The following is a 57,671-nucleotide window of genomic DNA, read 5'->3' on the forward strand; positions in this document are numbered from 1 at the left end:
AAAGTCCGTCCCACGAAGGCTATCTTGCAGAAGTTTAGCAACACCAGCGATCACACGGTCACCTTCGTCGTGGCCAAGCTCATCATTGATTCGCTTGAAGTTATCGATGTCCACCAAGGCTAAGCAGGTGGTCGCTTCGATCGGGTAACGCTCAACTAAGCGAGAATAGTAGGCCAGCTGCTCTTCGAATTTTCGTCGGTTCCAGAGATTACTCAAAGAGTCACGTTCACTTAAAATCCTCAAACGTACCTCAAGCTCCTTCCTTACGGAAATATCAACCAACGAGGTGATGTAGTAACTGACTTTGCCTGAATTGTTTTTGACCGCATGCACTCGCATGATCGCAGTAAAAGGAATACGCAGCTTGTTCTTACACTGAACCTCCCCTTCCCATACTTCTTCTTGCTCTAAATGACTCCAAATAGCCGAGCTTGAGAGCACTTGGTCGGTATTCTCAAGCAGCAACTGCAATGCATTTTGACCGATCACCTGTTTTTTGCAGTACCCAGTCATGTTCTCAAATTCGTTGTTGATCATCATTGTGCGGTGCTGCTTGTCAGAGATCATCACTGCCGACATACCATTCAATGCGGCTCGTGCCAATTTACTCTCTAGGCTTCGGCGTCGGCAGTGCGTCACCAGGTAAGCAAACGGGAAAGCGAATATCAGCACCGTAATCAGAACAATGATCTCTTCATGGGCCAAATCATCTAGATCACGCTCAGCCCGATCCATCAGTTGCTTTTGATTAAGTTGAATCAGTAAATGGACCTTTTGACTGTTCGCGAGCATAACCGTGTTAAAGGCAAACAAATTACCATCTTCAAAAACGTATCCCACCTGATCATTGGAGATCGCATCCCACGTCTTCGGCGCGATATTTTTCAGGTTATAGCCTTTTCTTTCAGGAATAGAGTCTCCGAACAACTTACCGCTGTTGTTACTCGCGATGAAGTAACCCGCGTCATTGAGAACTTCTGCTCTAAGATCGTTATCTGGTGAAAAGCTCAGACGCGACGATAAGCCCCATACATCAAGATTGATGACGAGGTAGCCTACTCTTTCGTCAGGGGTTTCTACTGGGGTAAAGACACGGATTACCGGCGAATAAGGGAAGGTGACTTCACCATGCTCAGTTTCAAGCTCAATACCCCAACCGCCAATCTGTTCGGCTTCTAGTTTTTGAGCGTATTGGAAGTAGTTAGAATCCGACCTATCTTGCAGCTGTTGAGGAAACGTCACTCTACCGGTATCAGAGGAGTAGTTAACACGCACCAATTCTTTGCCAGTGACATCTAACAGATGGATTTGTGTATACCACTTCTGGTTCACGAGAACAGATTGCCAGACCTCTTCAAGTAGATGTTTGGTTTGGTCTGAGGGAGAGGAAGCAAAGTTAACCAAGCTCTGGCTATGACTGAGTAGCTCCATGACCGAGACTAACTGAGTCTTGAGAAGATCATAATCTCGCTTGGCATACACTAACTGATGAACGGCTTGCTTAGCTGAGTAGTCAAAGCTCTGCTGTTTTACTTCTTTGTAGCGCTGCAAATAATACAGACATACTGCAGAAGACAATATGATAGAGATAATCAGCAATGTAATTATTGATTTTTTATTTCGCATTGCTAACTCAGATGAATGGAAGTGCAGCGCGGGATTATAGCACTCTAAAAAATTAACAAAATAAAAGCCGCTTAAAAAAGCGGCTTTAAAGTTATTTTTTAAAGACTTATCGTCTAGGCTTTCAACGCACGTTCGCCTCGTGCGATGCCAACAACACCACTTCGAGCTACTTCAAGCACTTCCGTCACTTCAGACAGCGCCTGAATGAAGGCATCCAGTTTCTCGCTAGTACCCGCCATTTGAACCGTATATTGAGAAGCCGTAACATCAACGATCTGACCACGGAAGATATCCGCTGTGCGCTTCACTTCCGCACGAGCAAAGCCGCTCGCACGTACTTTTACCATCAACAGCTCACGTTCAATGTGTTCAAGTTCAGACACTTCTTGTACTTTAAGTACGTCGATTAGCTTATGCAGTTGTTTCTGAATCTGCTCAAGCTGCATTTCGCTCGAGTTAGTAGTGACGTTCAAACGAGACAGCGTCGGATCATCGGTTGGAGATACGTTCAAAGACTCGATGTTGTAGCCACGCTGAGAAAACAAGCCAACCACACGAGAAAGCGCACCAGGTTGGTTTTCTATTAGTAGTGAAATAATGTGTCTCATATTATGTTCTCTCCGTTTTGCTTAGCCACATGTTATCCATACCCTCGCCTTTGATCTGCATTGGGTATACGTGCTCGGTGTCATCCACACTAATATCGACAAATACCAAACGGTCTTTCATCGCCAGTGCTTTTTCCAAACCTGATTCCAATTCATCCGGAGATGAAATGCGCATACCAACGTGGCCATAAGCCTCAGCGATAGCAGCAAAATCAGGAACAGAGTCCATATATGAGTTAGAGTAACGGCCTTGATAAACAATGTCTTGCCACTGTTTTACCATGCCTAGGAAACGGTTGTTAAGGTTAATAATCTTAACCGGGATATTGTATTGCAGCGCAGTCGACAGCTCTTGGATATTCATTTGAATGCTGCCGTCACCGGTTACCACAACCACCTCTTCATCTGGCTTAGCAAACTTAACGCCCATACCAGCAGGCAGGCCAAAGCCCATCGTGCCTAGACCACCAGAGTTAATCCAACGACGTGGCTTGTTAAACGGGTAGTATAAAGCAGCAAACATTTGGTGTTGACCTACGTCAGAAGCAACATAGGCATCGCCATTGGTTACTTTATGCAGTGTTTCAATTACTTGCTGTGGTTTGATGCGCTCAGACGATTTCTCGTAAGCTAGGCAGTCACGCTCTTGCCACTGCTTGATTTCACTCCACCAGCTTTCAATCGCTTCTGCATCGTTAGTGCCGCCTTGCTCAACGAGCAAGTTCACCATGCTCTCTAGAACCTTTTCAGCAGAACCTACAATCGGTAGATCCACTTTTACGTTCTTAGAGATCGAAGATGGGTCGATATCAATGTGCATGATCTTCGCATCAGGGCAGTACTTATCTAGGTTATTAGTCGTTCGATCATCGAAACGTACGCCAATACCAAAGATCAAATCCGCATTGTGCATCGCCATATTGGCTTCATATAAACCATGCATGCCTAACATGCCCAAAGAGTTCTTATGGGTGCCAGGGAAAGCGCCAAGCCCCATTAGGGTGCTTACCACAGGTAAATTCAGTGCCTCTGCTAATTTTAACAGCGGCTTATCTGCCTCAGAAATAACCGCACCACCACCGACATAAAGTACCGGCTTCTTCGCTTCAAGAAGGGCTTTTAGCGCCTTTTTGATCTGACCTTTATGACCCGTAACCGTTGGGTTATACGAACGCATTTTGAGCGTTTCTGGGTATTCATAAGGAAGCTTGATTTGTGGGTTTAAGATATCTTTCGGCAGATCAATAACCACAGGACCGGGACGCCCTGTCGTTGAAATATAGAATGCTTTTTTAACGACTTCAGGGATATCTTCCGCTTTCTTAACTAAGAAGCTGTGTTTAACGATCGGGCGTGATACACCCACGATGTCACACTCTTGGAAGGCGTCATTACCAATGAGGTTATTTGGTACGTTACCAGAAATAACAATCATTGGGATTGAGTCCATGTAGGCGGTTGCAATACCAGTAACGGTATTGGTCGCACCTGGACCAGAACACACAAGTACTACACCCGGTTTACCGGTAGAACGAGTATAGCCATCTGCCATGTGGGTAGCGGCTTGTTCGTGTCGCACTAATACGTGTTTAATTTCAGCAGTTTTAGCATGCAACGCATCGTAGATATCAAGTACAGAACCACCTGGGTAACCAAAGATTTGTTCTACACCCTCTTCAATTAGAGACTGCACCACCATCTCAGCGCCGGATAACATTTCAGCGCCGGATGACATGGCTGTTTCAGGTTTTGTTGTCATATTGCTCTCCTCACCAGTTTCCAATCATATTTGGTGAACATGTTGGGCTGGTTTTTCATAGTCTAGGGCTTATTCGTAGCCTAATTCGAAATACTTCCACTTTTTCGGCTATGGCTGTCTGTCGTGATAACAACAAACAGTAATACGAAACAACTTTAACGCTTTATTATCATCTGGTCTAACACCTGTTATTCGGCAACTGTGCCAAAAAACCAACTATTAGCTCAAAGCATTAAATAAAACCCAACTCAGCCCCCCACGCCAGGTTTAAACACTAGTTAGCGAACAAAAAAAAGCACTTAATATTTTAATATATCGCTATTTATCGATAAACCGCGAGCTTGCTGGTGTGCGCTTTCGCACATTGTGCTGTGTCATTAGATACAAAAAATCCCCCTAAAAATGCAATCACATTCGTAGGGGGATTTTTAAACAACTGAAAATTTATCTAAGCAGAAAACTACTTATCTTTAGGCTTTTCGTTGTACATTTCTTCGATTTCGTCTTGATACTTATCGTTGATAACTTTACGACGCAATTTTTGAGTTGGTGTCAGTTCACCATCATCCATAGAAAATGCTTTTGGTAGCAGTTTGAATTTCTTCACTTGCTCAAACTTAGCCAGTTCTTGCTGTAGGTCATTCACACGCTTTTCTAGCATCTCGACGATTTGGTGGTGCTTAACCAGTTCAACGCGATCGTGATACTTGATATTAAGCTCTTTGGCGTACTCTTCTAGCGAGTCATAACAAGGAACAATCAGCGCAGAAACGAATTTGCGCGTATCAGCGATAACAGCAATCTGTTCGATAAAGTGATCTTTACCAATCGCGCCTTCAACCACTTGCGGTGCAATATACTTACCACCAGAGGTTTTCATCAGCTCTTTGATACGATCAGTAATGAACAGGTTACCATTTTCATCAAAATGACCCGCATCACCGGTTTTCAAGAAACCGTGCTCATCGAATGTCTTTGCGGTCTCTTCTGGCATCTTGTAGTAACCGCGCATCACCATTGGACCACGAACAAGAATCTCGTCCTTAGCACCAATTTTTACTTCTGCGCCCGGCATCGACATACCAATCGAATCTGGGTTAAAACAGCGGTCATCCCAACAAGATACTGTTGCTGTAGTTTCTGTCATACCGTAGCCAAGTTTTACGTTGATGCCGATAGCATGGAAGAAGCGACCAATCGTCTCATCAAGCTTCGCGCCACCACATGGCATGAAGTTGATGTTACCGCCGAGTAGAGCACGCAGTTTAGATAGCACAAGCTTATCAGCTAGCGCATGGCTCTTCTTCAGCATCAACGATGGAGTACGACCTTCTTGGTGACAAACTGAAAGCTTTGCTCCCATGTTCACCGCCCAAGTAAATAGCACTTTACGAATAAATGGTGCTTTAGATACCTTCTCGTGAATCGCAGAGAAGATCTTCTCGTAGAAGCGTGGAACCGCACACATTACAGTAGGTTTCACATCACTTAGCGCATCACGCACTTGCATCGTATCTTGCAGGTAGCAGTTGGTTGCGCCTTTATAAAGAACGTAGAACGTCCAAGCACGCTCAAATACGTGTGATAACGGTAGGAAACACAATGAGACATCGTCTTTGCTCAGGCTAAGGCGCTCATCGTGGCCTTCTAACTGGTAGCCAATGTTGGTGTAATCAAGCATTACGCCTTTTGGCTGACCTGTGGTACCAGAGGTATAGATAAGAGTCAGCAGGTCGTCCATGCTTGCATCAGCAAGACGCACGTCAAGTTCAGCTTGTTGTGCTTCAACGCCGCGCGCCATGAAATCAGCCCAAGATACCGCAAAGCTATGGCCTTGAAGATCGATATCATCAGACATCGCGACAACCACTTCTAGCTGTTCACACTCTTCGAATAGGCTCACCGCCGCGTCAAATTGAACTTGCTCACCAACGAATAAGATCTTCACATCCGCATTTTGGATGATGTAAGACGACTGTGCTGCTGTGTTGGTTGGATAAATCGGCACAGTCACAAGACGAGCTTGTAAAGATGCAAAATCTGCCACGGTCCATTGAGGCATATTATTTGAATAGATACCGATCTTATCTTGAACTCTCAGTCCCTGAGCCAACAGTGCTAATGAAAGCGTATCGATTTGTTGTCCAAACTGCTCCCAGCTAATACCTTGCCATACATTGTCTACTTTGTGCTTCAAAGCTGTACGGTTGCCGCCTTGGGCAATTTGGTCACGAAGTCTTTTTACGATATGAAAATCTAAATTGGCCATCTCTTTACCTTTGGCTTACACCTGTAAGCTTTTTTGAGCGCACAAGTGTACCTCTGATCATGAAAAAGGCAACTGATGAAGCTCAAAGTTATCAGTAATAGTACGTCTCACGCTAAGTTTTCTACCTACTAAAATAGCGCGCATAAAAAAGCCCTAAGCCAGTCTCCTAGCTTAGGGCTTATAAATCATAGGGATTAGTGTCTAGTTAAGTGCCACTACTTCGCCACAGATCATCATTAACTGATCTCGTAACCAAATGTGTCCTTTATCCTTTTCACTTGATTCGTGCCAGCTTAGGAAGCCAGAAATCGCCGCATTATCGAATGGGAAATCTAGAATCTGAAGCTGCTCTTTGTTTGCTGCATGTTCTACCATCCAACGAGGAGCAATTGTTACTAGTTCAGATTGGCCTACAACGTAAAGAACGTTGCTCAAGCTCGTACCTTCGTAGAAAGGCGTGCAATCTAGGTCACGGTAAGCTTGCTCAGAGAAGCTACGTTGACCGTGGATACGAGACAATTTCGCGTGCTTTTCATTAAGCAGCTCTGCCGCAGAAACTTCACCGTTGATACGTGGGTGAGAAGCAGAAGCAACCACAACTAATTCGTCTTGGAAGATTTCAGTGCTTGAGAAGCCTTGCTCATCAAAACGAGCGTAATCAATAACGAAGTCGATTTCTTGGTAGCGCATACGCTCAGAAAGTTGACGATCGAATTCAGCATCCATGTGCAGTTTAACGCTAGGTGCTTGCTCGTTGATAGTCGACATAATCTTAGGTGCAAAACGCATGTCACAAGGGCTGCAAATCGCAAGCTTGAACAGGCGAGAAGAAGACTCTGGAGAGAACACAGAACTTGGTAATTCGTTGCGTACTAATTGTAGCGCTTGGCGGATAGGACCAAACAACTGACGTGCACGTTGAGTCGGTTGAATACCACGACCTTGGCGCATGAATAGTTCGTCGTTAAACATCACTTTTAGACGAGCAACAGCGTTACTTACAGCAGGCTGAGACATACCCAGATTGTGAGCTGCACGTGTAATGTTTTGCTCTTGCATAACTGCATCAAATACAGTCAAAAGATTTAAGTCGACTCCACGAAGTGTGCTTTCCATTCTGTAGCTTGCAATAGCACTCATTGCGTCTTTCTTATCTAACATTCAAGTTGCCTCTTGTCGGTTCGACAGCGTTAAATTGGTAATGGTATGAGAATAGATAACCACTAATTCTTATATTTATCAGACCGATGTTTTTCGGATTGACATTACTATTAACCAATGCATCTCGAGCTACCAACAAGATTGATAAAGAATAATTTTATTTTACCTTAATGATTAAACAACATCTAAAAATCAATTATTTATAGAGTTATAAAAAAACATAAAATGCGTCACTTATGAGTTTAATTTCGACTTATTTAGCTGTTCTATCGTTTGGTTACATTTGTTACAATTTATTGAACTCGTGAATTGTTCAACCGGTCAATTCAGAAATAGCACTTATGAGTTAGGTGAGCGATGCATAACTTGGAAAGTCGACCTTGTCCCAAAGTTGCTTTCTTAAATCATCTTGATTAGACCAATTCCCTGCTAATACCCACTCAACGAGTGCACTTGCCACGTCTGGATAGGTGACCACTTCGGCCTGTTTTTCACTGAGCCAAGCGCGCAAGATAGCCGCATCTAAAAACGTCATGGTTTGAGCTAACCCAAGGGCCTCTAGCGTCGCCACATTGCTCTGTTGTTCGAACTGTCCTTCGAGTGGTTTGAGAAGCAATTTCTTCCCCAAAGTTAGGGCTTCAGATGGCAATTCAAAGCCGCCATTTGCGACCACACCAGAGCACTGATTGAGGTCGAATTGAAAGCCCGCATGACTCAGTGGTTTGAACTCAATATTTTCAACTCGGCTATGCTCAATCACATCCGGGTGGTAACAGACAAAGTTTTGCGAAATGAACTTCATCAGCAGCTCTGAGATCGACTCAAGATCCTCAAATGGCAAATAGACCAACGTAAAGTCTTGTGTTGTTTTTATTTGTTGCTCACCAACCAGCGTGTGAACGATAGGCGGCAAAATCGGCTGTTCAAAGTGATACCAGTGCAAGCCAATAGAGTGCTCGGTTGGGGCGAAATGTTGAATCACTGAATGTTCAATCCAGTTGCCCCCTTCTTTGGGTACATCATAACGAAACGCATTCTGGTGGCTTATCCCAATGCATGGCACACCTTGTCTCTTAGCCGCCCATGCAGTGACAGGCTCAAAATCATTAATCACTAAGTCATAAGGCGTAAGATCGATCTGGTTAATCTCACGGAGAAATCGCCAGATGTTGTTCTTCATGAATGTTTTGCCGTATTTAACCTGCCCCTGCTCGCTGTAAAAAGTTAAGCCGCTGCGGGTCTGATAGTTGCCAAACGCTTCCATCGAAAAGTATTTGCTCTCATCTCGCCCAGAGAACAGAAAATCGACATCAATATTTTGCTGACGAAAAGCGACGGCCATTGCTCTCGCTCGAGCGATGTGCCCATTTCCTGTGCCTTGTACGCCATATAAAATTTTCATGCATGTTCCTTTAAATTTACCACTTAAGCTCGGCAGTGGTTGCCAACAAAATAATTACAGGATGAAGCTGATAGCGAGGCTGGTACAAGCGATGCCCAAGGCTGCGCCAATCAGTACGTCCGTTAAAAAGTGCACACCGAGCAGGATTCGAGAGCCTGCAATCGCAGTTGCCCACACCAAGCTAAAGAGGTACAAGCTCGGATAGAAATGCCCGATTAGGGTCGCCATAACAAAAGCAGCAGCGGAATGCCCTGAAGGCAGACTGTATTTATCGGATGGCACAATATGAGAGTGAAGTAGTGAAGAGAATTCAGCTGGTCGACGGCGCTTGAGGGTATTTTTAGCAAACCAGTAAATAGGCAGTTCGATTGCGAAGGCGGTTAAGCCCACCAAAAGAAAGTCTCGACCGGTGTTGCTATCGACCAGCAGTGCAATCAAGGCAATCAAAACATAAAGGTGTCCATCTCCAGTATGAGACACCGCTTTACTGAGCGTTGCATGTTGCCCGCCATAGCGGTTGTTTAAACAGAAAACAGAAAATGCCACATCCCAGCGGACAATAGGTTCGATAGTACGCATACGATCTCCTTAACAATCCTTATTCAGTTAAGGCTCAAGTTATGCCCAACAAATGACAGTTAAGTGACGTTTTGAATGAACTAAAATGAAATTTCCCATGCTTGATAGACAGGTCAATGGATCAAGTCAGGATGGCGATAGAAGCGACCGATAAAAATAAAGCGACCCAAGGCCGCTTTATTCTTCTATGTTTTCAATTCTTTATATAAGCAAGCAAACGCTACTTCTATCGTGTCAATGGTTATAGCGTTCGCTAATGATAATAGAGCTCGCAAATAATTAAACGCTAAAGGCTATAGGGCTAATGGCTCGTGCTTTTTCACCAAACCGAAATCCGCCAATATCGCGTAGGCCGCTGGGATCATAAACAATACTAATAAGGTCGAGGCAAATATGCCGAATACGATCGAAATAACCAGTGGCTGGATAACCTGAGCCTGTAAGCTGGTTTCCGTCAACAGCGGTAGCAAACCTGCCGCAGTCGTCATTGAGGTCAAGAATACCGCTCGGAAACGCTCGCGACTGGCTTTCACCACCGAGTCATGCACGCTATCTCCCTCATCGACATGGTGACGAATGTACTGCACCAACAAGATGGAATCATTAACCACAATTCCGGCAAGCGACACAAAGCCCATCATGCTTGGCATACTCAAAGAATGGCCAAGTATCCAGTGACCAACGACCACCCCAATAAAAGCGAGTGGAATCGCTAACATCACGACCACAGGCTCTAAATAGCTTCTGAACTGATAGCTAAGAATCGCAAACACGCCGAATAAGCCGAGCAAGAATCCTTTGCCCATCGAAGCGCCAGTCTTGGCTGCATCCTTGGCCTCCCCTTCGAAATCAAAGCGTAAACCCGGGTACTTCTGAATAAGTTTGGCGGCTTCATCTTTTTGGAACTGAGCCAAAATCGCGGATGAACTCGCTTTCTTATTATCAATATCACCAAAAATACTGATGGTTCTCAGCCCATCAATACGCTGAATTCGCACGTAGTTACGCTGGAAATCTAATGTCGCCAACGTTGCTAGCGGGATCTGACTGCCATCTGCGGTAATGATTGGGAAGTTAGCTAGCTGCTGTATGTCGCCCGCTTGCTCCTTATCAAGACGCACTTCAATCGAGATATTTTCAACGCCGATTTGAATCTCATCCGCCGTTTGCCCAAAGAAAGCCGCACGCAATTGGGAAGCAATCATCTGCCCATTCACATTGTAGGTTTCGGCTCCAGGGCGCAGCTTCACCAAGATCTCTTCTTTACCCATGCGCATATCATCAAGCACGCCATGCACCCCATCGAACTGATTAAGGTACTCCTGAATATCCAAAGAAGCGGATTTCAATGCGCTCAGGTCATCGTGTTTGGCGCGAATTTCAATAGCACGACCGCCCGGCCCCATAGTAGGTTGCTTGAACACCAATGAAATAGGATCCGCCAAGTCACCGATATCCTCTCGCCATGCATCAATGAAATCATCGATAACCGTGTTACGGCTCTCTGCTCCACGCAGATCTAAACGCACTGTGGCTAAGTGTGGGCCTGATTCATTGGCATCGGCGTTGGCATTGAATTGGCTGGTGATATGCTCGACCAGTGTATTGCCTTCTTCAACCTCTTCGCTCCATTGTTTGTTCAAGCGCTCAGCCGACGCGACAATTTTGTCGACCACTTTCTCGGTTTGAGACAGTGATGCGCCCGGCGGAAGAATGATTCGCGCTTCGGCAATATCACCATCCAGCTCAGGGAAAGGTTGAAACTTAACAACCCCGCCAGCAATCAAGGCTACTGAAAGCAACAATAGCGTAATCACTCCGCCCATAAAGGCGTAGCGGAACGTCACGACTTTCTCAACCATGTTCATCAAAGTGGTATTACGGAAGTTCTCAAACTTCTCAAGCAACACCACTTTGAAGCGCAGCGCTGGCTTATCGTTTTTTTCTTTATGCAGCGAGTGAGACAGGTGATTAGGCAGAATTAGGAAGGCTTCGATTAAGCTCAACGACAGCACCAAAATCAATACTTGAGGAACGGCCTTAAGCACCGCGCCCATCTCGCCATCTAGGAACAGTAAGCTACCGAAAATACACACCGTGGTTAAGAAAGAAGACAACACTCCGGGAAACACTTTCTTAACGCCGTTGTACACCGCATCATCAACGTTTTGCCCCCGATCTAAATGGGACGCTATCGATTCGGCAATCACGATGGCGTCATCCATCATGATACCAATCGCCATTAATAAGCCGACCAGCGACATAATGTTAATCGATAAACCAAGATTGGCCATTAAAAACAAACCACCAAGGAAGGCTACCGGCAACCCCGCCGCTACCCAAAACGAATAACGTAAGCTGAAGAACAACCACATGGTGGCGAACACCAGCACAATACCTTGCCAGCCATTACGCGCCATCATGGTTAAACGATCCCAAAGTACAGATGAGAGATCGTTGGTCATTTGTAGTGTCACGCCATCAGGAGCAATCGCGCTTTGATCTTCAACGAATCGTGTTACGTTCTCTTTGATTCGCAGCGCATCGTCTTCTTTGTTCTTACTGATCTTAAGCAGCGCTGAAGGCTTGCCATCAAATAGCACCTTTTGCTCATCAAGCTCAAAGCGGTCGGTTATTTTGGCTATGTCTCTCAAACGAATCACCGAGCCATTAGGCGCAGATCCAACCACGATGCTTTCCAGCTCAACAGGCGTAACTCGTCTCTCGTCGAAACGAATCAGAAAGTTTTTGTCTGGTGTTTCAACGTTACCACTCGGCAGTTTTACATTCTGTCGACCAATTTGATCCGCGATATCACCGACACTCAAACCCAACTGACGAATAGCTTGGGTATCCAGTTCCACTCGATATTGATGATCCGAGAAGCCGCTAACCTCGACCAAAGAGACATCGTAATCAAGCTTCATGGTGCGCTTAAGATCTTCCGCGTAGGCCTTAAGTTCTGGCCACGACGTTTCGGCTGTTATAGCGATATCGACAACCGGTTCATTCCAATCTAGCTCTTGAACAACAGGCGATTCAATCTCAGTTGGGAAATCATTGATCGAGTTGATCTGGGTTTGCACATCCACCAGCATTCGGCCGATGTCCGCTTTTTCATTTAACTTTAGAATTAAACGAGCGCTGCCTTCGATGGCTTCACACTGAGTTTCTTCAATGTTGGCTAAGCCGTCTACTGCATCTTCCATTCGCACACACAAGCTCTCTTCCACTTCTTTTGGAGAGGCGCCGGGATAAACAATCGCAGCCATAATGTAAGGCGGATCGTAAGCTGGGAAGGTTTCACGTTTGATGGTTGATAGTGAGCTTATACCCAAGATCAACAACCCAAGCATCAACAAGTTTGCTGCTGTTGGGTGCCGAGAGAAAAACTTGATCATGACGCACTCTCCTGAGTATCTGATTCAAGCTCAGCCTCTTCAGAGTTGGACTCTCTCAGTAACATGCCTTCTATTGCTGGCAGGACATCATTGAGAACCAGTTTATCTCCAGTTTGTAGCTCTCCACTCACAACCACTTGATTGTCTCTGCGATAAAGCACTTCAACATTGACCACTTGCAAACGCTGGTTGTCATCCATCAGGTAAACCTTATCACCATGCAGTGCTCGCTCTGGAACCACCCAACTTAGATTGGCGACACCCTCAATCTCAGCTTTGACAAACATACCGTTAACCAAAGGCGTCGCGCTGTCTGGTTGCAATTGTGAGTAATCTTGAGCGATCTCGAGAATAATCCCCGCCGTCGCTTGGTTTTCATCAACTGTTTCGCTGATTCTTGCCACCTTCGCTGGCCAACTGAGGTTCAGGTTGCCGCTGTTAAGTTGAATGCTTGCTTTGATTGGCGCTTCATAAGGATTAGGGATTCCTGCAGCATCGCGAGGAAATTGGTTAAAGCTGGAGGCTAAAGTTTGCATATCGTGAATAGAAAGTTGCGCCTCTACTTCCATGACATTAATCCCGTGAGCAATAAACATCTCCTGCTGAAGGTTTACTACTTGATTTTGTTCGATATCAACCTGAGCAATTCGCATCGCTCTTGGCAAAGTGATCGTGGTCTTATCGAGAGAGCGCTGCGCCTCTTTTACCTTAGACACGTTGACCTTAATCACCGCTTCCGCAACACGCTTTTCATCTGGCATCAACGCGATTTGGTTCGCGATATCTAATACCAACTTCTGCTGAGACAATGCGCTTTGTTGTTGCAGGTCGACATCCGATTGAGAGGTGAGCCCTTTCTTACGCAGATCCTGTTTACGTTGTAGCTCTTTATTGCTGATCACCAAACGATTCTTTTCGATCTTAAGAGTCTGATTAAGGTTGTCTTCTTCTTGATTCAATTTCGCTAATGAGGTTTGGCTTGATTTTAGATCCGCCTCTGCTTGTATCAGTTTCAATTCGTAATCCAATGGATCAACCTTGAGCACGACCGTTCCTGCAGGGATCACCTGGCCTTTTTCAAGATCTGGATGTCGATACACGATCTGTCCTGTCACCTCAGCAATCGCTTTCCATTCAACTTTAGGCACCACTTTGCCAAAGCCGACCGCTAACGGCGCTATCAGTTGTTGTTCTAGGCTCACAGTATCAACTAAGCGAGCCCTATCACCCGCAGGTTTGGTTGGAAGATCCGGCTTCAAGTTAATCGCGGCGACAAGGCCAATCACACCAACCGCAAGTGCTGGAAAGAAGAGTAGTTTTTTATTTATTTTCATTATCTTTGGTCCTGCACGGAAGAAGGGCTCGGTGCGTTAATAAAGCCTTCAGTCATCAATTGAATGTTGTGTTCGATTAAACGATTAAGAAATTCTTCATTAATCTCAATCCCATGAATTGCCAATAAAGGCGGCGGAGCGATGAAAGGAAACACCATCAAGCTTACATACGAAATACGGCACAATTTTGGATCCATGTTCTGTTTTAAGATGCCTTGTTCAACCAACTTTTCAAAAATGACATCTTGGGCTGGCTTTGCAACATCGAGGAAAACCTTTTCGAGCAACTCTCTTTGCACTTCAGAGGGAGGCATATTCATCACTTGGGCTATCAAGCGAGGAAACTTCGGCACTTTGACCATCTCTTTGTAGTAAGTCCGCATTAAATCAAGAAAGTTCTCATGACTGCTTTCATCAACGAGTCTCTGCATTTGTAATTGCATAGGGCGTAATGTTTCACGCAGCATCGCCTCAAACAATCCGGCTTTACTGCCAAAGTAATAGCGAATCATCGCAATATTCACACCCGCTCGCTCAGCAACTAAGCGAGTCGATACCTTGTCGTACGGTTGAACCACGAACAGATCTCGAGCGTGCTCAATGAGTAACTGCCGTACATCTAGATTCTGTTGAGGTCGCCCTGCTTTACGCGCTGCCATCACTGAGACCTATCCCTATAATTAATCACACGATTAATTATAGGGATAAATCGACATGGTTGTAGAAGATTAATTACTCACTATTTAATCAAATGATTAATTAATTTAGCCACCCTTTTAATTTTATTGGTGAATCGTTCCATCAAAAAGATTTACTACAAAGTTTTAACCTACACATCAGCCAAACGATAAACTAACCGCCCAGTACAAAACACTCAATCAGCTGATAACACCAGCAAACAACACGCAAGCAGCACAAACCAAAAAAAAACACCGCCAAAGCACGCTGATATTGGATTTTCTTGTTTGACGCTCAGAATAAATTGCGGTAAATATGGTGTTAACAGTTTATTTACGGATATTTGTGTAATGATTTTTTCTTCTTCTCGACTGCTGAAACTTCTCCTTATCGTGAACCAATCGCGCGGGTAAGTTGTGGGTCAAGAACTACACAAATATTAAAACCCGCGCTGAGCGGGTTTTTTTGTAACTGGCACTTTTAAAAGAACATCATTCTTAATAATAATTTGGATAGCAATCGATTCATTATCGATATAAGGAAGCACCCATGAACGATCAAGTGATAATTTTTGACACGACCTTACGTGATGGCGAGCAAGCGTTGGCTGCAAGCTTAACGGTAAAAGAGAAATTACAGATCGCTTATGCACTTGAACGACTGGGTGTAGATGTTATTGAAGCGGGCTTTCCGGTGTCATCACCAGGCGACTTTGAGTCAGTACAAACCATCGCAAAAAATATTAAAGACAGCCGAATCTGTGCACTTTCTCGTGCTGTAGCGAAGGATATCGATGCCGCTGCAGAAGCGTTAAAAGTCGCTGAGCAGTTCCGTATTCACACCTTCATATCTACATCAACGGTTCACGTGCAAGATAAATTACGCCGTAGCTACGACGATGTTGTCGATATGGCAGTAAAAGCGGTAAAGCATGCGCGCAACTACACAGACGATGTTGAGTTCTCTTGTGAAGATGCCGGTCGTACACCTATCGACAACCTATGTCGTATGGTTGAAGCGGCAATCAACGCGGGCGCGAAAACCATCAACATTCCAGACACAGTGGGCTACACAGTACCTAACGAGTTTGGTGGCATTATCAAAACGCTATTTGATCGCGTTCCAAACATCGACCAAGCAATCATCTCTGTTCACTGTCACGATGACTTGGGTATGTCGGTTGCTAACTCAATTGCTGCGGTACAAGCCGGTGCTCGTCAAGTTGAAGGTACTATTAACGGTATCGGTGAGCGTGCGGGCAACTGTTCTTTAGAAGAAATCGCAATGATCATCAAAACTCGCCAAGAGTTACTAGGTGTTCATACTGGTTTGAATCATCAAGAGATTCACCGTACCAGTAAATTGGTTAGCCAGCTTTGCCATATGCCAATTCAAGACAACAAAGCAATCGTTGGTGCTAACGCGTTCAGCCACTCTTCAGGTATCCACCAAGATGGCATGCTTAAGAACAAGAACACTTACGAGATCATGACACCTGAGTCTATTGGCTTGAAAAACAAAGCATTGAACCTAACAAGCCGCAGTGGTCGTGCAGCCGTTAAGAGCCACATGGACGCAATGGGCTACAAAGACAATGAGTACAACCTAGATTCATTGTACGAAGACTTTTTGAAACTGGCTGACCGTAAAGGCCAAGTATTCGATTACGACCTAGAAGCACTAATGCACTTCGCAAATCTACGTGACGAAGATGACTTCTATAAACTTAACTACCTAAGCGTACAATCTGGTAGTGTTATGTCTACCACTAGCATCAAGCTGCAATGTGGTGATGAAGAGAAATGCGAAGCGGCTGTCGGTAACGGACCTGTTGATGCTTTATACCAATGTATCTACCGCTTAACGGGTTACGAAATTGCATTGGATAAATTCGACCTTACCGCGAAAGGTGAAGGCGAAGATGGCTTAGGCCAAGCTGATATTATTGCTAACTATAAAGGCCGTAAGTACCACGGTACGGGCGTTTCAACGGATATCGTTGAGGCCTCTGGTCAGGCGCTACTGCACGTTATTAATAGCATTCAACGCGCAGACACCATTGCTGAAATGAAACAGCAAAGAATCGCAACAGTTTAAACACCCAATAACAGAGCCCTAGAGCCGATGTTATTGGCTTTAGGGACAAAATTTAAAACGAGCGAAAGAGCTCAGTAACAAGAATTAAAGGATTAACATGACTGATAAATCATACAAGATTGCCGTACTACCTGGTGATGGCATTGGCCCAGAAGTAATGCAGCAAGCACACAAAGTGCTAGACGCGATTGAAAAGAAGCATGCGATTAGCTTTTCTCGTGAAGAGTATGATGTTGGTGGTATCGCAATTGATAACCACGGCTGTCCACTTCCAGAAGCGACAGTAACAGGCTGTGAAGAATCTGACGCAGTACTATTTGGCTCGGTTGGCGGCCCTAAGTGGGAACACCTTCCACCAAACGATCAACCAGAGCGTGGTGCCCTACTTCCTCTACGTAAACACTTCCAACTGTTCTGTAACCTACGTCCTGCACAAATCCACAAAGGTCTAGAGTCTTTCTCGCCTTTGCGTGCTGACATTTCAGGTAACGGCTTCGACATCGTTGTAGTTCGTGAGCTAACAGGCGGCATCTACTTCGGCCAACCTAAAGGTCGTGAAGGCGAAGGCGCAACTGAGAAAGCTTTTGATACCGAGGTTTACCACCGTTACGAGATCGAACGTATTGCCAAGATTGCGTTTGAATCTGCACGTCTACGTAACAAAAACGTTTACTCAATCGATAAAGCAAACGTTCTGCAGAGCTCTATCTTATGGCGTGAAGTGGTTGAAGAAATCGCAAAAGATTACCCAGATGTCACGCTAAACCACATGTACATCGACAACGCGACCATGCAGCTAATCAAAGACCCATCTCAGTTTGACGTAATGCTATGTTCAAACATCTTTGGTGACATCATCTCTGATGAGTGCGCAATGATCACTGGCTCTATGGGTATGCTTCCTTCTGCAAGTTTAAATGAAAGCAACTTCGGCCTATACGAACCAGCAGGTGGCAGCGCACCAGATATCGCAGGTAAGAACATCGCAAACCCAGTCGCGCAAATCCTTTCTGCAGCCCTAATGCTTCGTTACAGCCTAGGCGAAGAAGCGGCAGCACAAGACATCGAAGCAGCGGTTTCTAACGCACTTTCTGCAGGCGAGCTAACGGCAGACCTTGCTGGCAAAAACCAAGCACTGACTACCTCTGAAATGGGTGACAAGATCGCTGAGTACATCTTAGCTTCATAAGCTAAAGGCTCCGATTAGAAGCAAGTACATAAGAATAATATCAAGCCAAGTCAGCGTAAACCGCATGACTTGGCTCGAAACAAACACTGGGACTGATGCTCCCAAGGAAGAAAAGCTATGTCGACAAACCAGCACGCAAAAACCTTATACGAAAAAGTTTATGACGCTCACGTTGCGGTTGCAGCGAAGGGCGAAACACCAATTCTTTATATCGATCGTCACTTAGTTCACGAAGTAACGTCACCTCAAGCATTTGATGGCTTGCGTGAGAAAGGCCGCAAAGTTCGCCAAGTTGGCAAGACTTTCGCGACCATGGATCACAACGTATCGACACAAACTAAAGACATCAACGCTTCTGGTGAGATGGCTCGTATCCAAATGGAAACGCTATCGAAGAACTGTGAAGAGTTTGGTGTCACGCTTTACGATCTAAACCACAAATACCAAGGTATTGTGCACGTAATGGGTCCTGAGCTAGGTATTACGCTACCGGGCATGACCATCGTATGTGGTGACTCGCACACGGCTACACACGGTGCATTTGGTTCACTAGCATTTGGTATCGGTACTTCAGAAGTGGAACACGTTCTAGCTACGCAAACGCTAAAACAAGCTCGCGCTAAAACCATGAAGATCGAAGTAAAAGGCAAGGTTACTCCTGGCATCACTGCAAAAGACATCGTGCTAGCGATCATCGGTAAAACAACGGCTGCTGGCGGTACTGGCTACGTAGTTGAATTCTGTGGTGAGGCAATTACCGACCTTACGATGGAAGGTCGTATGACAGTATGTAACATGGCAATCGAGCTTGGCGCTAAAGCAGGCTTAATCGCTCCAGATGCAACGACATACGAGTACATCAAAGGTCGTAAGTTCTCTCCAGAAGGCGAAGACCTAGAAGCAGCAATCGAATACTGGGATACGTTAAAAACCGATGCTGATGCAGAATTCGATGCAGTTGTTACATTAGAAGCGGCAGACATCAAACCACAAGTCACTTGGGGTACCAACCCAGGTCAGGTTATCTCAGTAGACACACCAATCCCTGCACCAGAAAGCTTCGCAGACCCTGTAGAAAAAGCATCAGCTGAAAAAGCGCTGGCTTACATGGGTCTTGAAGCCGGTAAATCTCTATCTGATTACAACGTAGATAAAGTGTTCGTGGGTTCTTGTACTAACTCTCGTATCGAAGACATGCGTGCAGCAGCAGCGGTAGCGAAAGGCCGTCAAGTAGCGAAACATGTTCAAGCGCTTATCGTTCCGGGTTCAGAGCAAGTTAAAGCACAAGCTGAGGCTGAAGGCCTAGATAAGATCTTCATCGAAGCAGGCTTTGAATGGCGTTTACCGGGTTGCTCTATGTGTCTTGCGATGAACAACGACCGTCTAGGTCCACAAGAGCGCTGTGCTTCTACATCAAACCGTAACTTTGAAGGTCGCCAAGGCCGTGATGGTCGTACGCACCTAGTTAGCCCAGCAATGGCAGCCGCAGCGGCTATCGCTGGTCACTTTGTCGATATTCGTGAACTTTAATTAGAGGATTTAACATGTCAGGTTTTCAACAACACACCGGATTAGTCGTTCCTCTAGATACGGCCAACATCGATACTGATGCGATCATTCCAAAGCAGTTTCTACAGAAAGTAAACCGCATCGGTTTTGGTAAGCACTTGTTCCACGATTGGCGCTTCCTAGACGATGCAGGCCAACAGCCAAACCCTGATTTTGTAATGAACGAAGCTCGCTACCAAGGCGCTTCAATTCTTTTAGCTCGTGAAAACTTCGGTTGTGGTTCATCTCGTGAACACGCACCGTGGGCGCTTGCCGATTACGGTATCCAAGTAATGATCGCACCAAGCTTTGCCGACATTTTCTACGGTAACTCGATCAACAACCAAATGGTGCCAGTTCGATTGACTGAGCAAGAAGTGGATGAGCTATTCCAATTCGTTGAAGCGAATGAAGGTGCAGAAATTACGGTTGATCTAGAAGCAATGAAAGTCAGCGCGAACGGCAAAGAGTACTCGTTTGAAATTGATGAGTTCCGTCGTCACTGCTTACTGAATGGTTTAGATAATATCGGCCTTACACTTCAACATGCCGATAAGATCTCAGAGTTTGAAGCTAAGATTCCTAGCTTCCTAAAATAATGAGACGTTTCTGAATAAATCTAAAGGTTGGCCAAGTGCCAACCTTTTTTATTTGGCTAAGCTTTTAACTTAACTTCATATGTTTATTTAAATGAAGAGCAATGAAAGAAAATGGTAAGCCTTAAGGTCTTAGTAGTCAGTCATCAGGAGAATGCCATGAAACAACTACTTTTTATTGTCAGCCTACTTTTCTCAACCTTAGCTTGGTCTGCGCCTAAATCCGATCTTTGGCCATACTGGAAGCAAAGCGACGAAACCAACCTAGAACAGGTATCTCATCAAGATTGGCAGCAATTCCTCGATAGCTACTTGGTTAAACAGGGGCAAAATACGTTAGTTCGCTATAAAGCAGTGAACACCGCCGATAAAACAAAGCTTAAACAATACATCAAGCAACTCGAACAGGTGAATCCGCTCGACTATTCAAAAGCGGAGCAGTATGCCTATTGGGTTAACCTATACAACGCCGTGACTGTCGATTTGATTCTTGATGCCTACCCGATCAAATCCATAACTAAACTTGGCGGACTATTTAGTTTCGGTCCGTGGGGAGATGATGTGGTAGTCGTTAATGGGAAATCACTGACACTCAATGACATTGAACACCGAATCCTAAGACCAATTTGGCAAGATCCTCGCACGCATTATGCAGTGAACTGTGCCAGCCTAGGTTGCCCTAACTTACAACCTGACGCTTTTACCTCTAAAAATACTGAAGCCTTGCTAGAGCAAGCTGCAACTGAGTTTGTAAGCAGTGACAAAGGCGTGATGGTTACAAACAATAAGCTTCAACTATCATCGATTTACGAATGGTTTGCTGTGGATTTTGGTACGAAGAAACAGCTTATTCAGCACTTAGAACAATATCGAATTGAAGCAGTAACCAATACTCAAAACATCAGTTATGAATACGATTGGTCGCTCAACCAAGCAAACTAGCTCTAAGGCTAAAGTTGATCACTAAAGTAAAAAAGAGGCGAGAGGTTTTTATTAACCTCTAGCCTCTTCTCAATTCTTTGACCGTATTTCTACAATTAAAAGCTTGAGCTCGGTTGCTGCAAGAACTCAATCTCTTCGGGAGTCGAAGCTCGCCCTAACACCTCATTACGGTGCGGATAGCGACCAAATCGCTCAATGATAACCTTGTGCTTAAACTCAAAGTCCAGATTATGCTCTAATCCCGTTTGAGAAAAGAGTTCCACGGCTTGTTCATGGACTAACAAAGATTCACTGTGCATATAAGGCATATACAGGAAGCTTTTCTGTTGCTCGTTAAGCTGGTGATCAAAACCACCCGCTACCGCCTCTTGGGCTAGAGCCAACGCCATCGGATCAGCAGAAAATGCTGTCGGACTTTTTCTACCAATATTTCGAGAAAACTGATCAAGTACGATAATCTCAGCCAATCGTCCTTGCGCAGTTTGGCGCCACTCAAATAGCTCGCCTTGAATGGCTGCTTTATGCAATTCAGAAAATCGAGACTCTATCAAAGTGTCAATCTCGGCGCCGCCAGTAAACCAATCTTTAGGCGTCAACTCATCGAACCAAAACTCTAGAACATCCTGATACGTTACCGTCATATAATTCCCTTTAATAAAAAACCGAGTAACTTTGTTATTACTCGGTTTAGTGTTCAATTACTTAAAACCTTTTACTTTCTTTATCAGGTCATAAGCATTCTGAATTTCTTGCGATTTCTCTTTCGCAACATTCATCATCTCAGGCGGTAAGCCCTTCGCCATCAGTTTATCTGGGTGATGTTCATTCATCAGCTTGCGGTAGGCTTTCTTCACCTCTTTACCGTCAGCACTTTCACTCACACCAAGAACCTTATATGCGTCGCCAAGTTGGTTCTGTTGCGAAGCCTGTTGCCAACCTGATGATTGCCCATGACCCTGATGGCCACCAAAGCTTCCACCTTGCTGTTGGAAACGGAACGCAGCTTCTTGCATCTGCAAGCGGCGTTCTAGTTGTGCTGCCGAAAACCCAAGCCCTTGCGCTATTTTATGCAGAACTTGACGTTCACTCGGGTGCAAACTTCCATCCGCAAATGCGGCAGATACCTGAAGCTCTAGAAAGAACTGCAGAAGATCAAAACGACCACCCGATGAGATTTTAACTCGCTCAAGTACGTCGTTCAGAGGGAAGTCGCTCTCTTTGCCGTCACGGAATGCATCTTGCGCTGCTTTACGCTGTTCGCCATGCAGGTTCATACGCTCCATCATGGTAGAAGCGAGTTGAATCTCTTCTGGCGTTACCTGCCCTTTCGCTTTAGCAACGTGCCCCATAACCGCAAAAGCGGATTTAAAAAACTCGTTCTGTCTTTCTGCTTGGCTTGGACCTCGACCAAAACCAGAGCTATTGAAGCCTGATTGGTTCAATCCGCGAGCTTTATCGAATTGGTGTCCTAAAAACAGACCAAAAACTAAACCGAGTGGCCCTCCAAATAAAAAGCCAAAAAACGCGCCCAAAATTTTGCCAAATATTTGCATTATGTGTTCTCTATCTATGAATTTTATCTGAGTAATGCTGTCTGATGATGCTGAATGCTATTATTTCCTTTATCATAAGGAAAATGCTTTATTAATTGGATTGATACTAGATCAACCCTTCATCTAGTGACACAGGATAGTTCAACTTCATGCAATCTTTTTCCCGCACCTTGTTAGCCGCGTCTATAAGTACGGCGTTATACGTGTCGACAACTCAAGCTGAAACAATCACCGATAGTAGTGTGCAGGAAATGCCCTCTATAGATCAATGCTTGATCGAACCCGCTGCAGAAAACGAGACTCAACTACCCGCTCATGTTGAGTCAGATCGCTTAGAGGCTATCAATGGTGACAAGGCAATATATTCAGGTGACGTAAGAGTTACGCAAGGAAACAAGACCATCCTTGCTGATAATGTAACCCTTCACCAACAAGAAAACATCGTTGTAGCTGAAGGCAACGTAAACTTTAGTGATGGTCAAATCAAATCTATCTCAGACAGAGCGACCAATAATCTGACGACTGATGAAATGACGCTAGAAAACACCGACTACGAATTTCTATGTGAGCCAGGCCGTGGCGATGCAGTTTATATCGCAAAAACAGGTAAAGCGGTTTATGAGATCGAAGATGGCTCGATCACCTCTTGTCCTATTGGGGACAACGCGTGGCGTCTGAGAGCATCAAGCATCGACGTAGATCAGAATGAAGAACAAGCCACTTTTTATAACCCACGTTTTGAAATTCAAAGTGTTCCTGTCTTTTACCTACCATACCTGACCGTTCCTATTGGTGACACACGTAAGACTGGTTTCCTATACCCAACAGTGTCATACGGTTCAAGTGATGGTTTTGAAGCTGAAATCCCAGTTTATTGGAACTTAGCACCAAACTACGACTTAGAAACCACCTTCAAGTACATGCAAGAGCGTGGCACTCAACTCAACAGTAAATTCAGATATTTGAGCGACTTTGGTTCAGGTAGCATCAAATCAGAATACCTACCTGATGATAAAAAGTTCGAAGAGAAAGGTGACCGCTGGGGTGCACAACTCCAGCACTCAGGTATATTCCAACAGTCTTGGTTATTCGAAGTCGACTACTCAAAAGTGAGTGATATTGATTACTTTACTGACGTTAGCTCAAGCAGCATTGGTAACCGTGAAGATGGCCAACTATTGCAGGAAGGCCAAGCGACTTACCGTTCTCACAATTGGGATGCGTCAGTGCTTGTCCGAGACTTCCAAGTCCTAACAACCAGTAACAACCTACCTTACCGCCTAATGCCGCAGCTTGAATATAACTACTACGCTCCTGAGGTAATGGAATATTTAGATTTCGATATGGTCAGTCATGTATCGGCATTTGATACTGACGCCAAAGGCAAGCCATCTGCGACTCGCGTCCATATCGAACCGGGTATTACTATACCTGTTGGAAATACTTGGGGAACGTGGACAACTGAAGCTCGACTACTTGGTACATACTACCAGCAAGATCTTGATGGCGTTGATACAACAAGTGACGAGTACAAAGATTTAGAAGAATCGGTAAGTCGAGTTATCCCTGAATTTCGAAGCCATGCCGGTATCATTCTTGAGCGTGATACCGTTATCGTTGGTAACTACACTCAAACACTCGAGCCACAGGTTCAGTATTTGTATGTACCAGAGCAAGATCAAAGTGATATTGGCTTGTACGACACTACACTATTACAAACAGATTATTACGGCTTATTTAGAAGTCGTAAATATAGTGGCGTAGACCGTATTGCTTCAGCAAACCAAATCAGCTACGGCGCCTCATCTCGTTTCTTTGATGATGAATATAAAGAGCGCCTCAATATCTCTTTCGGTCAAATTTTTTATATCGACAAAGATACAAAACAGACTTTAGACAACGACGATTCAGGCAAAAAAACTAATTACTCGTCTTGGGCTATTGAAATGGATTTCAACTATGATGACTACCTGTTCTACCATGGTGGCGTGCAATACGATATCGATACTACTGCAATGCAACTTGCAAACAGCACATTAGAATATCGCTTCGCAGGCGGTTACATACAAACCAACTACCGCTATGTAACAGAAGAGTACATAAATGAAACTGTAGATTTTGACGTATCATCCATAACAAGAGATGGTATTTCGCAAGCGGGTTTACTTGGTTCCTACCAAATTTCACCGAAATGGAGCACCAGTGCTCAATATTTCTATGACTTAACCACACAAGAAGATCTAGAGTGGTTAGCTCGTTTAAACTATAGATCGGATTGTTGGTACATCGGCTTTACCTATAGTAACCGTTTGACAAATAACATTAGTGACCCGAATACCACACCTGAATACGAAAACAACTTCAGTGTGAACTTCGGTATTGTTGGCTTTGGTACCAATATCGGATCTGATTCCGGCGCTATTGGTGATAGCAGTTCAGATAACTCTTTGAGCTACGGTCGCCCATTCTTCTTAAATAACTAATTTTCTTTATTGATAAAACGTCAGTAAATTTAAAGGATTACACATGACATTGTGGAAACGCACATTAATTGCTATCGCAGCGACTTGTACTTTATCAACAAGCTTTGCAGCGCCAGTCGAGCTAGACAGCGTAAAAGTTATCGTTAACGAAGGCGTTATCTTACAAAGCGACATCGATGCCTCGATGAAGACGCTGCGCGCAAACGCTAAGAAAAGCGGGCAAACATTGCCATCGCAAGATGTGCTCAATGAGCAAGTACTAGAAAAACTGATCATCGATACTATTCAAACTCAAGAAGCAGAACGTATCGGTGTTCGTATTGATGATGCTCGACTTGATCAAGCAATTGAAGGTATCGCTAAAGACAACAACCAAACGGTAGAACAACTTACCGCATCGGTTGCTGAAGAAGGCCTTAGCTACAATGCATTTCGAGAGCAAGTAAGAAAAGAAATTGCGGCAAGTGAGGCTCGCAATGCTCTAGTTCGCCGTCGTATTAACATCCTTCCTGCAGAGGTCGATAACCTAGCGGATATCTTAGCGCAAGAGACTAACGCAACCGTTCAATACAAGATTGGACACATTCAACTTCGCTTCAATGATGACCAAACCAAAGAAGAGCTAGAAGCCCAAGCTAAAGAACTTGTCGAAGAACTGAACTCAGGCAAAGATTTCAGCACCATGGCATATACTTACTCTAAGGGTCCTAAAGCGCTGCAAGGTGGTGATTGGGGTTGGATGCGTAAAGAAGAGATGCCAACCATTTTTGCTGACCAGATCAAAATGCAAAATAAAGGCAGCATCATCGGTCCTTTCCGTAGCGGTGTAGGTTTCCACATTCTAAAAATTGAAGATGTGAAAGGCTTAGAAACCGTAGCAGTAACGGAAGTGAATGCTCGTCATATCTTGATTAAGCCAACCGTAATCTTGAGTGACGATGGCGCGAAAGAACAACTTGAAAAGATCACGCGCCGCGTAAACGCAGGTGAAGCGAGCTTTGGCGACCTTGCACAGCAATACAGCCAAGATCCAGGTTCTGCAGTACAAGATGGTGAGCTAGGCTACCAAACACCAGATTTGTATGTACCAGAATTCAAACACCAAGTAGAAACGCTACCAGAAGGCAAAATCAGTGCGCCATTCAAAACCGTACACGGTTGGCACATTGTTGAAGTACTAGACCGTCGCGAAGTCGACCGTACCGATTCAGCTTTGAAAAACAAAGCTTACCAAATTCTATTTAACCGTAAATTCAACGAAGAAGCTGGTGCTTGGCTACAAGAAGTAAGAGCAAGTGCCTTTGTTGAGATGGTTGAGGACGACCAAGATGACAACAACTAAACGTATTGTCATAACCGCAGGTGAACCAGCAGGGATAGGCCCAGATTTAACTTTGGCTCTATCTCAAGAAAGTTGGCCTCATCAACTCGTGGTTTGTGCTGATAAAACACTGCTATCCGAGCGAGCTAAAATTCTTGGTATCGAAGTCGATCTTCTGGACTACGATGCAAATGCAGCTAAGCAACCGCAACGCGCTGGCACACTGGTAGTGAAACACGTTCCACTTGCTAAAACGGCAGTTGCAGGTCAACTCAATGAGGCTAATGGTCATTACGTATTAAATACTTTAGAAACCGCAGCAATTGGCTGTATGAATGATGAATTTGATGCTATTGTCACCGGCCCCGTTCACAAGGGTGTAATTAACCGAGCTGGCGTTGCTTTTAGCGGCCATACCGAGTTCTTTGCAGAGAAGTCCAATACACCACTGGTGGTGATGATGTTGGCAACTGAAGGGCTGCGTGTTGCGCTAGTAACAACGCACATCCCACTAGCTTATGTATCTCAAGCTGTGACCGAAGACAGATTAGAGCAAATTATTGCTATTCTAAATAAAGACTTGGTTGAAAAATTTGCTATTGAGAAACCAACTATCTATGTGTGTGGCTTGAATCCACATGCTGGTGAAGATGGTTGTTTAGGGCGTGAAGAGATTGAAACTATCACCCCGACGCTAGAAAAAATTCGCCAAAAAGATGGCATCAATTTAGTTGGCCCATTGCCAGCAGACACCATCTTTAATGAAAAATATTTGCAAGATGCAGATGCTGTTTTAGGTATGTATCACGACCAAGTACTCCCGGTATTGAAATACAAAGGGTTTGGTCGCTCAGTGAACATCACGCTTGGCTTACCGTTTATTCGCACATCAGTCGACCACGGTACCGCCTTAGACTTGGCAGGGAAAGGCCAAGCCGATACAGGGAGCTTTAGAACAGCGCTCACGCACGCCATTGAATTAGTAGAGAAAAAGCAATGAGAAATGATGTCCACTTAGGGCACAAAGCGCGTAAACGTTTTGGTCAAAACTTCCTTAACGATCCATACATTATTGATGGCATCGTATCGAGTATTAACCCACTACCAGGTCAAAACTTGGTAGAGATCGGTCCTGGTCTAGGCGCAATTACTGAGCCTGTGGGTAAGCTTGTCGATAAATTTACTGTTATCGAATTGGATAGAGACCTTGCAGAACGTCTTCGTAACCATCCAGATCTTGCGGACAAGCTAACGATCCGTGAAGGCGATGCGATGAAGTTCGATTTCCAAGAACTGGTTAAGCCAAACAATAAGCTACGCATCTTTGGTAACTTGCCATATAACATCTCTACACCATTGATGTTCCACCTTTTTGAATTCCATAAAGACGTGCAAGACATGCACTTTATGCTTCAAAAAGAAGTGGTTAACCGTCTAGCTGCTGGCCCTGGCAGTAAAGCTTACGGTCGTCTTACTGTAATGGCTCAATACTACTGTAAAGTAACGCCTGTGTTAGAAGTTCCACCAACGGCCTTCGTTCCGCCACCGAAAGTAGACTCAGCAGTCGTGCGCCTACAGCCATACGAAGTGCTGCCTTATCCGGCAAAAGATCTGAAATGGCTAGATCGCGTCTGTCGTGAAGGCTTTAACCAACGTCGTAAAACAGTTCGTAACTGCTACAAGAGCTTAATCGATAAGGAAGTGCTTGAAGAGCTAGGTATCAACCCAAGCATGCGTCCTGAGAACTTAACGCTCGAGCAGTTTGTCGACATGGCAAACTGGTTGTACGACAGTCATAACGCTGACAAATAAATAAAAAAGGCTCCTACACTTCGGTTAGGAGCCTTTTTTATGTAATACTTTAATTACATTAAGTATATCAACAACAAAAGGTGCGAATATGGATATATCTACGCCTTGTATCAAATGCCAGGTTCACTCTAAGTACATAGAAGAACAATCTGAGCCAACGAAGAATCGTTATGTCTTCGCCTACATTATTACCATCAAAAATCTAAGTAAAACAACGGTGCAACTTATGTCTCGCCGCTGGTTAATTACCGACTCTAACGGCAAGCAGCTCACCATTGAGGGTGATGGTGTAGTTGGCCAACAACCCGTGATTGAAGCCAACGACGAGTACACCTACACAAGTGGTACGGTCATCGAAACCCCTGTTGGCGTTATGCAAGGTCACTATGTGATGACCGATAACAAGGGCATTGATTTTATTACCGAAGTTGACCCATTCAGACTCGCAATCCCTAATATTCTTAATTAGCCGTACATCCGTATCTACAGGAAATTATTGTGTCGAATTACATTGTCGGAGACATCCAAGGGTGCTTCGACGAACTTCAAGGACTACTTGAAAAAATTAACTTTGATAAACACCAAGATACTTTATGGGTCGCCGGAGACTTAGTTGCTCGAGGCCCTAAATCATTGGAGACGTTACGCTTTATTCGTAACCTTGGTGACGCAGCTAAGGTTGTATTAGGCAACCACGACTTACATCTTCTGGCGGTGTCCTTGGGACTATTTCCAGCGAAACCAAAAGATAAGACTCAAGCGATTCTTGATGCTGAAGATCGTGAACTGCTAATCGAATGGTTAAGACAACAGCCTTTGCTTCAAGAACACCCAGAGTTCGTGATGTGCCATGCGGGTATCTCACCGCAGTGGAATCTAGAAAGAGCACGTGTTGAAAATCGAGAGATCGTATCCTTGTTAAAGTCCGATAAATGGCAATGGCTAATCGAAAACATGTACAGCAACGCGCCTGATTTATGGCATCAGGATTTACATGATATTGAGCGCTATCGCTATGCGATCAATAGCCTGACAAGAATGCGTTTCTGTTTTGAAGATGGCCGTCTCGACATGGCATGTAAGCTACCACCGAATGAGATTACCGATGAACCATTAGTGCCATGGTTTGACCTTCCGCAACGCATAAAGCTCGATAAAACCGTTGTTTTTGGACACTGGGCTGCGCTTGAAGGCTATAACGGAAAAGACGTAATTGGACTTGATACTGGATGCGTCTGGGGAGGTGAATTGACAATTCTTCGCTGGGAAGATAAACAGTTTTTCACTCAGAAAGCGCTATAAAGATACGAGAAACTTGCGCTACCTTGGTAGGGTAACGCAAGCATTTTTCAGAGACTAGCTATTGATAACCACAGTTAACGCTCGAGAATCACAAACTCCATGTTGTGTTTGTTTTTCTCGTCAGCTTGATAGCTCTCGTTAAAGCTCTGCTTCCAACCTTCACCCCAGTCAGGAAATTGTGTATCTCCATCGACGGCGAAATCGATGTAAGTCAGATACAACTTGTCCGCTTTAGGTAAGCAGCTCTCATAAATAGAGCCGCCACCAATGATCATCACCTCTTCAACATCACTGAGTAGCTCTAGAGCCTGTTCAATAGAAGTTACCGTCGTTACACCTTCAATCTTTAAACTCTCATCACGGCTGATTACGACATTCAACCGACCCGGCAAAGGGCGTCCAATAGAATCGTAGGTCTTACGTCCCATCACGACTGGTTTACCCATAGTCGAGCGTTTAAACCATGCAAAATCCGCAGGTAAATGCCAAGGCATCTGATTGTCTTTACCAATTATACGGTTGTTTGCCATTGCCGCTATCATGCTGATGATCATAAATCGAAAGTCCTGTCCCTAAAAAGAAAATTAACGCTAAACGATAGGTCTACGGCGATAGAATAACAGCCCTGGCACAGCTAAGCCAACCGCCAACCCTGCGATAATGAACATCGATTTTAAAAAGTTCTCCATCAACATTGCCAACAACTCAGGCGTGTAGCCTGCCCTGTTAATCTCCACCATCGCAATCATCGCCTTGAAGGCGAACACACCTGGCACCATAGGAATTAGAGCTGCAACCGTAAACACCTTCGGATGTGCTAACAGTTTATGTGACCAATGAACCCCTATCATACCAACCACGGTTGCGGCGAAGAACGTCGCCCATTCGATTGGAATACCAAAGTGCATCATCAGATACCGGCTACCATGACCGATAGAACCACCGAGTGCACAATAAATTAAAGCACGTTGCGGAACGTTAAACACCAATGCAAACCCAACCGCAGGAATAGCGGCGAAAAACATATCGTTGAGCAGACCTAAAAACAGTTCGAAAATACTCATTAGCTTGCCCACCCCCAAACATCTGATAGACTCATCGCCGCGACAATGCCCAAGCTCGTCGCCAGAGTTAATAAGCTGGCCATGGTAAAGCGCGCTAACCCCATATTAATATGGCCTTTAAGCATATCAGCGACGGAGTTAATCAGAGGAAAACCAGGTACTAACATTAATACAGATGAAGCCATCACGATCGTGGGTTGGCCGCCAATATTGTAAAGTACGGCTTGAGCTGAAATGGTCGTGGTAACGAATGCTGTGATAGCAAAGTTTAATAGCGGATTGAAATGGCGGTGCCCAATCTCTTGCCTGACGATCATACCGCAAGCTGAAGCAATAAAAGTCATCATGAAGACTTGCCAGTCTCCGCCCGCAAGGTGGCTAAAAGAGGCGCACGACAACCCTATCATCACAACCACTAACCAACGGTTGTAGCGCTCGGGGCTGATGTTTTGAATCTTTTTATACGCCAAATCATAATCGAGAATTCCCTTCTCCATCATGATGCAAATGCGTTGAATGTCGGTGATAACCTGCATGTTAATGCCACGATCAGCACAACTTCGAGTAGTGGTAATACAGTGATCATCCATTACGGTAGTTACAACAAGCGCATTGGCTGACAGTGCGACTTCAACCTCATTCACCCCACAAGCAATACCGATGCGACGCATGATATCGCCGACCAGTGTGCTCTCTGCCCCGTGCGCCAATAACATTTGTCCTGATTGAGCGACGAGTCTTGAGATCGCTCTTTGCTTTGATGCCATGATTTCCTTCCCATAGGCGTTAATTATCTAAAGATAAATTTTGCATAAAAAACAGTAAGACGTCATGATTTAGATACAAAAAAACCGCAATTTTCATTGCGGTTTAATAAAACTATCAGTGTACTTGTAAGAAGTGACCGATGCGTTATGAGAAACTAAGAGGATTAGTCACGAACATAGATAACATGGCCGTCATCCTCTTCGTCATCCCAATCGTCCCAATCGTCGTCATCTTCAGTAACGACATTCTTACCGCTCATCGCATCTTTATGGTAGTCATCCCACATAAAGTCTACTTTTTCTTCTTCTTCAACTTCTACAACTTCACGAGGTAGGTTTTCCATAAACTCACCTAGTTTGAAGCAAAGATCTTTGGTGCCGATTTTATTCACAGCAGAGATCTTGAAGTACTCGCCTTCCCAGCCCAAAGCATCGATGATTTCTTGAATCTTTTCGTCTGCTTCGTCTTCTGGCATTAGGTCAACTTTATTGAACACTAACCAGCGAGGTTTTTGTGAAACTTTTTCACTGTATTGCTCAAGCTCATCGATGATCGTTAGTGCATTCTGAATAGGATCAGATTGATCGATCGGCATAATGTCGATCATATGCAGAAGAACACGACAACGCTCAAGGTGCTTAAGGAATCGGATACCAAGGCCAGCGCCATCAGCTGCGCCTTCGATTAGTCCTGGGATATCGGCAACAACGAAGCTCTTTTCAGGGACAACACTTACCACACCCAAGCTTGGGATCAAAGTAGTGAACGGGTAATCAGCCACTTTTGGTTTCGCAGCAGATACTGAACGAATAAAAGTAGATTTACCTGCGTTTGGTAGGCCAAGCATACCAACGTCAGCTAATAGAAGAAGCTCTAAACGCAGTTCACGAACTTCGCCTTTAGTACCCATTGTCTTTTGACGAGGAGCGCGGTTAACAGACGATTTAAAACGCGTGTTACCAAGACCGTGCCAACCACCTTTACCAACCATTACTTTCTTGCCGTGTTCAGCAACTTCAGCAACGATTTCGTTGGTGTGGATATCAACTGCACGCGTACCAACTGGTACTTTCAGCGTAATGTCTTTACCACGTTTACCAGTACAGTTACCGCCGCGACCATTCTCGCCACGCTCTGCATTGTAAAAACGTTGGAAACGGTAATCGATCAGTGTGTTTAAGTTCTCATCCGCTTGGATGTAAACATCACCGCCGTCACCACCGTCGCCGCCATCAGGACCACCTTTAGCGACGAATTTTTCGCGCCAAAAGCTAACTGTACCATTACCGCCATCACCGGCTTCTATTTTTACTACCGCTTCATCAACGAATTTCATTTTTTAACTCCGCACTTACGTTGCGTTACCACTCATCAAGGAGTGATATAAATTCTAGCAGATCCGTGTTTAGATCGATCACCTAAGATCTAGGCCGACCTGCAACCAAGGAACAAATAAGGAGAGGTTCTTTGCTTCTTATTTCTTAAAAACAAACGGCTTCTTAAAAACTAATCTGTTTATCAAAAAATAAAACGGCTTCTCAAAACCAAAACAAGAGCGTCTGCTTTTTTATTCTTGCTATAAATAAAAAACCCTGCCGAATCGGCAGGGCTTTTGAATTCAGCTTGAAAGCTAATAAAATAATCTAGTTAAAGATTAAATTACTCAGCTTCGATGCTTACAAACTTACGGTTTTTAGGACCTTTAACAGCAAATTTCACTTTACCTTCAGTAAGAGCGAAAAGAGTGTGGTCTTTACCGATGCCAACGTTTGTGCCAGCGTGGAACTTAGTACCACGTTGACGAACGATGATGTTACCTGCAAGAACAGATTCACCACCAAAACGCTTAACACCAAGACGTTTGCTTTCTGAATCGCGGCCGTTATTAGTAGAACCGCCAGCTTTTTTATGTGCCATTGTTAAACTCTCCTAATACTTAAGCGTTAATGCCAGTGATTTTCACTTCAGTGAACCACTGACGGTGACCAGCTTGCTTACGCGAGTGCTTACGACGACGGAACTTAACGATTTTTACTTTATCGCCACGACCGTGTTGTACTACTTCTGCAGTAACCTTGCCACCTTCAACAAGAGGTGCACCAACAGCGATTTCTTCGCCGTTAGCAACAAGAAGAACTTTATCAAATTCAACAGTTGCACCAGTTTCAACGTCTAATTTCTCTAAACGAAGTGTTTGACCTTCGCTTACTCGGTGTTGTTTGCCACCAGATTGGAAAACAGCGTACATATTTTACTCCGCTTTTTCCGCACAGCCTATGGTTGTTAATTGTACAACTCGGGTGTGCGCTAAACTAATCAATAGGGCGCAGATTCTACGGGAATCATGGCGCTATGACAAGCCATATTTTTAAAAAATTGGCGAAAACCTGTTCGCCAAAGAAAAGTGCGGCAATCATGCCCTTTAGCGATGTATTAATCAACGTTTTTTAGTGTATTATTCAACAATTAAATACAACGTATAAGCCTTACAGGGTCTAACTTCAGCCGGATGAACAATGGATTTTAAAGCTATCCAAACGCTTACTGCCAATGATATGGCAAAAGTGAATGAAACAATTCAAGCCCAACTTAATTCTGACGTAAGTTTAATCAACCAGCTTGGTTTTTATATCGTTAGCGGTGGTGGCAAACGCCTACGCCCTTTGCTTGCTCTTTTATCTGCTCGCGCACTTGGATATCAAGGTGAAGCTCATATCACCTCTGCAGCCTTTATCGAGTTTATTCACACCGCAACCCTGCTTCACGACGATGTTGTCGATGAATCAGACATGAGACGCGGTAAAGCGACGGCCAATGCCGCTTTTGGTAATGCCGCTAGCGTTTTGGTGGGTGACTTTATCTACACACGCTCATTCCAAATGATGACAACGCTAGGATCTTTAAAGATCCTTGAGCTAATGAGTGAAGCGGTAAACGTGATTGCCGAGGGTGAAGTTCAACAATTAATGAACTGCAATAACCCAGACACCACAGAAGAAAGCTACATGCAGGTGATCTACTCTAAGACTGCTCGTTTGTTCGAAGCTGCGACCCAAATCGGTGCGATTCTTACTGAGTCATCACCAGAGATCGAAACAGCAATGCAGAACTATGGTAAATACCTAGGCACCGCTTTCCAACTGATTGACGATGTGATGGATTACACTGCAGATGGTAAAGAGATGGGTAAAAACGTTGGTGACGATCTAGCCGAAGGCAAACCAACACTGCCTCTACTTTACGCAATGCATAATGGCTCTCCTGAACAAGCAAGCATGATTCGTGAAGCGATTGAGAAAGCGAACGGCATGGAACGTCTTGACGATATTATGGCTGTAATGAAAGAGACAGGCTCTTTAGAGTACACAACAAATAAAGCCTACGAAGAGGCCGATAAAGCCATCGCTGAGCTTTCTGTACTTCCTGACTCAGAATATAAGCAAGCGCTAACCACGCTCGCACACTTAGCTGTTAAACGCAGTAAGTAAGCAGGTTAATAGACAACTCGCTTCTAGCTTCTAGCTTCTATATAAATAACAAAAAGAGCCTCAGGGCTCTTTTTTTTGGTTTTCAACAAATATTTGTAGGTGAGCCAAATTCAATATCGACTGGCTTCTAATGATAACGGCAGTTGTGCTTCAATCTCTTCAAGCTCTTCCATTGGCACCGCGTACTGCTCTTGCCCGTTGTAAGTCTCTACTAGCGCGTACTGCTCTTGCTCATCAATTACCAATACTTTTCCTAAGTGCCCCAAATATTCGACATTCATACCCTTCTGAACAGTAGCCATAACATTTACCTTCACATTAATTGTAAAGCTAAATACGAGTAGCTTGAACTTCAGGATCAAAAAAGCCGATCATAATGACCGGCCCTTATTAATTAGCTTAAGTCTGAGTTAAATAGCGTTTCGCTTATTTAGCGAATTCAACACCAATCTCGATGTCACCATTTAGCGTTTCAAGCATGCTATCTAAAGCGTTACGTTCGAAGTCACTTAGCTCACCGTAGCTAAGGATCGCTTCAGCGCCCTCTTTGCCTAGTTTAACTGGCTGTGCGAAGAATGGAGCGTGCTCGCCTTCACCTTCAACGTATGCACATTCAATCACGTTTTCTTCACCTTGAAGTGCTTTAACTAGTGCAAGACCGAAACGACAAGCCGCTTGACCCATAGACAGTGTCGCACTGCCGCCGCCAGCTTTAGCTTCTACTACTTCAGTACCTGCATTTTGGATGCGAGTCGTTAGCGCTGCAATTTCTTCATCAGTGAACTCTACGCCTTCAACTTGAGAAAGTAGAGGAAGAATCGTTACGCCTGAGTGACCACCGATAACAGGAACACGGATGTCGCCTGGATCTTTGTCTTTTAGTTCAGCAACGAACGTTTCAGAACGAATCACATCAAGAGTCGTAATACCGAATAGACGACGCTTGTCGTAAACGCCCGCTTTCTTCAGTACTTCAGCCGCGATTGGCACTGTTGTGTTTACTGGGTTAGTAATGATACCAACACAAGCAGTCGGACAAGTAACTGCGATTTTCTCTGCAAGAGACTTAACAATGCCAGCGTTCACATTGAAAAGATCCGCACGATCCATACCAGGCTTACGAGCAACACCCGCTGAAATAAGTACAACATCCGCACCTTCTAGTGCTGGTGTTGGATCTTCACCCGCGTAACCTTTGATCGAAACAGGCGTTGGGATATGGCTAAGATCGGCAGCAACACCCGGTGTTACCGGAGCGATGTCGTAAAGTGCAAGATCTGAACCAGCAGGTAGGCGGTTCTTAAGTAGTAGGGCTAGGGCTTGACCGATGCCACCAGCGGCACCAATAACAGCTACTTTCATTGTTATTCTCCTTGAGAGCTTTCTCTTATAGATTCTTTGTAGGGTAATTCTTGAGCTAAATCTAAGTTAAAAAACTATATTAATCACAAAGTGATTACAATCAATTAACGCTAGCTTTGCGACTTCGCGCAAGTCAATAAAACCGTGCTACACAGCAAGTTCGCATTATGGCGATAATCGACTGAAATAACAAAATAAGTCGTCGCAAATAACACATTATTCCATTAAATATTTACAGTGATATGACTAACAAATTACAGGGATGTTTTGGCTAAAATTGAATATGTATGCGAGAATATGCAAACATCTTTGTTAATGAATAAGAATGACATATGCGCAATACAGAAAAGCAAGACAACTTAGTTCGTGCATTTAAAGCCTTACTAAAAGAAGAACGTTTTGGCTCACAAGGCGAAATTGTTGATGCTCTAAAACACGAAGGTTTTGAAAGCATCAACCAGTCTAAAGTCTCGCGTATGTTAACCAAGTTTGGTGCCGTTCGAACTCGTAACGCAAAAATGGAGATGGTTTACTGTCTTCCTGCTGAGCTAGGTGTTCCGACCGTTTCTAGCTCTTTACGAGAATTAGTACTAGATATTGACCACAACAATGCATTGGTGGTGATACACACAGGTCCTGGTGCGGCGCAGCTGATTGCTCGTTTATTAGACTCACTAGGTAAGTCGGAAGGTATACTGGGCGTAGTCGCAGGTGATGACACTATCTTCATTACTCCAACGTTATCGGTTACCACTAAGCAACTGTTTGATTCAGTGTGCGAACTGTTTGAATACGCTGGATAATTGATCTCTGTTTCATAACTATCAGCCTTATTAATGGATCACGAGCATCTATTCGCTTCGTGATCCAAATCACATCCTCGAATATCCATACCTCCCTTCCAAAATCACACTAAACTATTGATTTTAAAAAACTCAGTAGTAAATCAAACACGAGATCCAGACATCATTTGTTAGATTTTTCAGCTATATCTTTTAACATTCGAGTAATTTTCTGCCAATTTTTGATATTATTCAGCCACTTTTTCATCACATGGATTGAAAAAGGTGCCGTTTCCAAATAGGAAACTCCTGAAGCAACTACACTTGTTTCAGGGTTAATAATGAATAAAGGAAGGGAAATTCATGGCATTTACCAAACTTATTAAAGTTGGTGCTATTGCAGCTGCTGTAATGGGCGCTGGCGCTGTTAACGCTCAAGAGTTCATCACGATTGGTACTGGTTCAGTTACGGGTGTTTACTACCCAACTGGTGGTGCGATTTGTAAGCTAGTGAACAAGGGCCGCAAAGACCACAACATTCGTTGTTCTGTAGAGTCTACTGGTGGTTCAATCTACAACGTTAACACCATCCGTGCTGGTGAACTAGATTTCGGTGTTGTTCAATCGGACTGGCAATACCACGGCTACAACGGTACAAGTAAGTTCAAAGATCAGGGCGAATACAAGAAACTTCGCGCGATGTTCTCTCTACATACAGAACCGTTCAACATCATCGCTCGTACTGATGCTGGCATCAACAATGTGTCTGACCTAGCAGGTAAGCGTGTAAACATTGGTAACCCAGGTTCTGGTGACCGTGCAACGATGGGTGTTGTAATGGACGCTATGGGCTGGACTAACGACAGCTTCAAGCTTGCTTCTGAACTTAAAGGTTCTGAGCGTTCACAAGCACTTTGTGATAACAAAATTGATGCATTCATCTACATGGTTGGTCACCCGAACGGATCAATCAAAGAAGCAACAACGTCTTGTGATGCTAAACTGGTTTCAGCAACAGGTCCACAGATCGACAAGATCGTAGCTGAAAACCCATACTACGCTTACAGCACAGTTCCTGCTGGTATGTACCGTGGTACTGACGCTGACGTAAACAGCTTCGGTGTTGCAGCTACTATGGTAACAACTTCAGACGTTTCTGAAGAAGTTGCATACAACGTTGCTAAGGCAGTATTTGAAAACTTTGACACTTTCAAACGCCTACACCCAGCATTTGCTAACCTGAAAAAAGAAGACATGGTTAAAGCGGGTATCTCTATCCCTCTTCACCCAGGCGCAGCAAAATACTACAAAGAAGTGGGCCTTCTAAAGTAACTCTACTTTAAGCCTACTACACCAATAAGGAGGCTAGCCCTCCTTATTGGCTTTTCACGTTTTATAAAAATAATTTAAGTGAAAAGAACAGCCCTTTAAGTTTCTCCAATTTGGAGGACTTACCTTCGTATCAAGCCTAAGACAAAGACGAACAAAAAACGCATTTCCCTATCCATTCACTACACTAGATAGGAAATAAATAACGTTTGGTTGTTCGTAAGAAAAGGCAGACCATCAATAATAAGGATAAAGTACATGACGCAGACAACATCACCGTCTCCAGATGTGCAAGAAATGGTGGCACAATCAGATACTGGTGCGCGTAGCCCTCGTGGTATCCAAGGCCGTATTTTATGGTTTGTGCCTCTATGTTGGTCACTGTTCCAACTTTGGTATGCATCTCCGCTGCCGTTCATTTTTAACTTCGCAATTTTAAACGACACTGAAGCTCGAGCAATTCACCTTACGTTTGCTATTTTCCTAGCCTTTACCGCTTATCCAGCCATGAAGAATTCGCCTAGGGATCGCATCCCCGCAGTCGATTGGATATTAGCGCTTGTAGGTAGCTTTTCAGCTTCTTATATCTATATTTTCTATACTGAACTCGCTGAGCGATCGGGCGCACCAACAACATTCGATATTGTTGCGGCTGTATTCGGTATGGTTTTACTGCTTGAAGCAACACGACGCGCTTTGGGTCCACCTCTTATGGTTGTGGCAGCAGTATTCCTACTTTATACCTTTGGCGGCCCTCACATGCCGGACGTTATTGCCCACAAAGGTGCGAGCCTGAACAAGGCAATGTCGCATCTGTGGCTAACAACTGAAGGTGTATTCGGTGTGGCACTTGGCGTATCAACGTCATTCGTATTCTTGTTTGTACTGTTTGGTGCAATGCTAGAACGTGCTGGCGCCGGTGCTTACTTTATTAAAGTTGCATTCTCACTGCTTGGTCACATGAAAGGCGGCCCAGCGAAAGCAGCCGTTGTCGCATCAGGTCTGTCTGGTTTAGTATCAGGTTCATCTATCGCGAACGTGGTAACCACGGGTACCTTTACTATCCCGCTAATGAAGCGTGTTGGTTTCCCGGGCACAAAAGCCGGTGCGGTAGAAGTCGCGGCTTCAACCAATGGTCAATTAACACCACCTATCATGGGTGCAGCAGCCTTCTTGATGGTTGAGTATGTGGGCATTTCGTATGTAGAAGTAATCAAAGCCGCGCTACTGCCCGCTCTGATCTCTTACATCGCTCTGATTTACATTGTTCATCTAGAAGCATGTAAAGCAGGTATGACTGGCCTACCTCGTCGCCACACACCAACTATCGTACAAAGCTTACTGTCTTTCACGGGTACCATTTTAGGTCTGTGTGTTATCAGTGCCGCAGTTTACTACGGTGTCGGTTGGACGAAAGATGTCTTTGGCGATGCTGCAACACCAATCGTAACGGTGGCTCTATTAGTCGCTTATGTCGCTCTGGTTCGTGTATCAGCAAAATACGCATCTGAAGGCGGCATGGAAATCGATGCGGATCTCAAAGAAGTTCCGGATCCAGGTCCAACAATTAAGTCTGGCCTGCACTTCCTATTGCCTATCGTGGTGCTTGTTTGGTGTTTAACAGTTGAACGTTTCTCTCCAGGTCTGTCGGCATTCTGGGCGACCGTGTTCATGATCTTCATTCTGATCACTCAGCGTCCGTTAATGACTCTGATGAACAAATCAGACGATCTTGCAGAGCAAACTAAAGCTGGCTTCGTTGATCTCGCAGAGAGCTTGGTTTCAGGCGCACGTAACATGATTGGTATCGGTGTCGCGACAGCGGCTGCAGGTACGGTTGTAGGCGTGGTGACTCTAACGGGTATCGGTCTAGTAATGACGGACTTCGTTGAGTTTATCTCAGGCGGTAGCATCATTCTTATGTTGCTATTCACTGCAGTAATCAGCTTGATCTTAGGTATGGGCTTGCCAACAACGGCGAACTACATCGTTGTATCAACGCTGATGGCTCCGGTAATCGTGACCCTAGGCGCAGCGCACGGCTTGATCATTCCACTGATTGCGGTTCACTTATTTGTGTTCTACTTCGGTATTCTTGCGGATGATACACCTCCGGTAGGTCTCGCGGCGTTTGCAGCAGCGGCAATTGCGAAATCAGATCCGATTCGTACTGGTATCCAAGGCTTCACCTATGATATCCGTACCGCAATTCTACCTTTCATGTTCATCTTCAATACTCAACTACTACTGATGGGCATTGATTCTTGGTGGCACTTAGCACTAACGATTTTCTCATCTGTGACTGCGGTACTTATCTTCGCAGCTGCAACACAAGGTTGGTGGTTCACCAAGAACAAGTGGTGGGAAACGGTGCTGCTTATTGCATTAACCTTCACTTTCTTCCGCCCTGGCTTCTGGTGGGACATGATTTACCCAGAGAAAGTTCTTTCACCTGGAGTTGAGATTGCTCAAATCACGGAAAAGCTGGATGTGGGACAATCACTTGAACTTAGAGTGGGTGGCGAAAACTTAGAAGGTGACTATTCTGAAAAGACAGTTCGCCTGCCGTTTGAAGATTCTGCGACCTCAAGTGAAGATCGTATTGCCTCTATGGGTCTAATGCTGACTGAATCAGAAGGCAAGATGATTGTTGATATGGTTGAGTTCGGTAGCCCAGCAGAAGCGGCTGGTATTGATTTCGATTGGGAAATCAAATCCGTTATCCAAGATGCAGATCGACCAATGAAAGAGTGGGTATTCTTACCAGCTCTGATCATTTTGATTGGTTTAGCGATGAACCAAAGAAGACGTGCTCGTAAGGATGAGATTAGCGCGTAATGGATAAGGCTGAGTAGTGCTTAGCGCTATTTGGCTTTATTACATGGAAAGGATAATTACAGTGCTAAGTGAAAGCTTAGCGCTGATTAAAAAGAGACGAATACATGTATAAACAAATCCTTGTTCCTGTTGATCTTAATGACAAAGGCTTTTCTGATAAGGCAGTCGAACTGGCGGTATGGCACGCAAAACACAGCAATGCTGAAATCCACATTCTGAACGTACTACCAGGCATTCACATGTCGATGGTGGCGTCTTACTTCCCGAAAGATGCAGCGAACCAAATGAAGCTTGATGTTAAAAATCAGCTGAAAGAGTTTGCCGACAAACACATCGACGATGAAGTGGTTTACAAAGTTCATGTTGCTGAGGGTAAAACCTACGCGACGATTCTTGATTACGCAGAAAAGCTTGGCGCCGACCTTATCGTGATGCCTAGCCATAAGCGTTCAAAAATCGACAAAGTGGTACTTGGCTCGGTTGCAAGCAAAGTAGTACAGAACTCACCAATCAATGTATTGGTAGTCAAGCCGCAAGGCTAAATCACTTAATCGACACAACGATCTAAAAAGGTTGGCCTAAAAGCCAACCTTTTTTGTTTTGCGTTCGCACCATTTAATTCTTTAATCAACTCACTAAGTTCTGCGGATTACCCTCAACAAACCCATCAATATTATCGATTAAGATATCAGACAGCTTTTGAATTGAACTGTCACTGCCCCACGCAACATGAGGTGTCAGCAATAAGTTAGGTAGGTGACTGTTAGCTAAGAGTGGGTTCGAGTTGTCTGCAGGCTCTTGTGTAAACACGTCCATGCCCGCACCTGCGATCTCATTACCTTTCAAAGCTTCAACCAAAGCTTGTTCATCGACAAGCCCACCACGGCCAGCATTAATTAACACCGCACTTGGTTTCATCATTGCTAGCTCTCGCTGTGAAATCAGATTACGGGTCGCTTCAGTCAATGGACAATGCAAGCTGATCGCATCCGCTTGCTTCAATACCGTATCAAAAGGTAGATACCCTTCTCGACAAGACTCTGCTCCTTTTCGCTCGGCAAACATCACCTTCATACCAATCGCTTTGGCTAACATTGCGGTGGCTTGACCTAAGCTGCCACTCCCCATCAACCCCAGTGTGCTGCCAGCCACATCTTGAATCGGATGAGTAAAGAAGCAGAACTGCTTGTCCTTTTGCCACTCGCCCGCCTCAATGTCTTTATGATAACCAACAAGGTTTCGTTTAAGTGCAAACAGCATTGCGATGACATGTTCAGGAACCGATTGAATCGCATAGCCTTGCACGTTTGTCACTGCAATGTTTTTAGATTTGCAGTATTCCACATCGACATTATTGACACCGGTCGCTGAAACCGCGATCAACTTGAGTTTTTTCGCACCAGCGAGATTCGACTCATTGAGCACTACCTTGTTAGTGATCACCACATCAGCTTCTTCAACTCGCTCCGATACTTGCTCAGGAGCAGTAAAGTCATACTCTACCCATTCATGCTCAAAGCTCAGAGGCTTTAAATGAATTTGAGATGGGATAGTCGCTCTATCGAGAAACACAACTTTCAGCGTTGGCATTCTTCTTCCTTGGTTAGATCTATGAATCAGTCCATTCTAAGCTTTTAGCTTACTGTAGTCTGGAAGCTCAGGCGCAATTTCAAAGTGCTGTTCGATTTGTGGCGATGCTTGAGGATAAAACTCACACGGAACAAAGGCTTTGAATAACTGATCATTGGCCGGGTGATAAAAACTGAGTTCACACGCGTGCAGAGCTAACCTCTCGCTATAGATAAATGCATCTGGCGTTGCATAAAACTCATCACCCACAATAGGATTCCCCACCTCCATGCAGTGCACTCGCAACTGATGAGATCGTCCCGTGATAGGCAGTAGCTTCAATAAGGTCGTTTTTACCTCTTCTTGCTCAACCACATAGCGAGTCTGAGATGATTTACCATCCTCGAAACACACTTTCTGCTTCGGCCGGTTTGGCCAATCGCAAATAAGAGGGAGGTCAATCAAACCTTCAGCTTCTTCTACTGAACCCCATACTCGGGCGTAATAGAGTTTGTGTGTCAGTCGATATTGAAATTGCTTCTTCAAATGACGCTCAGCTTGTTTGTGTTTAGCGAGCAGCATCAAGCCCGATGTCGACATGTCTAATCGATGCACGACTTGAATCTCTGGAAATTCGACAACCAAGCGACTCCACATACTGTCGTAATGCTCAGGTAACCTACCCGGAACAGAAAGCAGGCCTGCAGGCTTGTTCACCACAAGAATATCGTCATCTTGATAAACAATATCAATCCACGGTTCACGTGGTGGTGTGTACTGTTCTAACGCCATTGAAGCCTCTTAATTGCTAGTGAACAAATAATTCACGGTTGATTCGTTTATAAATAAATACAATTTTCAATATTTTCGTACATAAAAGTTGACGGCTTTACAAAACATGGTATTGATAGGGTAACAGATAATAAGAAGTCAGCATCAAAGGAAAAACGATGGACAGTACGGTTAAAACCACCAACACAAAAACACCAACCTCAGCTCCCCTATCAAGTTTAATTAAGTCTCTTGGCCCAGGCATTATGATGGCCGCAGCGGCTGTAGGTGGTTCTCACTTAGTCGCCTCAACCAAGGCGGGTGCGATTTATGGTTGGCAGCTTGCCGCTCTCATTATCCTCGTTAACGTATTTAAATATCCATTCTTCAGAGCCGGCATCCAATACACGCTAGGAACGGGTCAAAGCTTGGTGGAAGGTTACTCTAACCTAGGCCGCCCATACCTTGTGATCTTTTCGATCTTGAGTGCCATATCTGCGGTCGTGAATACCGCTGCCCTGCTATTATTCAGTGCAAGCCTACTCAGTTACTTTGTTCCTTTCGATTTAGCCACTAGCACCTTGTGCATGATCGTTTTAGCGACCTGTTTGATCATTCTGTTTGCTGGCCATTATCGTGCTCTAGATACACTATCTAAAGCGATCATGGCGATCTTAACCATCACAACCTTAGCTGCAGTCGCCATTGCTATCGGCTCTCCAGTCGAACCTGATGCTGCTTTTGTTCCACCGTCGCCTTGGTCATTGGCTGCTATTGGTTTTATCGTGGTGACCATGGGTTGGATGCCTGCGCCTATCGAAATATCAAGCATCACCTCTATGTGGCTAAAAAGCCAAAAAGAGAAGCAGGAAGTGACCGCACAATCAGCGCTGTTCGACTTTAACGTTGGCTACATTGGTACGGCGCTGCTTGCTTTAGTATTCGTTGCGTTAGGCGCGCTAGTACTTCACGGTTCGGGAGTTGAACTGTCTCGCTCCGGTGTTGGCTTTACTCATCAATTGGTCGGCATCTACGCTTCGACAATTGGTGAATGGTCTCGCCCGTTAATCGCTCTTATCGCTTTCTTCTGTATCTTTGGTAGCACCATTACCGTTATCGATGGCTACTCACGCGTGCTTGCTGAATCACAACGTCTATTATTCAAAAAAGATTCAAGCCCAAGAATGCTGCAAGGCTGGATAATCATTGTCTCTATCGCGGCACTCGCGATTGTGATGTTCTTTAGCGCAGCACTGATGCCTATGCTCGATTTCGCAATGGTACTCGCGTTTGCAACAACGCCATTCTTCGCTCTGCTTAATTTCATCTTGGTCAACAAAGCTAAGCTTCCAGAAGCGCTAGCCATTGGCAGCAAACTAAAATGGTTGTCTGTAGCAGGTCTTGTTTACCTATTTGGTTTCCTAGCGGTATTTGTTTGGTGGAAGTGGTTAATGTAACCAGCTACTTGAATTGTTAATTAAGCTACAGATACAAATAAGGCCTTCATAATGAAGGCCTTATTTCGTTGAAGCATTTCGCTAATTCAAAACTAGTTGTGAGAAACCACAATCAAGCGTAATGAATCTAGCTGAACCTGAGCTTTGCTGATGTAACCGGTCAGTTCATTGATTTGAGCTTCGATTACCTCTAGCTCTTCATCACGAATATTAGGATTCACGGCTTTAAGCGCTTGTAGACGCTCTAATTCACCGTTCAGGTTAGTCTGCATATCTCGTTGAGCTTGTTCACGCACTTCTTCCACTTTAGGAAGTACGTGCGTCTCACCCGCTTCGATTAGCTTGTGAATTTCACCTTGTACCGAGTTAACTAGCTTGCTCGCTAGGTGACGGTTTACAGGGCTTAATTGACGGTTAAAGCTGTCGAACTCAACCTGAGCTGATAAGTCATTACCACGGCCATCCATCATCAAACGAATTGGCGTCTTAGGCAAGAACTGGCTGATACCGCTGCGTTTCGGCGCTTGCGCATCCACAAGGTAAACCAGCTCAAGCAGGATAGTACCCACTGGCAGCGCTTTGTTTTTCAGTAGTGATACCGCTGATGCACCAACACCTTCACTCAGTAGCAGATCGATACCGCCCTGAATCATTGGGTGTTCCCAGCTAATGAAGTTCATGTCTTCACGAGAAAGCGCAGTATCACGATCAAACGTGATGGTTGCGCCTTCGTATGGTAAGCCTGGGTAGCTTGGCACCATCATGTGCTCAGACGGCGTTACAACCAGAGCATTCTCACCCTTGTCGTCTTGGTTCAAGCCAATCGTATCGAACAGGCTTAGTGCAAACGTTACTAGGTTAGTGTCGCCGTCAGTCGAGGCAATCTTCTCTGCAATTTCATGCGCTTTGTCGCCGCCGTTTGAGTGCATTTCTAATAAGCGATCACGGCCTTTTTCTAGATCTGATTTCAGGCTTTGATTTAGCTTGGCAGACTCTTCAATCACTTCATCAAGTTGCTCAGTGTTACCAGAAGCCAGCATCTCGATAAGAACATCTGAGTACTTATCGTAAACCGTGCGACCCGTTGGACAAGTTTCCGCAAATGCATTCAGACCTTCATCGAACCAACGCGCAAGGATCGCCTGTGATGTGCCTTTTAGGTAAGGAACATGAATGTCGATATCACGCAGCTGACCGATACGGTCCAAACGGCCAATACGTTGCTCAAGCAAGTCTGGGTTGAATGGAAGATCGAACATCACAAGTTGGTTAGCGAACTGGAAGTTACGACCTTCAGAGCCGATTTCACTACAGATAAGAACCTGAGCGCCGCCCTCTTCTTGAGCAAAGTAAGCCGCAGCTTTATCACGCTCTAGAATCGACATGCCTTCGTGGAATACGGTTGCACGCACACCTTCACGCTCACGCAGTGCTTGCTCTAATTGAAGAGCCGTACTTGCACGAGAGGCGATCACTAGGATTTTCTCGCTGCGCTTGTCTTGGATCTTTTCAATCAACCAGTTAACACGTGAGTCGAACTGCCACCAGCTTGAATCTTCACCTTCAAACTCTTGGAAGATCTCTTCTGGATACAGCATCTTCATTGCACGAGCTTCGGGAGCCATTTTGCCACCGATCATGCCAGATACACGCATTGAGGTTGTGTACTGCGTTGGAATCTCCATCGGCAGTAGGTTTACATTACGCTTAGGGAAGCCTTTGATTGCAGCACGTGTGTTTCTGAAAAGAACACGGCCAGTACCATGGCGATCCATAAGGTTATCAATCAATTCTTGGCGAGCTAACGCTTGCTCTTCTTCGCTGCTATCACCTTCGATAACGCGGAATAGAGGCTCAACATCTTGCTCAGAAAGCAGTTCCGTAATCTGGTTCTTCGCGCTGTTTTCAAGCTTCACTCCAGAGAACAGAGCCGTTACTGCATCAGCAACCGGTGCGTATTGGTCTTCTTCTTCAACGAATGCTTCGTAATCGTAGAAGCGATCAGGATCAAGCAGACGCAGACGTGCAAAGTGGCTCTCACGACCAAGCTGTTCAGGCGTTGCTGTTAGTAGTAGCACACCAGACGTATTTTCCGCTAAGCCTTCAACCACTTGGTATTCACGGCTTGGTTTGTCTTGGCTCCACTCAAGGTGGTGCGCTTCATCGACAACCAACAAGTCCCACTCGCCTTCAAGTGCTTGCTCGTAGCGCTTACGGCTCTTACGTAGGAAGTCCAAAGAACACAGAACGTACTGCTGGGTATCAAACGGGTTGTCTGATTCAGCAAACGCTTCAATACAACGCTCTTCATCGAAGATAGAAAAATGCAGGTTGAAACGGCGCATCATCTCTACTAACCATTGGTGTTGTAGGGTTTCAGGAACCACAATCAGAATGCGTTCAGCACGGCCAGACAGCACCTGTTGGTGGATGATCATGCCCGCTTCGATGGTTTTACCTAGGCCCACTTCATCAGCCAGTAAAACGCGCGGAGCGTGACGACGACCCACTTCATGAGCGATGTATAGCTGATGAGGGATCAAGCCAGCACGCATACCACACAAGCCACGCATCGGGCTCTTGTGTTGTTGGTACTGGTTGCTTAGCGCACGGTAACGCAACACAAAGTTATCCATACGGTCGATTTGACCTGCGTATAGCTTATCTTGTGGCTTGTTAAAGCGGATCTGGTTGCTTAAGAAGATTTCACGCAGAGTGACTTCTGTTTCTTGGGTATCTTCGCGAGTACCTAAGTAGGTTAGCAGCCCTTTGTCTTCGATAACTTCTTCGACAGACAGAGACCAACCTTCTTGACATTCGATGACATCGCCTACATTAAACGTTACTCGGGTTACGGGAGCATCAGCACGTGCATAAACACGGTTTTCTTCTGACGCTGCAAACATTAGTGTCACTGTGCGAGCATCCATTGCTACAACGGTACCTAAACCTAAATCGCTCTCCGTATCGCTTATCCAGCGTTGCCCCAAAGCAAATGTCATGAATCGACTACCTCAATCTTATAGTTGGAATTTGGTCTTCTTAACTGCAGTTTTAAACAAGAACATTATCGCTCCTGAACTAAAAATATAGCCAAAAATGTCTAGTTTGCAGCCACTTTTTAAGTGCGCTCTCAATAATAAATATCTCGAGAAAATGGTGCAGAAAAAGGTCGCTAATCTTACTCGATGCTGTGATTTAGGTCACGCCTAAAGGAGATGATTTCATGCTTTTTTTCTGTTTTCGCCAGTGCAATCAAACTGTCAAAAATTCATGGTTAATCTATAGGTAGCAGATTGCTGCTCTCAAACGAATACACCATATTCACTCGTAACGATATGGTGCTGTTCCTCTAGATGAAGTTTAGGTGAGTAGTTGACTATCGCCAGAATCAGATACTAATCTTTATATGAGCTTTATCTACGTTCAATGAATGCAAGGCAAGCCGCACGTCGGCAAGGAGATGCTATGGGCGAGACCAACCGGAAGCTATTTGTTTTAGACACCAATATCCTACTTCACGAACCCTTCGCTATATTTTCTTTCCAAGAGCACGATGTCGTTATCCCCATGACAGTGCTAGAAGAACTCGACAGAATCAAAGACAGTAAAAGAGACGTTGCTCGAGATGCGAGAATTGCGATTCGAACGCTCGAAGACCTGTTCAGGGAAGCCACACCAGACCAAATATCGGAAGGCATCCCTTTTTCTAAAGACATAAATGCATCTGGCAGTATTTCAATACTCGCTGACTACGAACTTCAAGAAAGCATCAAAGCCTTTGCCGATGACAAGGCGGGCGATAACCGAATCCTCAACGCTGTCCTCTATCTTCAAAATAAACGCGCACCACGCGAAGTGGTTCTCATCACCAAAGACATCAATATGCGTTTACGAGCAAAAGGCGCCGGTGTACGTTTTGTTGAAGACTATCAAACTGACCAACTGATTGATGATATCCAATACCTCACCAAAGGCTTCCAACAACTGGAAGGCTCATTTTGGGATGGTATCGATAATGTCGAGAGCAGAAGTTTAGGCGGCAAGACGCTGCACACCTTAGCAAGAGCGCCGTTCGAGCCAACCTTCCTCAACCAATATGTGATTGACGAAGAAAGTGACTTTGCCGCTCGAGTCGAGGAGATTGAGCCGGAAAGCATTACGCTAAGAGACCTCAGCCGCGAAAGGCTGATGAATCGCAGGGCATGGGACATCACACCAAAGAACGTTTATCAAGGCATGGCGATAGATGCGCTGCTCGACCCTGATATTGATCTTGTGATTCTCACTGGCGCGGCAGGTAGTGGTAAGACACTGCTTGCTATGGCTGCTGCACTTGAACAAACCATTGAGCGCAAACAGTTCGATAAGATCATCGTAACCCGCAACACCCCTGATATTGGTGAATCGATAGGTTTCCTTCCGGGTACAGAGGAAGAGAAAATGTTACCTTGGTTAGCCGCAGTGACCGATACACTGGAAGCGCTGCACAAGAACGACCACTGCACAGAAGGCTCGATGAAGTACATCTGTGACAAAGCCAATATCCAGTTCAAATCAATCAACTTCATGCGTGGCCGCTCGATTCAAAATGCCTTTGTGCTTTTGGATGAGTGTCAGAACCTCACCGCTTCACAGATAAAAACCATCATCACCCGTTGTGGTGAAGGTACTAAGATCGTCTGCTCAGGTAACTTAGCGCAGATAGATTCTTCTTACCTAACCCCTGTGACTTCAGGCTTAACCTACATGGTTGAGCGTTTTAAAAACTTCGAAGGCAGTGCCAACATCCACCTCAATGGTGTGGTGCGTAGCCGACTAGCTGAGTTTGCGGAAGAGAACATGTAGTGACTCTATACGCTCACTGAATCAGTAATCTAAAAACAAAAAGCGCCTCACATTGGAGGCGCTTTTCAATTTAATATTTTGAAGTAAGTCGGCAGAGGTTAGTCTGAATTACTCAGTACCACCAACGGTTAGCGAGTCTAGTTTCAATGTTGGTTGACCAACACCCACTGGCACACTTTGACCAGCCTTACCACACACACCCACACCACGGTCGATGCTTAGGTCGTTACCCACCATAGACACCTGCTGCATCGCTTCGATACCAGAACCGATTAGCGTCGCGCCTTTCACTGGGTGAGTGATCTTACCGTTTTCAATCATGTACGCTTCAGACGCTGAGAATACAAACTTACCTGATGTGATATCGACCTGACCGCCACCGAAGTTCGGTGCGTAGATACCTTTCTCAACCGTCGCGATGATCTCTTCCGGTGTGTGTTCGCCCGGTAGCATGTATGTATTCGTCATACGTGGCATTGGAAGATGCGCGTATGACTCACGACGACCATTACCTGTCGGTGCTACACCCATTAGACGAGCGTTCAGCTTATCTTGCATGTAACCTTTTAGGATGCCGTTTTCGATTAACGTATTGTACTGACCGTTAACACCTTCATCATCGACGTTCAATGAACCGCGTAGATCCGTTAATGTACCGTCATCGACAATCGTACATAGGCTTGAAGTTACTTGCTCACCAACTTTGCCAGAGAATACTGACGACTCTTTACGGTTGAAGTCGCCTTCTAAACCGTGGCCTACCGCTTCATGCAGCAGAACGCCCGGCCAACCAGAACCAAGAACCACAGGCATGGCACCAGCAGGCGCTGCAACCGCTTCAAGGTTAACTAATGCTTGGCGAATCGCTTCATCCGCAAATTGGTAAGCAACTTGAGTGCCTTTGTCATCACTTAAGAAGAAGTCGTAACCAAAACGGCCACCACCACCAGCGCTACCACGCTCACGACGATCACCCTTCTGTGCAAGTACGCTAATAGACAAGCGAACCAGCGGACGAATATCACCAGCGTAAGTGCCATCAGTCGCAGCAACCAGCATCTGCTCATGCACACCACTTAAACTCACCGATACTTCAGTCACCATCGGCTCTTTAGTGCGAATGTAAGCATCTAATGATTTTAGTAATTCTGTTTTCTGCTGTTTTTCCCAACTCGCAAGCGGGTTAACTGCATCATAGTAAGCTTGATTAGAGTTGCGTTTGAACGCTTGAACCTTGCCGTTTTGACCTTGTTTAGCAATACCACGAGCCGCAATTGCGCTCTGCTTAAGACCATCCAATTGGATTTGGTCAGAGTAAGCAAAACCAGTCTTTTCACCAGATACTGCACGAACGCCAACACCGCAATCGATATTGAAAGAGCCGTCTTTAATAATGCTGTCTTCTAGCACTAAAGATTCGTGCCAGCTTGACTGAAAGTAGATATCAGCATAATCAATTTGGCGGGTAGCAATACTCGCCAATGTATCTGCGATATTTTGCTCCGTAAGCCCTGTCGGGTTCAGTAGCGCTTCTTCAATTTGATTAATGCTCATAGATGGCTCTTGTTTGTAATTAAAATTGATTGGTAAATCGAGAGTGTTGCGCGATGGGCATATTTTGCCTAATGGACTCGCAACTGGATGTGTCTATCTCAACCACCATACTTTTAGGATCTTGGTCTAACTGTGCGACCACTCGTCCCCATGGATCAACCACCATTGAGTGTCCCCATGTTTCTCTTTGGCAAGGGTGTTTTCCGCCTTGACCTACCGCGACAATCCACGACTGTGTTTCAACCGCGCGGCATCTTAATAGTACTTCCCAGTGCGCTTGACCCGTTACCGCTGTAAAAGCCGCAGGCACCACAATGATTTGTGCCCCTTGCTTACGTAACTCTGAATACAAGTGTGGAAAGCGCACATCATAACAAATACTCAAACCTAAGCGACCAAAAGGCGTTTCCGCTGTCACAACTTGGTTGCCCGGAGTGAAAATATCCGACTCTCGATAGCACTTATGGGCGTCAGCGACATCCACATCAAACATGTGTAGCTTGTCGTAATGAGCAACGAGGCAACCAAAATCATCAATCACCAAGGTGGTGGTCGTCACTCCGTTAGTTGTGCTTATCGGCATACTGCCAATGACGATCCAAATTCTGTGAAGCTTTGCTAGCTCAGAGATTTTCTTTTGCAGTGGGCCATCATTAAAAGGCTCAGCACACTGGTGATAGTCGGCTTTACTGCCAAAAACTAACGCGTTTTCAGGGCAAACAACCCACTTAGCCCCCAACTCTTTGCACTTTGCAACTTCTTGAGCAAGGTACTCAAAGTTCAATTCAGGGCTGGGGCCAGATGTCATTTGAATCAACCCAACACAATCCATGTGTATCGCTCCTCCATTCATTATGATTCAGAAATCAGCATTTCACCGTATATTCGCTGACTCGGGCATAAGGTCTTTTCGGCTAATTTAAGGCCTATTCGGCTAATTTTCTCAGCTTCTCTGGCAGCTGAAACTCGCCAGAGCTACGAGAAAGTTCGCTCACCGTTGGTGAATCCAATGGTCCTTTCACCGAATAATTTACTTGGGTAAAGACTTCCACAACTGGCGAGATAACCGTGGTCACCGCCAATACGTACAGCGCCGTTTGAGGGGTTACCGCAAAGGCCGTTAATACGGGAATACCCGAGGTAATATCTGGGGTAAAGTTCACCTCAGCATCAACCTGACGCGTGTTGAGGTTAGCGATACCTTTGATTTTCATCTCACCTGCGACCGCATCCATGTTCAGATCATTGGTCAGGAAGATACCATTTTGAATCTCGCCCGTTCCGGTGATGCTGTTGAAAGCCATACCTTTATCAAACACATCTGAGAAATCGAGCTGCATCTTACGGATGATCGAATCTAGGCTAAACAGGCCAAGTAATCGAGCTGCGCCGCTCACATCCGAGATAATGCCTTTACCAAACTTGGTTTTAACGTTGCCATCAAGGGTATCCATTTTGATTCCCCAAGGCGAACCATCCCAATTTAGTTGACCTTCCAACGCGAATGGCGCTTTTTGAATCCCGGAAGTAATACCAAAGCGCTCCATGAGCTCGCTGTTGTTTTCACCTTCAACATCAACGGTTAACGATGAATGACTCTTGTCACCTTGCAGTTCCCACCAGCCACTCACATCCGCTTTGTTACCGCCGCTTCGCACCTGGATTTTGTTCCACTCGATACGATCTTCGTTCCTCGTCATTTCAACATCGACCTTACCCACCTTGTAGCCTTGCAGCCAAAAGTCGTTCAGCGTCAGGGTCAGGTTTGGCATCGCATCGTGGATCTCTCTATCCAATTTGGATATCAATGGCGCAGCTTGTTCTTTACGTTGCAGCAGTTGCTGATCTTGGTTGTTCTTATCACTCCACTCAGGAACAAACAGATGCAGACGATCCAGTGAAACTGTCAAATCATAAGGAGGCAGGTAGTTAATATCCCCTTCTAGCTCTTGGCTAGACACTTCCATTTGCCACGCCTGTTTGTTCTTACTAGCACTAAAATCGACGTCATTCCAAGAGATACCACCCAAGATCAGCTCTTTACTCTCAAAGGTAATACGGCTTGGCGCAGGTATGGTTGGCGTGTTCATTTGACTAAGTACAGCCGTTGAAGGCTTTACCGGTTCCATAACAACCGATAACCAATCATCGGCATTGAATTTGTCTGTACGAATCAGGGCGTGATGGCCCACCACCGGGCTAATTTTGTAGCCACCGCGACCAAGCACTAAGTTGGTCGCCGTTAACTCAGGCACGTCGCCTGTGATATCAATCTCAGCTTGGTACTTGGTGTTTGGCAATTGCAGGCGCGCGGTAATCGTCTCTTGGTTACCCGATGCCTGTAGCCTTGCAGAGCCACTTTCTAGTGATTTTTTCGCCAATGGATATGGGTAATCACTCGCCAAGTATTTTAGGTCTGACTGTAAGTCTAGTTGGTAGGTAAAGCCGATATCATTCAGCTGGATATCAATCTGGCTTTGCCATTGCGCATGACCTGATAAGCGGCTTAACCATTGCTCACCGATGTAAGGTTCTAGAGGCTTGACGTCCCAATCACCTAACACATCAATATCAACTGCATAGCCAGGACCATCATTAAGGCCCTTAAAATCAAGCGAGATACCTTGGTTAAGCAGATCCGCAGCGAGGCCATTTGCCGTCACTACGTCATTATCAAATTCAATTCGACCCGTGGTGTTCTCGAGCACCATTGGCGGCGCTTCAATCTCAACATGGTTGCCACTTAAGTCGGCGTAACCCCATGCTCTTGCTTCTTTTTCAGAATCAAACGGAATATTCAGCTGGAACTCAGAAGAGACATCACCACTCACTTGAAGTGCGGTTAAGGCTGCGCCTACCGAGCCCACCAGTGGCGAAGACGTCATGTAATCGCGTACTGCGTTGCCAGACGCCGTCGCTTTAGCTTCAATTTCAATATGGCCGCCTTCCCCTAAATAAGGAATGCGTCCTGTGATTCGATCTGCCGTCACATCCATCAGTTGAGCTGAGCGAGAATCCAGATGCATCGCATCATTTTCAAACAACAGATCAAGCTGAAGATCAGTAATCAGTGGCCACGCGGTATCAAAGCTGAATATCGCATCTTCTAAGCCAACCCAAACCTGGAAAATACCATCGTGGTTAGTGTATGGGTATTGAGACAAGTCACCATGCCACAACAGTTTTACGGTATCCGCTTTACCGGCTTGAATCGCAGTTGAAAGGTAGTCTGTTAGATCTTGCCCAAGAGCCAGTGTAGGTAAGTAGCGCCATGTTTCACCGACATTGTAAGCGTCCGCTTCGCCGTAGAAGGATAAAAACGGGCTCGCATCTTTTGGGAAGTCTAAGCGGAATGCGCCTAGTACTTGTAAATCGGGGGTGGCAGCTGTGATTTTGTCTGACCACAGCTTCCAGCCGTTTTCATCTTGCTGCCAAACAATATCAACCTGACCTTGTTTGATATTCAAAGGCGCTTGGAATACGTCACCATAAGGGAACACATCGTCAATAACATGCAGGCTAGCTTTCGCTTCCGAGGCCGAACCAAACACACTACCAGACACTTGGCTAAAGCCTGGGACTAGTTCCCACTGCTCGATAGCAAGATCAGAAAAACTGGCTGAATAACGTAAACTGTCAATTCCCGAACCCATGGAAACACGGATATCAGAAACAGAGCCGCCCGGCGCCAATACGTTAATCATTTTGGTTGATTGTTCAGAGTCAGGCAGCAGCTTAATCAACGGAGTAATAGTCGCAATATCCAGCTCAGAAATGTTGAGTTGCCATGGACCTTGATTCCACTTGAACGCTACGTCGAGTTCCGGCCAAGGTGTGTCATCCGTTCTAAGGTTTAGTGAGTGACCATTTACTTGCCAACCATCATCAGTCGGCGACAACTTAAAGACACCGGACTCAAGCATGAGGTCATGCTCGCCATCTTCGTTCCACGCCAGTTCTGAGGGTAAAACCTCAACATAAGCGCTCACTGGCTTGCTATTTCGCAGCGTAAGCCAGCTATTCAAGCTCACAGTACCCGTTTCAATGCCGGATTCCGCCTGCATATAATGCGTAAGCCATGGCTTAACAGAAATGCTGTCGGCACTGACATAAAACTCACCAGTCACATCAGTCAGTGACCCACCATCAATAAAGTTAGCACTCACTGACAGAGAGTTTAGATTGGCATCTTTGATACTCACCACACCTTCAGCAAGGTGATGTTTGTCTGAATTTTGCCATTTTAAGGTTTCTATATCGAGCTGACGTTCTTCACCCGAAACAGAGTGATAAAGAATAGAAGAATCTTTTGCAGTTACATCGACGAGTGTTTTTAGCAGTAAATTATCGAGCTCTTGTATCACTCGCTTGGAAGACTCGGGATCTGTAGGTTCGTCTTTGCCATTTTGTCCGGCAAACAGATCAATTGAGCGGATATCAAGATACATTTGATTCATGACTAGATCGGCCACAACCGGGCGAATCTGCACGAGCGATTGAATCAAGTCAAACTCGACTTCAACACGCTCAACAGAGAAGGTCACATCTTCTGCATTGGGGAGGCTAGCTTTAACGCCTTGCAGAGCAATAGAGGGGTGAGTGTTACGCCAAAAACCGCCCACATCTTGAATCGAAAAATCAAAACCGGAGTGTTGGTTTACCCAAAGCTCAATTTCAGATTGATACTTGTTTAAATTGGGCAAGGCTACACGCAGTGTAGTAACGGCAATGGCTAGCGTTACTAAGAGAGTAACCACTAACCATAAACATGCACGTAGAATCAGAGTAACGCTTGAGCTCACAAAATTTCCATTACATCATAACAACATCAAACTGCTCTTGTATGTACAGAGGCTCAGCCTGGATTTTAACTTGCTTACCAATAAAGACTTCAAGCTCCGCAAGCGCATGAGATTCATCGCCCTCTAACGCCTCAGCTACGGCAGCTGCCGCATAGACCACAAATTTATCGGCGTCGTACGCACGATTCACTCGCGTGATCTCTCGAAGAATTTCATAACAAACGGTTTCAACTGTCTTCACACTGCCGCGGCCTTCACAAGCAGGACAGCTCGAACATAGGATATGCTCAATACTTTCACGAGTACGTTTACGAGTCATCTCAACCAACCCAAGCTGCGTGAAGCCATTAATATTGGTTTTCACACGGTCTTTGTCGAGCGCAGCCTCTAAAGAAGTTAGTACTCGCTTACGATGTTCCTCAGACAACATATCAATAAAGTCGATAATGATGATGCCACCTAAGTTACGTAGACGCAGCTGACGAGCAATCGCTTGAGTCGCTTCTACATTGGTGTTGAAAATCGTCTCTTCTAGATTACGACGACCAACAAACGCGCCAGTGTTGATATCAACCGTGGTCATCGCTTCAGTTTGGTCGATAATCAGATATCCACCAGACTTTAATTCGACTTTACGATCCAATGAACGCTGAATTTCGTTCTCGGTATCGTACATATCAAAGATAGGCTTATCACCTTCATACAGCTCAAGCTTGTCTGTCAGCTCAGGCACGTATTCAGAGGTAAACTCTTTTAGGTTTTCATATTCTAGACGAGAATCGACCTGAATCTTGCTCAGCTCAGTACCGACGAAGTCACGTAAGATACGTTGGCTTAAGCAAAGCTCACCATACAAACGAGTACGCGCCTTGTGCTTACCACGACGCTCTAATACTTTTAGCCATAATCGCTTCAAGAATGCGGCATCTTGTGCCAACTCATTTGAATCTGCACCTTCTGCTGCTGTGCGGATGATGAAGCCACCGTGTTCGTCACAGTAACGAGACACGACTTTTTTAAGACGGTTACGTTCAGACTCGCTGTCGATACGTTGAGATACACCAACATGACTTGCGCCCGGCATAAATACCAGATAACGAGACGGTAGAGTGATATCAGTGGTTAAGCGAGCACCTTTAGTACCAAGAGGGTCTTTGACCACTTGCACCACAATGTCTTGCCCTTGACGGACAAGCTCTGAAATATCACGAACCTGAAATTGTTTCTTTTCGTTTTCAGCGACACATTCAGTGTGTGGGACAATATCAGAGGCGTGTAAAAAAGCTGCTTTCTCAAGGCCTATATCCACAAAAGCCGCCTGCATTCCCGGAAGAACACGGCTTACACGTCCTTTATAGATATTTCCTACGATACCGCGT

At 45.1% G+C, this 57,671-nt stretch carries 45 protein-coding genes (2 of these 45 running past the window's edge); 18 read left to right on the forward strand and 27 right to left on the reverse strand.

Going from position 1 to position 57,671, the window contains the following annotated elements; all coding sequences use genetic code 11:
• From AB4154_RS13815 to AB4154_RS13860, 10 genes are all read right to left on the reverse strand, one after another.
• Nucleotides 1–1,626: the 5' portion of a diguanylate cyclase gene (locus tag AB4154_RS13815; protein WP_017068819.1), read on the reverse strand. 258 nt of this gene lie to the left of the window's left edge; only the first 1,626 of its 1,884 coding nucleotides appear in the window; it begins with the start codon at nucleotides 1,624–1,626; the stop codon falls past the left edge of the window.
• Between the two features lie 113 nt (nucleotides 1,627–1,739).
• Nucleotides 1,740–2,234 carry an acetolactate synthase small subunit gene (ilvN, locus tag AB4154_RS13820; protein WP_136973935.1) on the reverse strand — a complete coding sequence of 165 codons (495 nt, stop codon included), beginning with the start codon at nucleotides 2,232–2,234 and terminating at the stop codon, nucleotides 1,740–1,742.
• A 1-nt stretch (nucleotide 2,235) separates the two neighbouring features.
• Nucleotides 2,236–3,993 carry an acetolactate synthase 3 large subunit gene (locus AB4154_RS13825; protein ID WP_017062926.1) on the reverse strand — a complete coding sequence of 586 codons (1,758 nt, stop codon included), beginning with the start codon at nucleotides 3,991–3,993 and terminating at the stop codon, nucleotides 2,236–2,238.
• Between the two features lie 460 nt (nucleotides 3,994–4,453).
• Nucleotides 4,454–6,262, reverse strand: coding sequence for a long-chain fatty acid--CoA ligase (locus AB4154_RS13830; RefSeq protein ID WP_136973936.1), 1,809 nt, complete (start codon nucleotides 6,260–6,262; stop codon nucleotides 4,454–4,456).
• Nucleotides 6,263–6,463: 201 nt separating this feature from the next.
• Nucleotides 6,464–7,423 carry a transcriptional regulator LeuO gene (gene leuO, locus AB4154_RS13835; protein ID WP_017061397.1) on the reverse strand — a complete coding sequence of 320 codons (960 nt, stop codon included), beginning with the start codon at nucleotides 7,421–7,423 and terminating at the stop codon, nucleotides 6,464–6,466.
• 346 nt (nucleotides 7,424–7,769) lie between these two features.
• Nucleotides 7,770–8,825, reverse strand: coding sequence for an MJ1255/VC2487 family glycosyltransferase (locus AB4154_RS13840; RefSeq protein ID WP_102321198.1), 1,056 nt, complete (start codon nucleotides 8,823–8,825; stop codon nucleotides 7,770–7,772).
• A gap of 54 nt (nucleotides 8,826–8,879) precedes the next feature.
• Complete coding sequence (locus AB4154_RS13845; RefSeq protein WP_017062930.1) at nucleotides 8,880–9,404, reverse strand: phosphatase PAP2 family protein; 525 nt, start codon at nucleotides 9,402–9,404, stop codon at nucleotides 8,880–8,882.
• Between the two features lie 293 nt (nucleotides 9,405–9,697).
• The gene (locus AB4154_RS13850) at nucleotides 9,698–12,805 is read right to left on the reverse strand and encodes an efflux RND transporter permease subunit (protein WP_372123317.1); all 3,108 of its coding nucleotides are present in this window, start codon (nucleotides 12,803–12,805) and stop codon (nucleotides 9,698–9,700) included.
• Complete coding sequence (locus AB4154_RS13855) at nucleotides 12,802–14,139, reverse strand: efflux RND transporter periplasmic adaptor subunit (RefSeq protein ID WP_050053092.1); 1,338 nt, start codon at nucleotides 14,137–14,139, stop codon at nucleotides 12,802–12,804. Before AB4154_RS13855 ends, AB4154_RS13850 begins: the two co-directional genes overlap by 4 nt.
• On the reverse strand, nucleotides 14,139–14,798 hold the full coding sequence (locus AB4154_RS13860; protein ID WP_017062933.1) for a TetR/AcrR family transcriptional regulator: 660 nt from the start codon (nucleotides 14,796–14,798) through the stop codon (nucleotides 14,139–14,141). The genes AB4154_RS13855 and AB4154_RS13860 overlap by 1 nt, the downstream gene beginning before the upstream one ends.
• A gap of 568 nt (nucleotides 14,799–15,366) precedes the next feature.
• Here AB4154_RS13860 and leuA point away from each other — a divergent pair.
• The 5 genes from leuA (at nucleotide 15,367) to AB4154_RS13885 (ending at nucleotide 21,189) form a co-directional block, all read left to right on the forward strand.
• Complete coding sequence (gene leuA / locus AB4154_RS13865; protein WP_372123319.1) at nucleotides 15,367–16,914, forward strand: 2-isopropylmalate synthase; 1,548 nt, start codon at nucleotides 15,367–15,369, stop codon at nucleotides 16,912–16,914.
• A gap of 97 nt (nucleotides 16,915–17,011) precedes the next feature.
• The gene (leuB, locus tag AB4154_RS13870) at nucleotides 17,012–18,103 is read left to right on the forward strand and encodes a 3-isopropylmalate dehydrogenase (protein ID WP_372123320.1); all 1,092 of its coding nucleotides are present in this window, start codon (nucleotides 17,012–17,014) and stop codon (nucleotides 18,101–18,103) included.
• A gap of 117 nt (nucleotides 18,104–18,220) precedes the next feature.
• A complete protein-coding gene (gene leuC, locus AB4154_RS13875) occupies nucleotides 18,221–19,633 on the forward strand; it encodes a 3-isopropylmalate dehydratase large subunit (protein WP_017062936.1) in 1,413 nt (470 codons plus the stop codon).
• A 14-nt stretch (nucleotides 19,634–19,647) separates the two neighbouring features.
• Complete coding sequence (gene leuD, locus AB4154_RS13880; protein WP_017062937.1) at nucleotides 19,648–20,250, forward strand: 3-isopropylmalate dehydratase small subunit; 603 nt, start codon at nucleotides 19,648–19,650, stop codon at nucleotides 20,248–20,250.
• A gap of 156 nt (nucleotides 20,251–20,406) precedes the next feature.
• Nucleotides 20,407–21,189 carry a DUF547 domain-containing protein gene (locus AB4154_RS13885; protein ID WP_102393669.1) on the forward strand — a complete coding sequence of 261 codons (783 nt, stop codon included), beginning with the start codon at nucleotides 20,407–20,409 and terminating at the stop codon, nucleotides 21,187–21,189.
• Between the two features lie 95 nt (nucleotides 21,190–21,284).
• Here the strand turns inward: AB4154_RS13885 and AB4154_RS13890 are convergent, their stop codons facing one another.
• On the reverse strand, nucleotides 21,285–21,830 hold the full coding sequence (locus tag AB4154_RS13890) for a DUF924 family protein (protein ID WP_017066942.1): 546 nt from the start codon (nucleotides 21,828–21,830) through the stop codon (nucleotides 21,285–21,287).
• Between the two features lie 57 nt (nucleotides 21,831–21,887).
• Nucleotides 21,888–22,742: a co-chaperone DjlA gene (gene djlA / locus AB4154_RS13895; RefSeq protein ID WP_017061385.1), complete on the reverse strand. Its 855-nt coding sequence runs from the start codon at nucleotides 22,740–22,742 to the stop codon at nucleotides 21,888–21,890.
• A 149-nt stretch (nucleotides 22,743–22,891) separates the two neighbouring features.
• Between djlA and lptD the strand changes: the two genes are divergently transcribed.
• The 6 genes from lptD to AB4154_RS13925 all read left to right on the forward strand — a co-directional run bounded on the left by lptD (nucleotide 22,892) and on the right by AB4154_RS13925 (nucleotide 29,660).
• Nucleotides 22,892–25,225, forward strand: a complete 2,334-nt coding sequence (gene lptD / locus AB4154_RS13900; RefSeq protein ID WP_372123322.1) for an LPS assembly protein LptD — start codon at nucleotides 22,892–22,894, stop codon at nucleotides 25,223–25,225.
• Between the two features lie 43 nt (nucleotides 25,226–25,268).
• Nucleotides 25,269–26,567, forward strand: a complete 1,299-nt coding sequence (surA, locus tag AB4154_RS13905; RefSeq protein ID WP_136982213.1) for a peptidylprolyl isomerase SurA — start codon at nucleotides 25,269–25,271, stop codon at nucleotides 26,565–26,567.
• Complete coding sequence (gene pdxA, locus AB4154_RS13910) at nucleotides 26,554–27,546, forward strand: 4-hydroxythreonine-4-phosphate dehydrogenase PdxA (RefSeq protein WP_017061382.1); 993 nt, start codon at nucleotides 26,554–26,556, stop codon at nucleotides 27,544–27,546. Before surA ends, pdxA begins: the two co-directional genes overlap by 14 nt.
• Nucleotides 27,543–28,358 carry a 16S rRNA (adenine(1518)-N(6)/adenine(1519)-N(6))-dimethyltransferase RsmA gene (rsmA, locus tag AB4154_RS13915; RefSeq protein WP_017062942.1) on the forward strand — a complete coding sequence of 272 codons (816 nt, stop codon included), beginning with the start codon at nucleotides 27,543–27,545 and terminating at the stop codon, nucleotides 28,356–28,358. The genes pdxA and rsmA overlap by 4 nt, the downstream gene beginning before the upstream one ends.
• 88 nt (nucleotides 28,359–28,446) lie before the next feature.
• Nucleotides 28,447–28,827 carry a Co2+/Mg2+ efflux protein ApaG gene (gene apaG, locus AB4154_RS13920; protein ID WP_004735899.1) on the forward strand — a complete coding sequence of 127 codons (381 nt, stop codon included), beginning with the start codon at nucleotides 28,447–28,449 and terminating at the stop codon, nucleotides 28,825–28,827.
• Nucleotides 28,828–28,856: 29 nt separating this feature from the next.
• Nucleotides 28,857–29,660: a symmetrical bis(5'-nucleosyl)-tetraphosphatase gene (locus tag AB4154_RS13925; RefSeq protein ID WP_017062943.1), complete on the forward strand. Its 804-nt coding sequence runs from the start codon at nucleotides 28,857–28,859 to the stop codon at nucleotides 29,658–29,660.
• A 74-nt stretch (nucleotides 29,661–29,734) separates the two neighbouring features.
• On the opposite strand, the gene folA is transcribed toward AB4154_RS13925, so the two are convergent.
• From folA to rplU, 6 genes are all read right to left on the reverse strand, one after another.
• Nucleotides 29,735–30,214, reverse strand: a complete 480-nt coding sequence (gene folA, locus AB4154_RS13930) for a type 3 dihydrofolate reductase (protein ID WP_017062944.1) — start codon at nucleotides 30,212–30,214, stop codon at nucleotides 29,735–29,737.
• Nucleotides 30,215–30,250: 36 nt separating this feature from the next.
• On the reverse strand, nucleotides 30,251–30,724 hold the full coding sequence (locus AB4154_RS13935; RefSeq protein ID WP_017062945.1) for a threonine/serine exporter family protein: 474 nt from the start codon (nucleotides 30,722–30,724) through the stop codon (nucleotides 30,251–30,253).
• Nucleotides 30,724–31,491 (reverse strand): threonine/serine exporter ThrE family protein, encoded by a 768-nt coding sequence (locus AB4154_RS13940; protein WP_017061378.1) that lies wholly within the window; start codon nucleotides 31,489–31,491, stop codon nucleotides 30,724–30,726. Before AB4154_RS13940 ends, AB4154_RS13935 begins: the two co-directional genes overlap by 1 nt.
• A 164-nt stretch (nucleotides 31,492–31,655) precedes the next feature.
• Nucleotides 31,656–32,828: an Obg family GTPase CgtA gene (gene cgtA / locus AB4154_RS13945; protein ID WP_017061377.1), complete on the reverse strand. Its 1,173-nt coding sequence runs from the start codon at nucleotides 32,826–32,828 to the stop codon at nucleotides 31,656–31,658.
• 323 nt (nucleotides 32,829–33,151) lie between these two features.
• Nucleotides 33,152–33,409 carry a 50S ribosomal protein L27 gene (gene rpmA / locus AB4154_RS13950; RefSeq protein WP_004735905.1) on the reverse strand — a complete coding sequence of 86 codons (258 nt, stop codon included), beginning with the start codon at nucleotides 33,407–33,409 and terminating at the stop codon, nucleotides 33,152–33,154.
• Between the two features lie 19 nt (nucleotides 33,410–33,428).
• Nucleotides 33,429–33,740, reverse strand: coding sequence for a 50S ribosomal protein L21 (rplU, locus tag AB4154_RS13955; protein ID WP_004740823.1), 312 nt, complete (start codon nucleotides 33,738–33,740; stop codon nucleotides 33,429–33,431).
• A 268-nt stretch (nucleotides 33,741–34,008) separates the two neighbouring features.
• Here rplU and ispB point away from each other — a divergent pair, with 268 nt between their 5' ends.
• Nucleotides 34,009–34,980, forward strand: coding sequence for an octaprenyl diphosphate synthase (gene ispB, locus AB4154_RS13960; protein ID WP_017061376.1), 972 nt, complete (start codon nucleotides 34,009–34,011; stop codon nucleotides 34,978–34,980).
• Between the two features lie 110 nt (nucleotides 34,981–35,090).
• Here ispB and AB4154_RS13965 read toward each other — a convergent pair whose 3' ends face one another.
• Nucleotides 35,091–35,282, reverse strand: a complete 192-nt coding sequence (locus AB4154_RS13965; RefSeq protein WP_017068805.1) for a hypothetical protein — start codon at nucleotides 35,280–35,282, stop codon at nucleotides 35,091–35,093.
• Between the two features lie 124 nt (nucleotides 35,283–35,406).
• Nucleotides 35,407–36,342, reverse strand: coding sequence for a malate dehydrogenase (gene mdh / locus AB4154_RS13970; protein ID WP_009847834.1), 936 nt, complete (start codon nucleotides 36,340–36,342; stop codon nucleotides 35,407–35,409).
• Nucleotides 36,343–36,674: 332 nt separating this feature from the next.
• Between mdh and argR the strand changes: the two genes are divergently transcribed.
• The 4 genes from argR (at nucleotide 36,675) to AB4154_RS13990 (ending at nucleotide 41,833) form a co-directional block, all read left to right on the forward strand.
• Nucleotides 36,675–37,145, forward strand: a complete 471-nt coding sequence (gene argR / locus AB4154_RS13975; protein WP_004740827.1) for a transcriptional regulator ArgR — start codon at nucleotides 36,675–36,677, stop codon at nucleotides 37,143–37,145.
• 342 nt (nucleotides 37,146–37,487) lie between these two features.
• Nucleotides 37,488–38,456 (forward strand): TAXI family TRAP transporter solute-binding subunit, encoded by a 969-nt coding sequence (locus AB4154_RS13980; protein ID WP_017061374.1) that lies wholly within the window; start codon nucleotides 37,488–37,490, stop codon nucleotides 38,454–38,456.
• Nucleotides 38,457–38,711: 255 nt separating this feature from the next.
• Entirely contained in the window at nucleotides 38,712–41,291 is a 2,580-nt protein-coding gene (locus tag AB4154_RS13985; protein ID WP_065584689.1) for a TRAP transporter permease, read from the forward strand.
• 104 nt (nucleotides 41,292–41,395) lie between these two features.
• On the forward strand, nucleotides 41,396–41,833 hold the full coding sequence (locus AB4154_RS13990; RefSeq protein WP_004740830.1) for a universal stress protein: 438 nt from the start codon (nucleotides 41,396–41,398) through the stop codon (nucleotides 41,831–41,833).
• A gap of 85 nt (nucleotides 41,834–41,918) precedes the next feature.
• On the opposite strand, the gene AB4154_RS13995 is transcribed toward AB4154_RS13990, so the two are convergent.
• Nucleotides 41,919–42,881, reverse strand: coding sequence for a D-2-hydroxyacid dehydrogenase (locus AB4154_RS13995; RefSeq protein WP_372123323.1), 963 nt, complete (start codon nucleotides 42,879–42,881; stop codon nucleotides 41,919–41,921).
• Between the two features lie 36 nt (nucleotides 42,882–42,917).
• Nucleotides 42,918–43,652, reverse strand: coding sequence for a bifunctional tRNA pseudouridine(32) synthase/23S rRNA pseudouridine(746) synthase RluA (rluA, locus tag AB4154_RS14000; protein WP_372054819.1), 735 nt, complete (start codon nucleotides 43,650–43,652; stop codon nucleotides 42,918–42,920).
• Nucleotides 43,653–43,810: 158 nt separating this feature from the next.
• Here rluA and AB4154_RS14005 point away from each other — a divergent pair, with 158 nt between their 5' ends.
• The gene (locus tag AB4154_RS14005) at nucleotides 43,811–45,088 is read left to right on the forward strand and encodes an NRAMP family divalent metal transporter (protein ID WP_017061369.1); all 1,278 of its coding nucleotides are present in this window, start codon (nucleotides 43,811–43,813) and stop codon (nucleotides 45,086–45,088) included.
• Between the two features lie 92 nt (nucleotides 45,089–45,180).
• Here AB4154_RS14005 and rapA read toward each other — a convergent pair whose 3' ends face one another.
• Nucleotides 45,181–48,090 carry an RNA polymerase-associated protein RapA gene (rapA, locus tag AB4154_RS14010; RefSeq protein ID WP_372123325.1) on the reverse strand — a complete coding sequence of 970 codons (2,910 nt, stop codon included), beginning with the start codon at nucleotides 48,088–48,090 and terminating at the stop codon, nucleotides 45,181–45,183.
• A 466-nt stretch (nucleotides 48,091–48,556) separates the two neighbouring features.
• Between rapA and AB4154_RS14015 the strand changes: the two genes are divergently transcribed.
• A complete protein-coding gene (locus AB4154_RS14015; RefSeq protein WP_017062953.1) occupies nucleotides 48,557–49,936 on the forward strand; it encodes a PhoH family protein in 1,380 nt (459 codons plus the stop codon).
• A gap of 108 nt (nucleotides 49,937–50,044) precedes the next feature.
• Here the strand turns inward: AB4154_RS14015 and tldD are convergent, their stop codons facing one another.
• The 4 genes from tldD to rng form a co-directional block, all read right to left on the reverse strand.
• Nucleotides 50,045–51,490, reverse strand: a complete 1,446-nt coding sequence (gene tldD, locus AB4154_RS14020) for a metalloprotease TldD (protein ID WP_017061366.1) — start codon at nucleotides 51,488–51,490, stop codon at nucleotides 50,045–50,047.
• A gap of 19 nt (nucleotides 51,491–51,509) precedes the next feature.
• Nucleotides 51,510–52,322, reverse strand: coding sequence for a carbon-nitrogen hydrolase family protein (locus tag AB4154_RS14025; protein WP_017061365.1), 813 nt, complete (start codon nucleotides 52,320–52,322; stop codon nucleotides 51,510–51,512).
• Between the two features lie 94 nt (nucleotides 52,323–52,416).
• Entirely contained in the window at nucleotides 52,417–56,292 is a 3,876-nt protein-coding gene (locus AB4154_RS14030) for a YhdP family protein (protein ID WP_372123327.1), read from the reverse strand.
• A 10-nt stretch (nucleotides 56,293–56,302) separates the two neighbouring features.
• A protein-coding gene (gene rng / locus AB4154_RS14035) for a ribonuclease G (RefSeq protein ID WP_017061363.1) crosses the window boundary here: on the reverse strand, nucleotides 56,303–57,671 show its 3' portion. 101 nt of this gene lie beyond the right edge of the window; the window shows 1,369 of its 1,470 coding nt (coding positions 102–1,470); its start codon lies beyond the right edge, outside the window; the stop codon is at nucleotides 56,303–56,305.

Source organism: Vibrio sp. 10N.286.51.B11 (assembly GCF_041469245.1).
GTDB classification, from domain to species: Bacteria; Pseudomonadota; Gammaproteobacteria; order Enterobacterales; family Vibrionaceae; genus Vibrio; species Vibrio crassostreae_C.

Coding starts and splice junctions, on each gene's coding strand:
- ilvN (WP_136973935.1), bottom strand. CDS start 2,234: ATGAGACACATTATTTCACTACTAATAGAAAACCAACCTGGTGCGCTT.
- AB4154_RS13825 (WP_017062926.1), bottom strand. CDS start 3,993: ATGACAACAAAACCTGAAACAGCCATGTCATCCGGCGCTGAAATGTTA.
- AB4154_RS13830 (WP_136973936.1), bottom strand. CDS start 6,262: ATGGCCAATTTAGATTTTCATATCGTAAAAAGACTTCGTGACCAAATT.
- leuO (WP_017061397.1), bottom strand. CDS start 7,423: ATGTTAGATAAGAAAGACGCAATGAGTGCTATTGCAAGCTACAGAATG.
- AB4154_RS13840 (WP_102321198.1), bottom strand. CDS start 8,825: ATGAAAATTTTATATGGCGTACAAGGCACAGGAAATGGGCACATCGCT.
- AB4154_RS13845 (WP_017062930.1), bottom strand. CDS start 9,404: ATGCGTACTATCGAACCTATTGTCCGCTGGGATGTGGCATTTTCTGTT.
- AB4154_RS13850 (WP_372123317.1), bottom strand. CDS start 12,805: ATGATCAAGTTTTTCTCTCGGCACCCAACAGCAGCAAACTTGTTGATG.
- AB4154_RS13855 (WP_050053092.1), bottom strand. CDS start 14,139: ATGAAAATAAATAAAAAACTACTCTTCTTTCCAGCACTTGCGGTTGGT.
- AB4154_RS13860 (WP_017062933.1), bottom strand. CDS start 14,798: ATGGCAGCGCGTAAAGCAGGGCGACCTCAACAGAATCTAGATGTACGG.
- leuA (WP_372123319.1), top strand. CDS start 15,367: ATGAACGATCAAGTGATAATTTTTGACACGACCTTACGTGATGGCGAG.
- leuB (WP_372123320.1), top strand. CDS start 17,012: ATGACTGATAAATCATACAAGATTGCCGTACTACCTGGTGATGGCATT.
- leuC (WP_017062936.1), top strand. CDS start 18,221: ATGTCGACAAACCAGCACGCAAAAACCTTATACGAAAAAGTTTATGAC.
- leuD (WP_017062937.1), top strand. CDS start 19,648: ATGTCAGGTTTTCAACAACACACCGGATTAGTCGTTCCTCTAGATACG.
- AB4154_RS13885 (WP_102393669.1), top strand. CDS start 20,407: ATGAAACAACTACTTTTTATTGTCAGCCTACTTTTCTCAACCTTAGCT.
- AB4154_RS13890 (WP_017066942.1), bottom strand. CDS start 21,830: ATGACGGTAACGTATCAGGATGTTCTAGAGTTTTGGTTCGATGAGTTG.
- djlA (WP_017061385.1), bottom strand. CDS start 22,742: ATGCAAATATTTGGCAAAATTTTGGGCGCGTTTTTTGGCTTTTTATTT.
- lptD (WP_372123322.1), top strand. CDS start 22,892: ATGCAATCTTTTTCCCGCACCTTGTTAGCCGCGTCTATAAGTACGGCG.
- surA (WP_136982213.1), top strand. CDS start 25,269: ATGACATTGTGGAAACGCACATTAATTGCTATCGCAGCGACTTGTACT.
- pdxA (WP_017061382.1), top strand. CDS start 26,554: ATGACAACAACTAAACGTATTGTCATAACCGCAGGTGAACCAGCAGGG.
- rsmA (WP_017062942.1), top strand. CDS start 27,543: ATGAGAAATGATGTCCACTTAGGGCACAAAGCGCGTAAACGTTTTGGT.
- apaG (WP_004735899.1), top strand. CDS start 28,447: ATGGATATATCTACGCCTTGTATCAAATGCCAGGTTCACTCTAAGTAC.
- folA (WP_017062944.1), bottom strand. CDS start 30,214: ATGATCATCAGCATGATAGCGGCAATGGCAAACAACCGTATAATTGGT.
- AB4154_RS13935 (WP_017062945.1), bottom strand. CDS start 30,724: ATGAGTATTTTCGAACTGTTTTTAGGTCTGCTCAACGATATGTTTTTC.
- AB4154_RS13940 (WP_017061378.1), bottom strand. CDS start 31,491: ATGGCATCAAAGCAAAGAGCGATCTCAAGACTCGTCGCTCAATCAGGA.
- cgtA (WP_017061377.1), bottom strand. CDS start 32,828: ATGAAATTCGTTGATGAAGCGGTAGTAAAAATAGAAGCCGGTGATGGC.
- rpmA (WP_004735905.1), bottom strand. CDS start 33,409: ATGGCACATAAAAAAGCTGGCGGTTCTACTAATAACGGCCGCGATTCA.
- rplU (WP_004740823.1), bottom strand. CDS start 33,740: ATGTACGCTGTTTTCCAATCTGGTGGCAAACAACACCGAGTAAGCGAA.
- ispB (WP_017061376.1), top strand. CDS start 34,009: ATGGATTTTAAAGCTATCCAAACGCTTACTGCCAATGATATGGCAAAA.
- AB4154_RS13965 (WP_017068805.1), bottom strand. CDS start 35,282: ATGGCTACTGTTCAGAAGGGTATGAATGTCGAATATTTGGGGCACTTA.
- mdh (WP_009847834.1), bottom strand. CDS start 36,342: ATGAAAGTAGCTGTTATTGGTGCCGCTGGTGGCATCGGTCAAGCCCTA.
- argR (WP_004740827.1), top strand. CDS start 36,675: ATGCGCAATACAGAAAAGCAAGACAACTTAGTTCGTGCATTTAAAGCC.
- AB4154_RS13980 (WP_017061374.1), top strand. CDS start 37,488: ATGGCATTTACCAAACTTATTAAAGTTGGTGCTATTGCAGCTGCTGTA.
- AB4154_RS13985 (WP_065584689.1), top strand. CDS start 38,712: ATGACGCAGACAACATCACCGTCTCCAGATGTGCAAGAAATGGTGGCA.
- AB4154_RS13990 (WP_004740830.1), top strand. CDS start 41,396: ATGTATAAACAAATCCTTGTTCCTGTTGATCTTAATGACAAAGGCTTT.
- AB4154_RS13995 (WP_372123323.1), bottom strand. CDS start 42,881: ATGCCAACGCTGAAAGTTGTGTTTCTCGATAGAGCGACTATCCCATCT.
- rluA (WP_372054819.1), bottom strand. CDS start 43,652: ATGGCGTTAGAACAGTACACACCACCACGTGAACCGTGGATTGATATT.
- AB4154_RS14005 (WP_017061369.1), top strand. CDS start 43,811: ATGGACAGTACGGTTAAAACCACCAACACAAAAACACCAACCTCAGCT.
- rapA (WP_372123325.1), bottom strand. CDS start 48,090: ATGACATTTGCTTTGGGGCAACGCTGGATAAGCGATACGGAGAGCGAT.
- AB4154_RS14015 (WP_017062953.1), top strand. CDS start 48,557: ATGGGCGAGACCAACCGGAAGCTATTTGTTTTAGACACCAATATCCTA.
- tldD (WP_017061366.1), bottom strand. CDS start 51,490: ATGAGCATTAATCAAATTGAAGAAGCGCTACTGAACCCGACAGGGCTT.
- AB4154_RS14025 (WP_017061365.1), bottom strand. CDS start 52,322: ATGGATTGTGTTGGGTTGATTCAAATGACATCTGGCCCCAGCCCTGAA.